The following is a 57,671-nucleotide window of genomic DNA, read 5'->3' as shown; positions in this document are numbered from 1 at the left end:
AAATCCTATACACATTTCCGATATTTTGTACAAAATCAGCATCTAGTCCGTAAAGCTTTACGATTCTTTTTACTTCTTCCTCAAGAATATGCGCCATTATATCACCTGCTTATTCTAAAAAAGCGGGGACGACATTTCTAGAAAACTTTATTCAAATTGACTTTAATGAACTTACTTTTACAGGTATATACAATACTTGCCCTTCATACACCTCATGGTTTGCCTCTAACTGATTTGCCCGTAAAATTTGCTGAACTGTCACCTTATATTTATCCGCCAGTCCCTGAATCGAATCCCCGTGCTGCACAAGACACACCTTCAATTTTGCGGAAGCTCCCTCATCTTTCCTGGCAAAAAAATCGGCAAATGACATAGACTTATATTTGTCTTTTTTCTTTTTCTCTTTATTTTTTTCTTCCTGTAGATGTGAGGATGACTCTACCTCATCATATTTAACATTACTCATATGCGAGGAAGATTCTATATAAGGGCTCGAACTTTCTATCGGCATGTGATCTCTTCCCCTTCGCTCCAATGATTCTATCAATATTTCTGGTAACTTCGGAAGATGGTAATCTAACGTTGGTCGTACATCAGTTAACTCTCGTTTTTCAGGAATAATGTTAGCTTCTATTTTAAATAAGTCATAAAAATCTTCATCATTTTCTTTTTCTAGTATTTCAACTAAAGGGTCCTGCTGTTTTTCGCGCGCCTCTTCTACCTGATGGTGGCCTTGCTCTTCTTGCCGAACTTCTACATGAATGTCATGCTCTTCGTGAAGTGTCTCCAACTCGATTTCATGCTGTTCTTCTTGAGCTTCAACTTTAGTGTTCCTTTCTTCTTTTTCAACTGCTTCCATTTGAATTTCTTGCTGGTCATTTTCTCGCGTATCAACTTGAGTTTCCCGTTGTTCTCCTTCTCGTGTTTCAACTTGAATTTCCTGTTGTTCTCCTTCTCGTGTTTCAACTTGAATTTCCTGTTGTTCATCCCCTTGTCCCTGCAGCTCTGCTTCCCGTACTTTTGCTTCAACCTCATGTTCCCCAGGCTGTACCTCGAGCAGAATTTCTTCTAGCTCCTCTTCCTGTAATTCTGTCGTTTTTCTATCTATCTCTTCAATAACCGAACTTTCATTATTTATTGGAGTGGCTGGCTCTACCCGACTCGGAGATTCTTCATAATGATCTAACAAATCATCCGCATCTTCTTCAACGGTATCTAAGATAGACTCTTCCTCTTCATACACCCCGCGAATTTCTATGTCTGCTAAAAGTTGGAGACGACAGTTTTCTGAAAGGTGATAATCAAACGATTCAATATCAACTGCTATATCTTCTAGTTTCTTCACTTTTCTTTTTGGAATCGTAATATCGAGTGGCAATTGGTGAAAAAATTCACTTTCAGTCTCATTTCTTATTTCAACAGATTGAATATATTGACGCCCCATAATCGGGAATGCTACTTCATTCTCTTCGTTTACATGTTTATATTCCCCACTTAATTCAAGCGTGCCTTTTAACACGACATAGTCCTCTTCATTCAATAGTTCAATATGCGGACTTAATGAAATAGATATTAGTTCATCTACTTCCTGTCCCCTTTCGAACCAGATAGATTCTTCCACTGTAAACGTAATGGATGATTCCTTGCGCTCGGGCAATACAGACTCCTCCTTTCAAATCCATAACAAAATATCATTAGTCAATTACATTCTATGAGGGGAGCAAGGAAAATATGTAAAGAAAAGAAACAGTGACCTGGACTATAGATTCTGTTAGGAAATATAATGACCGCCATTATACATTTATTAGGCTCTACACTAATTTCCTGTCCGTTGCATACTTTTTATTATCTGACATTTTAATCTACTGGCGAATAGTTCATTTGCGACTGGTTCGTTATCATTTAATAAAAAAGAAGGATAGGCATCATGCCAATCCTTCTATCTAATTCTTTTATTCTCTTATGAATAACTTGAAATTTTTTCAAATGCTTTTTCAGCAGTGGCTATTGTTGTTTGTATATCTTCATCAGAGTGTGCTGTTGAAAGGAATAACCCTTCAAATTGTGACGGTGGCAAGAATACCCCGTTATTGGCCATTTCTTTATAATACGCAGCGAATAGTGCTAGATCGGATGTTTTGGCATTTTCATAATTATGAACTCCTTCATTTGTGAAGAAAATACCTACCATCGATCCCGCTCTATTGATCGTATGTGGAATCGCATGTTTTTCAGCAGCATGTTTTAAACCAGATTCAAGCATATCAGCTTTACGGTTAAACTCCTTATATGTTTCAGGCGTGAGCTGAACTAACGTCTCATACCCCGCTGTCATGGCAAGAGGGTTTCCTGATAATGTACCCGCCTGATAAATAGTACCACTCGGGGCAATCTGTTCCATGATCTCAGCTTTCCCCCCAAAGGCACCAACCGGTAGTCCACCACCAATTACTTTTCCAAGACATGTAATATCTGGTGTTACACCAAAATGCCCTTGTGCGCAATTGTATGCAACACGGAATCCTGTCATTACCTCGTCAAAGATGAGCAAAGAGCCATATTCACTAGTTATTTCACGAAGCCCTTCTAGAAAACCTGGTAGTGGAGGAACAACACCCATATTTCCAGCCACAGGCTCAACAATCACACCAGCAATATCTTCGCCGAATTCTTTAAATGCATAGCGAACACTTTCCAAATCATTATATGGAACAGTAATCGTATTTTTGGCCACTCCTTCTGGGACACCTGGACTATCAGGCAAACCAAGTGTTGCAACACCAGAGCCCGCTTTTATTAATAGAGAATCACCATGTCCATGATAGCAGCCTTCAAATTTCAATATTTTATTTCGACCAGTATATCCTCTAGCCAATCGAAGTGCACTCATTGTTGCTTCCGTACCAGAAGATACCATGCGCACAATCTCAATCGAAGGGACTCGCTCGATTACTAGTTTTGCTAATTTATTTTCCATAAGGGTTGGTGCACCGAAGCTTGTACCTTGTTCAGCAACCTTTTTAATAGATTCAACCACTTGATCGTTTGCATGTCCTAAAATAAGTGGACCCCAAGATAATACATAGTCAATATATTCATTGCCATCAATATCGTATATCCGAGATCCTTTTCCATTGGACATAAAAATCGGATCCATATCAACTGATTTGAATGCACGTACTGGACTATTCACTCCTCCAGGGAGTAATGTAACAGCTTCTTTAAAAGCTTGTTTAGACTTTTCATATGAACGCATCAAACAAACCTCCACTTTTCACATTATTTAGTTTGACTCTTTTAGCCATTTTGCTGCATCTTTAGCAAAATAAGTAATAATTAAATCCGCACCTGCTCGCTTGATGCTTGTTAGCTTTTCTAACACGATTGCTTTTTCATCAATCCAGCCATTCGCTGAGGCGGCTTTCACCATTGAATATTCTCCACTTACATTGTAAGCAACAATCGGTGCGTTAAAATTATTTTTTACATCACGAATAATATCTAAATAAGATAACGCTGGTTTAACGATTAGAAAATCGGCTCCTTCTTCCATATCTGATTCAGCTTCTCGTAAAGCTTCCATGCGGTTTGCTGGGTCCATTTGATATGTTTTTCGATCACCAAATTGCGGAGCGCTATTCGCAGCATCACGGAATGGACCATAAAAGGCAGAAGAGTATTTTACTGCATATGACATAATTGGCAAATCTGTAAAACCAGCTTCATCCAGTCCTTTTCGAATATGAGCAACAAATCCATCCATCATATTGGAAGGTGCGATAATATCTGCCCCTGCTTCTGCTTGACTAACAGCGGTTTTCACTAGCAATTCAAGACTTGGATCGTTCTGAACATTCCCATTCTCCACTAGCCCACAATGTCCATGATCTGTATATTCACAAAGACAAGTATCAGCGACAACAAGCAGATCAGGCTGATGTTTTTTAATTACACGAGTTGCTTCTTGAACAATCCCATGGTCGTGATACGCACCTGATCCACAATCATCTTTTTCCTCTGGCACACCGAATAAAATAACTGACTTGATACCTAGACTAACAATTTCCTGAACTTCTTGTTGCAGTTTGTCTAGTGAAATATGATAAACACCTGGCATAGAAGTGACTTCATTTTTCTTGTTATCCCCTTCGACAATAAAAAGCGGATATATAAAATCTTCTGGACGTAAGTGTGTTTCCCGAACCATTGATCGCATACTAGCGGATGCCCGTAATCTACGATGACGTTTAAATTCAATCTTGTCCATTACTATTCTTCCCTTCTTTAGCTTTCTCGGCAAAGTAGTCGCATAATTCAACAAACATAGAGTCAATCGTGAATGTATCAGGGCAGATGCTAACTTCAAATCCGGCTTGCTCTACTGTGCGTTTTGTTACTGTACCAATCGAAGCTATTTTTAATTTTTTTGTACGAAAATCTATATGATATTCCTCGATAATCTTATTAAAATGGTTAAAAGTTGACGGGCTTGTAAATGCTACTACATCAAGTCGATCTTCAGATAATAACCGGACAAGCTTATCTGTATTTTTTGTTGGATAATATGTGTCATAAACAATCCATTCATCTGCTACAATATTGTGTGATCTAAAACCTTCTGCGATTGTTTTACTAGCTAAATTCCCTTTTGGAATAAGGACCTTTTTAGCAGTTAGTTCTTGTTCAAAGTATTCACGTGAAAAATCCTCAGCAGTATATACATTTGGCATAAATCGAGATGGAATATTGTATCGATCCAGTGCTTCACGTGTTTTCTCGCCAACAACCGCAAATTGAATATGGCTACGTCTTAATATAGATGGATCAATATGACCATTAATATGTTGAAAAAAATAGTCCACCCCGTTTTTACTCGTAAAAATAATCCAATCGTATTGCGCTATTTGATTAATAAAATTAGGGGCATTAATATCTTCATGCGCACGGAAATCAATGAGTGGCACCATATACGGGATGCCACCAGCAGATGCTACATCCATGCAAAACTTCTCTCCTTGATTACTGCCTCTTGTAATTAGAACATGCCGGCCAGCGAGCGGCAATTGGTCATTCTTCATTGTTCCAGTTCTTCTTTTACTTGATCAATTAATACTTTAGCTCCTTGGGCGCTCAAAATTTCAGCAGCCTTTTCACCGACTTTTTGAGGATTCGAACCAACTACCTTTTCTTTATAAATCGTTTTGCCGTCTGAAGATGCTACTAGTGTAATCAATTCTATTTCATCATTGTCATTTAATGTCCCAAAACCTGCAATCGGTACTTGACAGCTTCCTTCCATTTTAGCTAAAAAGACACGTTCTGCCTCAACGGTACGAGTAGTTGTTTCAGAATTCAACTTATTAAGTTCAGCCAGCAATTCATGATCATTTTCACGACATTCAATCGCTAGTGCTCCCTGACCGATTGCTGGCAGGCAAATTTCCGGTTCTAGGAACTCAGTAACCATACCTAAGTCCCAACCAATTCGTTTTAGACCTGCAGTCGCAAGGATAATTGCATCATATTCTTCATTTTTAAGTTTTTCTAGACGAGTATTAATATTTCCTCTGATCCATTTGATTTCAAGGTCAGGGCGTTCAGCTAGCAACTGGGCACTCCTTCTCAAACTACTCGTACCAATTATTGCACCTGCTGGCATATCTTTTAATTTTACATGCCCTTTTGATATAAGTGCATCGCGTGCATCTTCCCGTTCAGGAATACAGCCAATCGTTAGTCCTTGAGGGAGTTCTGCGGGCATATCTTTCATACTATGCACCGCCATATCAATCTCGCCATCAAGCATCGCCTGTTCGATTTCCTTCACGAACAGTCCTTTTCCGCCAACTTTAGAAAGCATGACATCTAGAATACGGTCTCCTTTTGTGACAATTTCTTTCACTTCAAATTCAAATGGTACATTAAGTTTCTCCAATTGCTCACGCACCCAATTGGTTTGTGTCAATGCCAATTCACTTCTACGTGACCCAATAATAATTTTTCTCACTTTATTTACCCTCCTGCAAAAAATAAAGTACAAAGTAAAACTGATCTAGTTTTCGAATAACTCCAGCTAAGCCCCCGCTTGACCCCATCGAGAGCCTAATAATGCCATATATGAAAAGATGATAAACGACTTACTAGAAAGAAATTTATTAAAACTATTAAAAATGCAGCAGTGTTCCAGATCGCAAGTTTTCTGCCGAATAATTCTTTTTTCCCTCGCAAATAGAGGATGATACTGTAAATAAATAATAAAATAAAAGAACCGATAATTTTCGGATCATACCATTGAATGTACGTCAATTTTATGTAACCCCATAATAACCCAAGGATCAAACTTAATAAGAGAATCGGTACGCCGATGACATTTAATACAAATGACATCTTCTCAAGTTTTGCCAAATCACTCAAGCGCCAAAGCCTTTTCAGACCTTTTTTTTCTTTTAATAACTTATATTGAAATAAATAAAGAGCTGAAAATACAAAAGATAAAGTAAATGCTCCATATGACAAAATGGCCATAGTAATATGAATGAATAGCAATTCTGAAACTAATTGATCAGCCATCAACTCTGAAGGACGCTGAATGGGAGCGAAAGCATGAATAGCCATAATGCTAAATCCAACAATATTTGTAAAGAAAACAGTGAAATCAACTTTCATTATCTTATGGATTGTTAGTGATAGCGTAATTAATACCCAGGCATAGAAATACAATCCTTCAAATAGTGTAAGCACTGGAAATCTCCCAGTCTGCAGCATATAAAGAAACAAAAAAATTGTTTGAAGTATCCAAACAATCGAAAGTAACCAGAAGGCAAGGCGATTAACCTTCTGGTTTTGGTCAATAAAATCGATGAAATATAACATGATCGAAAGGGCATAAATCACAATAACTATTTCCGGAAGTCTTACCATCCATAGCTCAAACATAGCTCACTTCCTTTTAAGCCTGGTATGATGGCAGCGGAGCCGCGAATTTTATTGTTTTATTACTTTTCGTATTCTCTTCGATGTTGACTGTTTGTCCGCTTACTGCCTCTTCCAAGTCAAATATTTGTTTGAATAACGCGATCTTTTCTGCTGCTTGCGGCTCTCCTGAAAGTTCTTTCACTTGCAGAATAGGATCTTTCAGCAATTGATTAATTATACTCTTTGTATGCTTATTCAACACTTTTCTTTCACGTTCAGAAAGATTGGGAAGTTTACGTTCAATACTATTCATTGTTTCCGTTTGAATAGTAAGAGCTTTTTCACGTAAGGCGGAAATGACTGGCACAACACCAAGCATATTAACCCACTCATTGAATTCAACCATCTCTTCCTCAATCATTAACATAATTTTTTCAGCTGCTCTTTCACGTTCAGCTAAATTAGACTGTACAATGCCTTCTAAGTCATCGATATCATATAGGAAAGCATTTTCTATGTCAGATATAGCAGGGTCTAAATCCCGCGGAACAGCAATATCTACAAGGAATACTGGACGTCCTTTTCGCATTTTCTCCATGCTTTCCATCATATCCTTATCTACTACGTATCCTCGGGCACCAGTTGAACTAATGATAATATCAGCTTCCATAATCGCACATTGCAATTCTTGCAACGATTTTGCTTCTCCATCAAAACGTTCAGCCAGCGTTTGCGCTTTTTCAAAAGTACGATTAATTACAGTAACTTTCGTTGCTCCATTTGAATAAAGATTTTTGATAGCAAGCTCGCCCATTTTTCCGGCCCCGATTACTAACACATGCTTGTTCTGTAGATTACCAAACACTTTCTTAGCAAGTTCGACAGCTGCATAACTGACAGAAACGGCATTTGCACCTATATCTGTTTGTGAATGTGCCTTTTTAGCAAGTGTTATAGCTTGTTTCATTAAATGATTAAACACTGTACCCGTTGCCCCATTTTCCTGTGCTTGTAAAAAGCTCGTGCGTATTTGGCCTAAGATTTGTGTCTCACCAAGTACCATTGAATTCAATCCACATGTTACTTTAAATAAATGTTCAATAGCAGCTTCATGCTCACGAACAAATAAATGGTTTGAAAATTCCTTTTGATCAATATTAAACCATTCTGATAAAAATTCTTTAATATAATAGCGCCCGGTGTGTAACTGGTCTACGACTGCATAAACTTCTGTCCGGTTACATGTAGAAACGATCATATTTTCTAGAATGCTTTTTTTATTTTTTAATGCCACCATGGCGTTGGGTAAAGCATCTTCCGTAAAAGCAAGTCTTTCCCTAATCTCCACTGGGGCTGTTTGATAATTTAGTCCTACGACGATGATGTGCATAAAAAGATAGGCACCTCCAAAGAAATTGCGCACTACATATATTATATCACGCAGATTAGAAGTATTCTAAAAAAGATGTGAACAGATAATGAAAGATGTAAACAGATAACAATTACTATGTTACATTTTAGAATTATTTATATGATAAACTATTTGTAACATATCAAATACATAAATGAAATACAAGGAAACAAGACAGGTGGGAAAATTATGAAAAAAAAATCATTACTTTCTGGAGTTATTTTGTTTGGATTCGGGATTTATTTTTTACTACAGCAATATCATTTTACCCTAATTTCAGAATTGTACACGTGGCCAACTTTGTTAGTCATCATTGGAGTTGGATTTCTCGTACAAGCATATGCTGGAAAAGCTTATGAAGCCATTGTACCGGGTGTGGTCATAACTGGAATTGGAGTACATTTCCACATAACAAATAAGCTAGCTATCTGGCCTGATCATACAGGTATTTTTCTATTAGTTATTGCTCTCGGTTTATTGCTTACATATGTTAAAACTGGAGTAGGAGTAGTACAAGGAATTTTATTTCTTTTAGCAGCTATTCTCATTCTGTTTTTTGACAAATTAACAGATTGGGCTGTCACAAACGGGCATAACATTGCAGTCATAAGTAAAATCTGGCCTTTTATCTTTGTTATAGCAGGCGCTTATTTTTTATTTTTTAGCAAAAAACAAAGGTGATACAGAAAAGCGGAAGATGCCCATTTAGTAACGTACAAACTGCTTCCACGGGATGTGGGCGATGATCATTCTTTCAATTAGAAAAAGTCAACACGGTAAGCCATTGGCAACTTATGTAGACTTATCGCGGAAAATCCCAAGTTTTCCACTTTCAAGGCATTTGGATCTAGACAACTCAGAGAATCGGAAGGGCCTAGGGCACCTTCCGATTTTTGTACTTACATCCACTTTTTCAACGCATTCCACACTTTATCTTTTCCTTCGGCTGTTTCGGAGGAGAATACAATAATTTCATCTTCTTTTACTAAATCAAGATTTTTTCTTATAACAGTAGCATGCTTTTCCCATTTACCACGAGGGATTTTATCTGCTTTTGTCGCAATAACAATGCAAGGGAGTTGATAATATTTCAAGAAATCATACATATTTATATCATCTTTTGTTGGAGGATGACGTAAATCAACAATTAACAGGACTGCACATAATTCTTCACGACTTGTGAAGTATGTTTCTATCATCTGTCCCCATGCTTCTCTTTCCCGTTTTGATACTTTTGCAAATCCATAACCTGGGACGTCAACAAAATACAAAGCTTCCTCTATCTTATAATAGTTCAACGTTTGTGTTTTACCCGGTTTTGAAGAAGTACGTGCCATACTCTTCCTATTAATCATTTTATTAATAAAGGAAGACTTCCCTACATTTGAACGGCCAGCTAAGGCAAATTCTGGAAAACCCTCAGCTGGATATTGTTCTGGTTTTACAGCACTGATTACAAGCTCTACATTATTTACTTTCATTTCTATTCCCCCACTAGTGCAGATTCAAGGACTTCATCCATATGCGCTACAGGGATAAATGTTAGATCATTTCTCACGCTTTCAGGAATATCATCGATATCTTTTTCGTTTTCTTTTGGTAATATAATTGTTGTTAACCCTGCACGATGAGCACTCAAACTCTTTTCTTTCAAACCACCGATAGGCAGCACTCTTCCCCGCAATGTTATTTCCCCTGTCATTCCTACTTCTTTTTTTATTGGTTGCCCTGTTAAGGCTGACACTAATGCAGTAGCAATTGTAATGCCTGCCGATGGACCATCTTTGGGAACTGCTCCTTCAGGTACGTGAATATGGACGTCACATGTCTCATGAAAATCCTTGTCTAATTTCAGCTCTTCAGCTTTAGAACGAACATAACTAAACGCCGCCTGCGCTGATTCTTTCATGACATCGCCAAGTTTTCCCGTTAGTACTAACTTCCCTTTTCCTGGTGACAATGAAACTTCAATTTGAAGTGTATCCCCACCCACCGATGTGTAGGCAAGCCCAGTCGCAACTCCAACTTGGTCTTCCACTTCAGCTTGGCCATAACTATATCTTTTCTTACCTAGTAGCTCTTCCAAGCTTTTCTCTGTAACAATGACTCTCTTCCGATCACCTGATACAATAATCTTTGCCGCTTTTCTACAAATAGAAGCCAACTGACGTTCCAATTCCCGAACACCAGCTTCTCTCGTATAATAGCGAACCAAATGTTTCATTGCCTCATCTTTAATCTGTAGCTGACCTTTCTTTAAACCATGTTCATCAATTTGTCTCGATAATAAATGATCTTTTCCTATATGGATCTTTTCTAGTTCTGTATATCCAGGAATTGTAATAATCTCCATACGGTCTCTTAGTGGCCCAGGTATCGTTCCTAGATCATTAGCCGTAGCCACAAACATGACCTTCGATAAATCAAAAGTTTCTTCGATATAATGATCACTGAAAGTACTATTTTGTGATGGATCAAGCACTTCCAACATAGCAGACGACGGATCACCGCGAAAGTCATTTGACATTTTGTCGATTTCATCTAGTAAAAAGACCGGGTTGTTCGTTCCCGCTTTTTTCATCCCTTGTATAATACGACCAGGCATTGCACCGACATACGTTCTTCGATGACCGCGAATTTCTGACTCATCTCTTACTCCACCAAGGGAGATACGAACGAAATTCCGCCCCATAGATTCCGCTATAGAACGAGCTAAGCTAGTCTTCCCGACACCCGGCGGACCTGCAAGACAAAGGATCGGACTGCGAAGTGACTTCGTTAACTGTTGAACAGCTAAATATTCCAATACTCGTTCCTTTACTTTTTCAAGTCCATAATGATCACGTTCAAGAATTTTTTCGGCTTTATGGATATTCAAATCTTCTTTCGTTGCATTTGCCCAAGGCAATGAGACGAGCCAATCGATATAGTTACGTATCACCGAACTTTCAGCTGATGTAGCTGGTATTTTTTCATATCTATCAAGTTCTTTTAGTGCAGTTTTTTCCGCGTGTTCGGGCATTTTTGCTTCTTTGATCTTCTCAGTAAGCTCAACAATTTCAGCTGTCTTTCCCTCTTTATCGCCTAATTCCTTCTGAATAGCTTTCATTTGTTCACGTAAATAATATTCTTTCTGCGTTCTTTCCATTGATTGCTTTACACGCTGGCCAATTTTTTTCTCAAGATTAAGCACTTCTCTTTCATTATGAATAATCTCGATCACTTCACCAAGTCTTTCCTTCACATTTACAATTTCAAGGATTGCTTGCTTATCTTGAAGTTTTAATGGTAAATGGGAAGCAATAATATCAGCCATACGACCTGGTTCCTCGATATCCGCTACTGCAGCAAAAGTTTCTGCAGATATCTTTTTCGAAAGCTTAATATATTGTTCAAAATACTCCAACATCGTTCTCATTAAGGCCTGAATTTCAACATCTATCTCAACTTCATCTTCTAGAAGTTCCAAAGTTGCTGCTAAATAAGTATCCTTATTAATAAATGACTGAAGCTTAGCACGAGAAATCCCTTCAACTAGCACTCGTATGGTTCCATTAGGTAATTTAAGCATTTGTTTTACCTTTGTTAATGTACCCATTTCGTAAATATCTTCTTGTTCTGGCAAATCAACGGAAACATCTTTTTGTGTTGTCAGGAAAATGAAATTGTCTGTTAGCATAGCTTGTTCCAAAGCCTGAACAGACTGATCTCTTCCTACATCAAGATGCAAGACCATCGTTGGAAAAACTAACATCCCTCTAAGAGGCAACAATGGAACATGCGGCTCTATTTCTTTCGTCAATTCATACACCTCCAAAATACAACCCCATACAAATAAGAAAAGCATAAGGCATTCAGCCTGAGGCGACCAGCAATGATTGGCTACTAAGGTCATTATTTAGACGAGCCCGAATACAGACCAAGCCAAGACGAAGTTTGTCCTATAATCTTTTTAAAGAATTGGCTAGATCAAAATTAGATATGCCTTAAACCGATCACCATTTTTATTAAATATCTGCTTTTCAAGAGTCTTTGTTCAATTTTAGCTTATTGTGCTGTTCCATGTCGAGGAACAGGCTTTATAAAGATACCGGAGATGTACTTTCTTCCATTTTCATGGTATGGATATCGATATGAAATTACACACTCTTCTTATCTTGTTCTTTTATTTTTTCTGGATATCTTATTTCATGACCCGGATTGTGTATCAATGCAATCTCAAAAGCTTCTTCTATTCGCTTTATAGGAACAACTTGAATATCTGTTATTTCTTCTAGGCTTGACTGCATATTTTCAGAAGGAATTAAGACAGTATTAGCTCCGGCAATTTTTGCTGCTTTTACTTTTGAGTATATTCCTCCAACGGGTTTAACATCCCCATGAATACCAATTTCACCAGTCATGGCAACAGTATTTTTTACAGGTAATTTATAAATAGCAGAATAAACACCAACAGTCATTGCAATGCCTGCAGATGGGCCGTCTGTCGGAATTCCTCCAGGATAATTCACATGAATATCATATTGATTAGCTGGCACCCCCATCGTCCTAAGAACAGTAATCACATTTTCAATCGACCCTTTTGCCATGCTTTTTCTTTTAACAGATTTACCTTGCCCATTAATACTTTCTTCTTCAATAATACCCGTAATAGTAATGGTACCATTACTTTTTGTTGGCAATACAATTACTTCTATTCCTAACAACATACCAGTTGTCGGTCCCGTAACAGCAAGTCCATTAACCATACCAATTTCGGCTTTATCTGATATCTTTTTATCATATCTCGGCGATAATTGACTAGAACGAATCATCCATTCAATATCTTGTTCTCGAATATGATCTCTGTTTTCGGTAATAGCTATGCCCGCTGTAATTTGCACCATATTCACAGCTTCACGGCCATTTCTTGCATATAATGATAGTGTGGATAAACTGTTATCATCTATATTTAGCTCTACTTTTTCTGCAGCATTCTTTGCGATCGATACTACTTCTTCCCTATCTAATTCTCTAAAGAACACTTCCATACAACGTGATCTGATTGCAGGAGGGATTTCATTTGGTGTTCTTGTTGTAGCACCAATCATTCGAAAGTCCGCGGGTAAACCACGTTTAAAAATATCATGGATATGGGCTGGGATTTGTGCGTTCTCTTCGCTATAGTAAGCACTTTCTAAAAATACTTTACGATCTTCTAAAACTTTTAACAGTTTGTTCATTTGTATAGGATGAAGTTCCCCAATCTCATCTATGAAAAGAATCCCCCCGTGCGCATTTGAAACCGCCCCTTGTTTTGGTTGTGGTATTCCAGCTTGTCCCATCGCACCTGCACCTTGATAAATCGGATCATGGACAGACCCAATTAATGGATCAGCAATTCCACGTTCATCAAACCTTGCTGTCGTAGCATCCAATTCAACAAAAACAGCTTCTTTAGAAAATGGAGAACGTTGATTTCTTTTCGCTTCTTCGAGTACTAATCTTGCCGCAGCAGTTTTCCCAACGCCTGGCGGTCCATAAATAATTACATGCTGAGGATTAGGACCACATAATGCAGCTCTTAGCGATTTGATTCCATCTTCCTGTCCAACAATATCTGCAAAGGTAGTTGGACGAACTCTTTCAGCAAGTGGTTCTGTCAATTTGATTCCCCTACGTTTTCTGAGCAGTTCCATTTCTTTTTTTGATTCTTTATCAATTGTCACTTTTTGTGCACGTTGATTGGTTAATAAATTAAAAAAATACAAACCAATTACGATTCCAAAAAACAATTGAATAACTAATACAAGCACTGTCCAATTCATCGCATTCCCTCCAACCATAATTTTCACATATGTGCTAGTATCTCCTCTGGAGGAAAGGATTAAACGGAAATACTTGAACTGCCTTCGTTTAGATTAAAATTTATCTCACAGGCAAAAAAACGGCCCAGGAAATAGAAGCTTCCTGAACCGTTTATTTTATTTAAATTAGTATCTTTTGCATGAAGAGAACGTCGTTCGCTTTTCTTTATGCAGATGTTTTTTCTGTACCTTTGATGACTGTGCCGTCTTCAAGGACAAGTTTTGGCGCTTTCTCTTCAAGCACTGTTTCTTTTGTAATGATACATTTTTTAATATCATCACGTGAAGGAAGATCAAACATGACATCTAACAAAATTGTTTCGATAATAGAACGAAGGCCACGTGCTCCAGTCTTTCTTTCAATTGCTTTCTTGGCAATTTCTTGTAAAGCCTCTTCTTCGAATTCAAGCTCAACGCTATCTAGTTCAAATATTTTTTGGTACTGCTTCACTAATGCATTTTTTGGTTTCGTCAATATTTCGATTAATGCAGTTTCATCAAGCTGCTCTAAGCTAGAAATTACTGGTAGGCGGCCAATAAATTCTGGGATCAATCCAAATTTAAGTAAGTCTTCTGGGAGTACTTTTGTCAATAGGCTTTGAGCATCGATATCATCTGGTTTCACTTCAGAACCAAAACCGATTACCTTTTGACCTAAGCGACGTTTAATTATCTGTTCCACACCATCAAATGCTCCACCACAAATAAACAGAATATTTGTAGTATCAATTTGTATAAATTCTTGATGTGGATGCTTACGACCACCTTGGGGCGGCACGCTTGCTACAGTACCTTCTAAGATTTTCAGCAATGCTTGCTGTACACCTTCTCCAGACACATCGCGTGTAATCGATGGATTTTCAGATTTACGGGCCACTTTATCAATTTCATCGATATAAATGATCCCTCTTTCTGCTTTTTCGACATCATAATCAGCTGATTGAATCAATTTTAGTAATATATTTTCAACGTCTTCACCAACATAACCTGCTTCAGTTAAAGAAGTAGCATCCGCAATAGCAAATGGTACATTTAAAATACGCGCAAGTGTTTGAGCAAGTAATGTTTTACCGCTACCAGTAGGACCAATTAAACAGATATTACTTTTCGCAAGCTCAACATCGTCAATTTGGCTGTTTGAATTGATACGTTTATAGTGGTTATAAACTGCCACTGCCAGTGATTTTTTTGCTTGGTCTTGCCCAATGACGTAATCCTTTAAGATCTCTCGAATTTCACGCGGTTTTGGAACGTCCTTGAACTCAACTTCTTCTTCCGTACCAAGCTCTTCTTCTACTATCTCAGTACATAACTCTATACATTCGTCACATATATATACACCAGGCCCAGCAACTAATTTGCGAACCTGTTCTTGAGTTTTTCCACAAAAAGAACACTTCAATTGCCCTTTTTCTTCGTTAAATTTAAACAATGTTAATCTCACCCCTTTTAATAACTAAACCTTCGTCTTATAGAATTAGTATTGCCAAAAAGTAAATAATACTAATGACAAATAGTTATGTAATGCATTGTAGCATATACTTCCATAGAACTACCATTATTTTGCGCTAGTATGTCTATAGACGTTAAGAAGTATTGTTTTCCAATTTGAGACTTTTATTACAGTTATGTATTTATTTGTACAAAACAAGGCACGCAAACCCCGTGCCTTGTTTCATCTTATGTGGTATGAACTAATTTCATGTTAATTATTAAGCTTTTGTTTTGCTATTTTCAACAAGAAACTCAACTGCTTTTTGAACTTTTAAATCAGCTTTTAAATTATCCAAGTTGCCGCCAAGCGCATTTTGAATTTCTTCCACAGGCATGTTGTACATTTTAGCCATTTTATCGACTTCTTTGCTTACGTCTTCATCGTCAGCTTCTAAATTTTCCGTCTTAGCAATTGCTTCAAGTGTTAGATTTGTACGAACACGTTGTTCGCCATCTACTTTCATTTGAGCACGTAATGCATCTTCTTCTTGACCAGAGAATTGGAAGTATAACTCAAGGTTCATACCTTGCATTTGCAAACGTTGTTCAAATTCTTGCATCATACGGTCTACTTCTGTTTCGACCATGATTTCAGGTAAGTCAATTTCCGAATTTGCTGTTGCTTGATCTACTAAAGAATCACGAAGTTTTTGTTCTGCTTCATTTTTCTTGCTTTCAGACAAGCGCTCTTTAATAGAATTTTTCAATTCCTCAAGTGTTTCAGCTTCTTCATCCACATCTTTTGCAAACTCATCGTCTAATTCTGGAAGTTCTTTCGTTTTGATCTCATGAACTTTCACTTTGAAGATTGCTGGTTTACCCGCAAGTTCTGCTGCATGGTATTCTTCTGGAAACGATACTTCGATTTCTTTTTCTGCTCCAGTTTCTAAACCAATTACTTGTTCTTCGAAACCTGGGATGAAAGAACCTGATCCAATTTCTAGTGAATAGTTTTCTGATTTTCCACCTTCAAAAGCTTCTCCATCAACAAATCCTTCAAAGTCGATAACCACTGTATCGCCATCTTCAGCAGTGCCGCCGTCTTTTACTACAAGCTCAGCTTGACGTTCTTGAAGTGTTTTCAACTCTTCAGCTACATCTTCTTCTGTTACTTCTGCATCTAGTTTCTCTGCTTCAAGTCCTTTATATTCACCAAGTTTCACTTCAGGTTTTACAAGAACTGTTGCTTTGAAAATTAATTCTTTTCCTTTTTCCATTTGCTCGATATCAATATCCGGTCTGTCGATTGGCTCAATTCCAGCCTCGTCTATTGCGTTTGAATAAGCCTCTGGCAAAAGTACATCAAGTGCGTCTTGATATAGTGATTCCACTCCGAAACGCTTTTCAAACATCCCACGCGGAATTTTACCCTTACGGAATCCAGGAATATTTACTTGTTTAGATACTTTTTTAAACGCCTCATCAAGACCAGCATTTACCTTTTCCGCGTCTACTTCTACTGTCAGAACACCTTTGTTTCCCTCTTGTTTTTCCCACTTAGCTGACATAATCATTACCTCCAACAATATATACTTAGTACTGAATCTACTTTTTTAGCGGTCAATCCGCTTCCTTATGTATAGAACATTTCCATTCTAAAACTTATGGTACGGCATAACCATTATATTATAACATAGCTTCTCATCCTTTCAAGATAAGATGCTATATTATTGGGGAAGAAATTTGTTCTAGTTTACGAAGGATCGTTAATGCACCCTCTAAATCATCTAGATTTACACCCAATTCCATAGCCATTTTCTCCTTTTTCCAATTATCTCCATACATTTCAAAGCCCAATCCTTGATAAGCTAATGTCCATAAGTCAGAATTGTTCTTTTCAAATTCAAATGGATAAATAATTAATGCATGCCGTTTGATCATTTCATGCAGTTGCATAAATAAAACAGGATTTTGTTGTTCAAGCTTTGCTTCAAGTGCATTTGAAACAGCTTGAAATAAAGGTGTTTCAGCGACTTCTGGCAAATCGGTAGGTATAAATGTACCTTCATAATGCATTTTTTTAACTAAGACAGGTTCACTAACTTGATTTTCACGTAATACATTTAAAATGATTGATTGTAAAAAAGGATGGGTTTGTTTATCCCCTAACATATGTAACAAGGAATCTAAATATGGATGGATATTTTTATCTGTAAGACTTCCAAGCTGTAGAGTTTGCTCTTGCAAGTCTAAACCATTGATATAGTCAAGATCAATGGAAAGACCTTTAGATTGATCTTGGTTTTCATTTACTAATACCTTTTTACTCAGTGCTAGTATTGTTTGAAAATGTTCTACTTTATCAATTGGAACTTCCTTTTCTTCAAATAGCATTTCTAAAGTATGAACGACTTGAGCATGCTGATTTAATTGAATGAGAATCATTAAATTTATATCGATTATCTCATAATAATCCCCGATCCCTTCATTCAATAACTCAGCAGCAATCTGTTTAGCCTCTTTATAAGCGCTACTTTCATACAATGCCACTAGAAAAGCAGTGCTTATTTCAGGATGATCAGGGTCTAATTCTTTTGCTTGTCGAAGCAAATCTGCAGCCCCTTCAAAGTCATTCGCTTCCAACCGCTCAATCCCTTTTTCATACAAACGATCTTTTAAACCCGGGAATAAAATAACATTGTCTGCGTCTCTATCATGTTGATTTTTTTTCATCGCAGTACCGCCCATCTATGTATAAATGAAGATAGTGTATCAAATGTAGATATGGATCACAAACAAAAAACTTTTTCTGTTTATTGGAAGGTAATTGTAGTTTCTCGTGAATGGACTAAATCTTTTAATCATATAAGATAAAAAAATTTATACAATGTTTCTTCACTTACCACTATACCCAGATTTCAGCTCCATACACCTAGAATTTATACTGCTCATGAAAAATACCAAAATGAAGTGCCCATCGAATTTTATGATGGACACCGAAAATTAGTTGCTATTATCGACAAAAGAGGAATTCTAATACAAGGGTATACCTTCACCGATTTTATTGTTTAATTCTACCGCTAATAAAAAGACCAAGTTAACCTTTGATAGTATTTGAATGAGCCTAGAAAGATCAGGAATTGTTATCTGCTCTTTCTTTCGAATTGTGTAAAATCCCCTCTTAATTCTTTCAAAACATTAGACCGGTGACTTTTGTGTTTTGCCTGTAGTAATTAAATATCTGTGGATAAAGTATTCCACTACACCTAGCAAAAGTCCGATTAAAACTGCGCCAAGAAAGGTAACTGACGAATTCCATAGAAGATTAGAAAGCAAATAAACAATCAAAACTGAAGCTGCAAAATCAGCTATAACACTTCCCCATAAGGTTCCTCTTTTTAAAATGAAATATTCCATGGCTACTCCAACAACTGCAAGTACTAATCCAACAACAATCGGTTGCCATAAGGATACATAGTCTACTCCCGTAAATAAATACATAGCGACTATAACAGCAATGGGACAAGTAAATATTTTTAATAGCAAGCTAGTCATTACACCACCCCTTTTAACGTTAACCTCCCCCATAAAGGAACGGTGTATTCTTTACCAGTCTTTTTGAAATTGTTGAAAAAATAAAGTCCAAATAAGATAACGATTCCTAACGAAATCGTTATCTTATGTAAGATTGGGTATGACACTGCACAGAAGCAAAATAATATCGAAAATTTCAAGCGGGAACCCCTAACAGACAGATCTATTCCTGAAAGTGTAATTTCAATCGAAATACTGATGGGTATAAGTGTTTTATAAAACTTACAACAAATTTATTGTATTAAAGTTTTTGTTTATAACATTATTGACCTGGTTAAACTGATAGGTGTTATGGAAAAATCACTTGCGCGAAAAGCATGAACGGAGAAAAATATTGTGACTACTAGAAGCTATATCTCTAATTACTCAACAAACTCTGCTTATTCATCTCGTAATCTATGGTCGGGCTTCTTATTCGGTATTGGCCTAGTCGCCTTTATTGATGAAACTATTTTTCACCAACTATTGCGTTGGCACCATTTTTACGATAAATCTACAACCGATATTGGATTAATTTCAGACGGCCTCTTTCATGCTTTTAGTTGGTTTGCGACTATCGGAGGTTTGTTTATTTTCGCTGATCTTCGACGAAAAAACGCTTTGCGGTTTCAGAGGTGGCTGGGAGGCGTTTTGCTCGGTTCAGGCACTTTCCAGTTCTATGATGGTACAATTCAACACAAGTTAATGAAGATACACCAAATCCGCTATGTAGACAATGTGCTTTATTATGACTTGATATGGAATTTAATTGCCATTGCTATGATTATAGCCGGTACCTTCCTCCTTGTTCGCACACGAAGTAAACAACAACCAGAAAAGACCATCTCAAATGAGCATAAATAATCACACTCATCACATAGTTGGAACGCATAATTATCATACTACTGGAATAGTTCCCCAGCTTTTTTTAGCAATACTGTTTGTGCTTGTATTGCTTATATATACCTTTGCTGTGATCGTATCTAATCGCCGCTACAAACGATGGCCTGTATACCGTACCTTTTTCATCATTTCCGGAGTAATCTCCGCCATAGTTACCGTTACAGGTCCCCTAGCAGAACGTTCACATATGAATTTCACGGCGCATATGCTTGGTCATTTACTTCTTGGTATGCTAGCACCGCTCCTTATTGTGCTTGCTGCGCCTATAACTCTTATCCTTCGAACACTTAATGTGCAAGTAGCACGACGCCTTTCACGCTTTCTAAGAAGCCCAATAGTGCGTATATTTAATGATCCTATTGTTACATCCTTCCTCAATATCGGAGGGCTATGGTTACTCTATACAACTGACTTGTATAGAGTGATGCAACAGAACACTTTACTACATGTGTTAGTTCACACGCACGTTTTCCTTGCAGGCTATCTTTATACAGCAGCCATTATTTATATTGACCCAACGCCTCATCGATGTAGCTATATTTATCGTGTGATCATATTTATGATTTCCTTAGCAGGTCATGGCATCCTCTCGAAGTATATCTATGCTCATCCACCTAGCGGCGTCCCCGTATACGAGGCAGAAACTGGTGGAATGCTAATGTACTTCGGTGGGGATGCCATTGACATAGTAATCATCATTATACTTTGTTTTCAATGGTATAGGGCTACGCGCCCTAGGGGGCTGGATAAAAAAACAAGCAAAACAATACAAAGTAGTCTTGCGAAAGGTTAAACCAAATAACTTTTGTATTCTTCAATAACTAAATGTCTATTGAAAATTTTTAAATATAGTTTCGATTAATCCTTTAAATATTTTTTAAAATGTGGATATTTGTTCTTTCTTTTTTAGCGTAATTTAAGGCTATTTAATTACTTTGCAAAGATATCTCTATAACAAGTTGCTTATTTTCCCATTTTCACAGGTAGAATCAAAGTTTTCACTTAAATAGAAAAATCCGCTATACCATCGTATATAAAGGGTCGTATACCTTAACGGTGATATAGCGGATTATATTGTTTCTAGCGTCCCAGGCAGAGGTATGTATATACGATTGAAACGTTGATATATAAAGACTTTCCGGTTTTCTCGTGTGAAAAATGTGTAAAATTTTATATTTGTGTGTAAATGTATTTCTTCTATATATAATAATCCCCCTCTAAATCGAGAAGCATTTTACTAAAGCAGGAGCCTTCGTTACCGATTGGCCTAGTTTCTCCGACGATCTAGTTCTCCCTAAACCATTTCAAGCATGGCAGATCGGAGCTTGCGCTCGTATGGATCAGCTTCGGCTTCCGGCTTGGCGAGATAGTCCTCGTTATACTTGACTTCAAGATAGAGAATGTCAGTTGTCTCCATAACGGCATGGCGTTTGGACTTCTCTACTTCTGCCATAATTTTTCCCAATTCATAATCAGCAGGGTCCCGCTGGGCGATTTCCGAAAGGATCACCTTTATTGCTTCCGAGTCGTGGGCCTCTTCATTGTATAGTCGTGTAAGTCGCTCATACAACTTCTTATTGGTGAGCTTTTTGATCTTAGCTTCACTGTACCTCGAAAATAATTTCATCATTTTTCTCCTTTAAGTCAAGTTAGCTTAGTTTACCTTTCAATAGTTCGTATAAAATAAATAGTATTTGTATATTGCAACATAAGCATTTCGTGTGAATTAGAAAGGAACTCTCATTTAGAATGCTGTTAATATATGACAACATCTTACCACAACTTGCTGGATACCGAGGAAGTAGATTTTATTCCTGTTATCACTGATCACTCTCTGAAGGTTGGAGAGTGTCCGTTATCTGCGATAGAATCGATGATTGCATTAATGTCTAATATTGACTACGTGTATTTGTAGTCAGTCACCAACAGAAGTTCGGGTTACTAGACCTCGTGAATAAATCGTTTACACAAACTTAAGCATGCACATGTCATAAAAGGAGAGAAGATGATGCAAATAGCACTGTCAGTATATTCATAGGATGGTTAGTGTATTGTCCTATCGTCATCCACCTTATTCTTAGTAGCCTTGATAGAAATAAAAAAACACTTTGAAATGTTGATGCAATAACATTTCAAAGTGTTTTTTATGTTTTAAAAACTTATACAGAATTCTTACAAACGTCCCAGGCAGGATTCGAACCTGCGACCCACAGCTTAGAAGGCTGTTGCTCTATCCAGCTGAGCTACTGGGACATATTAAACTTAACGACATTTTTTATTATAGTAGCACACAGATAAAAAGTCAACTGGTAATCCATATACTTTTTTAAAACGCTGGCAATATGCCAGCGTTTTAAATTACTCAATCTCAAATGTATTCGTTAGATGAGTAAGCTCTTTATGCGTTTCATTGAAAAATTTTACTGTAATTTCAATTTGGTTTTTCTCTATAATTGCATACGATCTTTCATTCCCACCGCGAGGATAAGAAATACTTCCTGGATTTACGAAAAGTGTACCTTCGATCATTTCTGCCCCCAATAAATGAGAATGTCCAAAAAATACAAACTTAGCATGATGCTCTTTTGCCTTATAAGATATACTAAGCAATGATGATTTTATCTGATGTAAGTGGCCGTGTGCAACGAATATATTCGAACCATCGACTTCTAAAATTAGTTCTTTTGGAAAACGACTATCCATATCACAGTTTCCAGCAACAACAGCAAAATCTTGTAATGTCGGATCATCAGCTGCTAATTCGGAATCACCACAATGGATCATTGCATCGACGTCATCTAGATACTTTGCATTTAATTGTTCTAAATCGTTTCTTTCTCCGTGACTATCACTTACTACTAGCAGTTTCATCGTATGTTCACCTCTAGTTAAAATATTGCACAACAAGCGGCTTAAGCTTCTTTAATGCTAAGGAGCGATGGCTAATTTTATTTTTTTCTTCTGGTAACATTTCAGCCATTGATTTCCCTTCTTTTTCGACATAGAAAATGGGATCATAGCCAAAACCATCCAAACCCTGACGTTCATTTAAAATCTTACCTTCACACACACCGGCCACTACTTCTGTCTTTACCCTAGGAATAGCAAACGCAAGCGCACAATAAAAACGTCCTGTTCTTTTTTCCATAGGTACATCTTTCATTTCAAATAGAACCTTATCAATATTAGCATCGTCATCTTTATCTTCACCCGCATATCTAGCAGAAAAAATACCTGGCATTCCATCGAGTTCATCTATAATTAATCCCGAATCATCTGCGATCACAACAGATTGGCTAAGGTTCGCAATCCCCTCAGCTTTTAAAATAGCATTTTCTTCAAATGTCGTACCCGTTTCTTCTATATCAGGAGAATTTGCTAAATCCAAAAGGGACAACACTTTGATACCATGAGGAGCAAATAAAGCTTCAAATTCTTTTGCCTTACCCGCATTTTTTGTAGCAACTATTATTTGTTTCGTCATTTTTGACCACTCTCCAAAACTTGGCGATCATCGATGAAATTAACAATATCCCCAAGTGCATCTTTTTGGAATCCAATCAGGTTGTTAATCCCTACTTCCGCCGTAATGAGCATTTCTTGAAGCTCGCTAGCTGAAAATGTTGATTCTTCACCAGTACCTTGAAGTTCAACAAACTTCCCTGAACCTGTCATAACAATATTCATGTCAACGAGCGCTGCACTATCCTCTACATAATCTAGATCTAGGACAACACCCGCATGCTTAACAACACCTACACTAGTTGCGGCAAGATAATCTTTGATAGGAAAGGAAGTAAAGTTCTTTTTACGATGAAGCTTATCCAACGCAAGAGACATAGCTACAAATGCTCCCGTGATAGAAGCCGTTCTCGTCCCACCATCAGCTTGAATCACATCACAATCTATCCAAACTGTTTTTTCACCGATTGCTTCTAGATCAACAACTGCCCTTAATGCCCTTCCAATCAAACGCTGTATTTCCATTGTCCGGCCCGATACTTTTCCTTTTGATGATTCTCTAATATTTCTCGTACCTGTAGCACGAGGCAACATCGAGTATTCAGCAGTAATCCAACCTTTACCTTCTCCTCGCATGAATGGAGGAACTCGTTCCTCCACGCTTGCTGTACATATCACCTTCGTGTCCCCTACTGTAATAAGTACCGATCCTTCTGGATGTTTCAAATAATTTGTTTCTATATGTATATTCCTCAACTCATTTGGATTTCTACCATCATGGCGCATCGTGTCTTTCCTCCCTAACTAAAAAATGAAAAGAGGTGGCGATAAGCCAACCTCTTCTGTTTCTTATATAGTATATCAAATATTAACTTTTTAAAAACTTCCTGCGTTTATTTTTTCTGGGCGTGTAACGGGAGCAGTCAATGCTTCACCATTTTCTTTCACCAACTCTGCCTTTCCGTTTACCATAATTGAAACACTTTCAACATCTTGTTGTTCTGTTAAAGATAAAACGAGTGATTGAAGCACCTCATCCGCAATTACGTTTTCTTCACTATTACCTAGCACTGCCTCATTAAAATTAAGTGTGACAACCCCATCATCGACTTTAGGAGCATCTAATAATTTCACATCATCAATCAATTCTAATCCACTGAGTAGGGCTGTTTGCATTACTGGCCCTTCAATCAACTCGTTAACAACGGCTGCCAAATCATCTGAATTTGTATTAGAAACCCGCTTTGTAACTGGTACATAATAATAGTCTTCCGCTGCTTGAGCTAAATAATAAAGTGTGAGCGGCCTAGAGTTTGTAATATCTGCAACATCCATCTGCTCGTTGTTGATTCCATCTGCTCTTGATAAACCATCTTCACTAATTGGTGTCCCATTTACAGGCATTTCCTTTAATTGATGTCCATTCACTCTTAACTCTACCGAATCTACTGACTCGAACTGTGTTAATGTCCATGTAACGGCCTGTAAAATTTTCTGCTCATCTTTAGCTTGATATTTCGTAAATTCTTCCGAAAAATCTACTACTGCTTTCCCATCTTTAATATCTACATCTATCTCCGTGCCTGCAGGAAGAACTGTTCTAAACCCATTAGGTAATATGTCTGTCACTGGTCCTTCAGCTACTAAATGTTCTAACGCTTGCTTGGCTCTACTTTCTGTTTTAGGCAATGATAATGTTTGCGAAACAACTAAATCGTTTCGATCAATTAAGTACAGATCCGTCATCATTGTTTCCGAGGATTCCTCTTTACCAGTGGTTTCTTTTTCAATTTCAGTTTCAGTTTCGAGAGAAGTATCTAGTTCTTCACCCTCCTTTAAATGAGAAACCTCTGTTGGCGGATCGACTTTCTCTTTATTTTTACCGATGAGACCGCAACCCGCTGAAAATATGCTCGATGCCAGAATAATTGCAGTGGCGGCCACATAAGTTCGTTTTACCATTTCCAACCCCTCCTAAGACAGTTTGTACTCCATATATACGAGCTATCTCTCCGGAATAGACCGCTTGGACACAAATTTTATAAGAAAAGCGGAAGTGCCCGTTTAACTACGTACTTGATGGTTTTTTATTTGATGAAACTTTTTCTGATGAGATAAAGGAAACACACTGAGCTGGAAGGTGAAATAATGTTGACTTATCGTAGGAAAAATCCCGAAGTTTGCTAGTCGTTGGGCGCTGTAGCTAGACAACTAAGAAATGCAGAAGCACAATTTTTACGACATTGAGCGAGGAACCCATCTTTTGAATAGGAGGAACATTGATAAGCAGAAAAAAAATAAAAACAGCTCTCGAAAGTGCTGTTTTGTCATTCATAATAATATAAATTTGATTCCATGCGAGTAAGATTCGCTAATTCAATTCTTAAGTTTTTCTTTTGAAGCCAATCCTCTGCTATTCGTCCGAAAATTTGTTTTGAGCCCGTAGTAAAAAATTTATGTTCGGGTTTAGCTCCAGATACTTTTAACAATTTATTATAATCAAGGATCGTGCTCACTTCTTGAGCAGTCTCATCCCCAGAACTAATTACTTTTACATGAGGGCCCATTACCTTTTCTATTAAAGGCGCAAGCAACGGATAATGTGTGCAACCAAGCACAAGCGTATCAATACCACTGTCTTTTATCGGTTCCAAGGTGTCCGCTATCACTTTTCTTGCAACATCACTATGGTATTCAAAACTTTCAACAATTGGAACAAATTTTGGACATGCGAGCTGTGTAACAGTTACTTCACTATTAATCAACTTCAATTCATGTACATATGCCTCACTTTTAATAGTACCAATTGTGCCAAGTATACCTATTTGTTTATTTTCAGTAACTTTTAGTGCTGCTCTTGATCCAGGTGATATTACTCCTATTACTGGAATTTTTAATTGTGAACGCATTTCTTTTAACACAACTGCTGTAGCTGTGTTGCAGGCAATGACAAGCATTTTTATATTTCGTTTTAATAGAAATTCTGCCATTTGCCACGTAAACTTTCGCACTTCCTGCTGCGTTCTTGGTCCATACGGACAACGAGCAGTATCTCCCAAATAATATATAATTTCATTAGGCATTTGCCTCATAATTTCTTTAGCAACTGTTAAACCACCAACACCTGAATCAATAACACCTATTGCTTTCTCCAACATTCCCGCCTCATTCTTTTCGCATATCTTGATGTAGCTTAGACAAACTATTTTTTAAACTTTCGGCTTCACTAGCAGTAAAACTTGTCAACACATTCTGCAAATAACCTTGTCTTTTTTGAATAACTTCATCAATCATTTTCTCACCTATCTCGAGTAAATGAATTCGAACAACCCGACCATCTTTCGGATCCTTCACCCGCATAACAAGTTCTTTCTTTTCCATTCTATCAATTAGATCTGTAGTTGTACTACAGGCAAGGTACATTTTATTAGATAATTCACCAATTGTCATATCGCCTTCTTCAAACAGCCATTGCAAAGCGATAAATTGGGGAGGTGTAATTGAATAATCCGTTAATAATTCGCGGCCTTTTTGCTTAATTATTGCGGCTATATAACGAAGATCTTTTTCTAATGCCGCAACGACATCTCCATCATGCTGAACTTCTTCTTCTAAAATCACGATCAGCCACTCCCTACATTCTTTTATTTTAATTGTCGCCTTTTTCATAAGAAATTTCAACTTATTTTCATAGACACATCTAATATACCTTTTTTACGACAAGTATCTTATAATAAACTTTATTTTTTGATAATTAAGGGAACTTTTCTCTCCTTTCCAACGTCATATTATTAAGAATTAAAGAAGGAGTGAAGTAAATGAAGTTAATTAAAAAAGTCTTATTAGTATTTACATTGATCGCAGCAGTAGGGTTGGCTCCAAATGTAAGTTTGGCTCAAGAAGCGGACGAGCTTCCTGACATTCCACCAACTTCACAACCGCCAACTGATCTCAATTTCGGATCCGGATCTACATTAATGAATATTGAACTTTTCTCAACAAAATACTTCATGAGCGGTACCTCTACTATTAAAGGTGTTTCAAGCACCGTCGTAAGAATTGCAGGAAATACAAAAGCATTTAGTCCCGTTGACAAAATTAGTGTCGACCTTTATTTGGAGCAGTGGGATGCTACTAGCAGCAAATGGAAAACTGTACTTGCAGCAGGGGGAACGAGCAATTTTTACTCTTCCTTTGTTTCTTCTGGTAAAGATATAAAGGTAGTAAAAAACAAATACTACCGAGTTCGGGCTAAACATCGGGTAGTCAAAGCTGGCGCTATAGAAGAAAAAACGAGTATCACTTCCTATATTTATTTAAACTAGTGAAAGCATACTAACATAGCTAAGGAGAGAATCCCAAATATAGGATTCTCTCCTTTTACATAGATTTCGCTATTTCTATAACCTGCTTTTCACTTATATTCCCTTCAATAGAAAAATAATGTGTTTGCGTCATCCAAATGAGCTGTCTAACATCATCATCAAATTCAACTAGATTTGCCCTATCACCATTGATTAACATTTCTTCAACATTAATACCCTCTTGCTCTATTATAGCCCCAAATCCAAATGTGTCTTTAACCTTCATTTCAGAGAGGATGAAGCCTTGTTCCCCTTTATTGTAATGTATAAACACTTCTTCTACTTGCCCTTTGTCGTTTCTTATTATGGTAACTTCATCTAAATCAAAACCCTTTGGGATAAACTCTGGTATCTCAACTGAAAAATCCGAGAGATTTTGTGCTTCTTCTAAACTTACTTGTTCAATTATTTGTTCAGATCCACCTATAATTTGATATTCTTCCTCTGAACCCTGTTTTGAATCTGCTGATTTTGGTGTATCTTTCGTTTTTGGAGGAGCCTCAATGCCTATTTGACCAACTAACTGTACAACAGACCCTTGAACTACATGATACATACTCACAAATCTACCAAAAGCAGTGCCTTTTTCCGGCGACCAAACGACTACAAGCAATAGCAATAGAGCGGCAACTACTAATAAGGATTTTCCAAAGTGTTTTCTCGGTTTACTATTTTTGGTTTTTTGTAACCTTTCCCATGCCTCTGTAGAGGTAAGTGGCGGAAGATTCTCTGTCATTTTTTCGGCGAAAGCTTCCCGTATATATTCATCTAACATCTCCTTTTTATATTGTGACATTAAATATCATCTCCTTTACAGCTGGTTGACTTTCAATTGACTTTTTCAGTTGTATTTTTGCCCGGTGAATTCGAGACCTAACCGTTGCTACGTTAATTTCTATTGCATTTGCTATCTCTTCATATGTCATATCATGCAAATATCTTAGTATGATAACTTGCTTATGCTCCGGTTTTAGCTGATCAATTTGCTGAAGCAATATGTTTTTTAACAACTTTTTTTCCACTGTAATTTCTACACTTGATATAAAATCATTTTCTTTAGCTAACTGCTCATTAATAATGACGTCTTCCGTGACAATATCGTTCCTTCTTTTTACTTTTCGTAATTGATCAATTGCGGTTCGCGACGCAATGGCGGCTATCCATGCACCAAGCTTTTCTCCATTTTCAACTGTATGTATATGTTTAAACACCTTCACAAAGGTATCTTGTACAACATCCTGTGCTAGATCACGATCTTGTACTATGTAATAGGCAGTAAAATAAACTCGTTCATAGAACATTTCAAAGATTACTCTTTCCGATTCATGATCTTTTTTAAGGACTTTACGCAGCAATCCCTTGATCAAATCTAACACCTCTCTCTAATCATTCAAATTAAACTTTATAAAATTTCCCCTTTTCACATAATTCTACATTATATTACCATGATCTTCCACTTGATTATTGAAAGTACGCTTATTAGATAGATACTCAAGAGGTAACTTCACCATTAAAACCCTTTTATGATGTATCGCTTTTTTTTGTCAATAACTAATAGACAAAAATACAACCAAGGTTCCATGAATTGGATCACTTGGTTGCATTTTTGTCTACTTTTCAGTACAGAACTGCTACCTCGTAGCAATATCTAGCTATCCTCTATTTCTCCTATCATTACTTATTAATCTAAGTAGTTTTTCTCTAATAAATATCGGATAACTTGATCAACAGATACCTCTATAGATTGCTTGTCATTTTCTATCACTATTTCTGGGTTGATCGGTTCTTCATAAGGAGCACTGATCCCCGTAAAGTCTTTAATCTCTCCATTTCTTGCTTTTTCGTATAACCCTTTGGGATCACGTTTCACACATTCTTCAATATTACATTTTACATATATCTCTATAAACTCTTTTTGATTCACTAGTTCACGAACCATTTCACGATCTTTTCTATAAGGGGAAATAAAGGCAGTTAATGTAATTACTCCCGCATCAATAAATAACTTTGATACTTCGCCAATTCTACGAATATTTTCCGTTCTATCCTCTGGACTAAATCCAAGCCCTTTATTTAAACCATGACGAACATTATCCCCATCCAAAATATACGTACTTATCCCTCGTTCATGTAATTTCTTTTCGATCTCTACACAGAGCGTAGATTTTCCAGAGGCAGATAATCCTGTAAACCATAAAATTGCACTTTGATGTTCATGCAATTTCTGTCTTTCTTCTTTCGTCACTTGTGAATCATGCCATGTGATATTCATAGATTCCACCATCCATCCCTCCTTAGCGATGTACAAACTGCACCCGCAGAATTTACAATCATTTCCTCCTGACAAGATTAGAGAAACGCGATCAGCCTAACAAGACGAACCGATGTTGACTTATCGTAGGAAGAACCACGAAGTTTTCCAGTTGCTGAGCATTTTGAGCTAGCAGTAGATTGCTTCCTTAAAAAGCGATCTAGAAACAAATATTTTCTAGAAAACTAAAAACATATTATTTTAATCATAGTGATCGTTGATAACATCACAATAATGTTTAATGGTATTCCAATTTTCAGGTAATCCTTAAATTTGTATCCACCTGGTCCATATACAATAAGATTTGTTTGGTATCCTATTGGGGTAGAGAAACTAGCTGACGAGGCAATTGTGATTGCAAGCACAATTGCGATAGGATCAATTTGCATTTGTGAAGCTATTTCTATTGATATAGGGAACATAATGACAGCAGCTGCACTATTTGTAATCATTTCTGTCAGGACATTGGTCAGAATATATATAGACACTATAATTGCCATAATGCCATACGGCTGTATAATATGAACAATTCCTTCTGCAAGGAAGGTGGCAGCTCCACTTTTCAATAAGGCTGTACCTATGCCAAATGCACTTGCTATTAATAGTAGTACTTGAAAATGAACAGATTTCATCGCTTCCTCTGGTGTGACTACTTTTATGATTAATAACAAAATAACAACAAGTGTCATTGCTTTAAACATCGAAATCATATGGAATGTAACCAAAATAATCATGGTCACTAATGCTATCACCGAAAGCCACCCTTTTCGTTGATCTTCTAGTATTGGTGGCGTGTGTAACGGAGTAGTAATATAAAAATCGTTAGATTGCTTTATTTTTTTCTCAAAGTCTGGTCCACATAATAATAAAAGCGTATCACCTGTTTTTAATGTGATATCGCCAATTTTATTTACCACTCTTTCTGCGTGTCGGTGAACTGCTATGACACCGGCATCAAATTCACTTCGGAAATGGGAGTCTTTAATTCTTTTATATAATAAGGATGAATGATGAGAAACAACAGCTTCTACTAATTGTATATTGCCATTTCTCAGCATATTTAATGTTAACTCTGAACCAGTTTCTAACCGCAAACCTTGCATCTTCTCTAATTCCACAATGGTTGAAATCAGTCCTGTAAAGATAAGACGATCACCACTTTTAATTATTGTCGTTGATTTGACTGGTGATAATTTTTCCTTATCACGAATAATTTCTATTAAATATAACCCCTTTAAACTTCGTAAACCTGCCTCTTCTACCGAACTATTCATATAGGGAAAAGTATCTTCAACAAACATTTGTGATAAATATTCTCTACTTTGTTCTCTAACTGTATCTGTCATCACCTGATGATTAGGGAGTATTTTATAACCGATTGTTACGATAAAAACAAGTGCTAATATAACTGCTGGAATAGAAATCACTCCTGTTTGAAAAAACGAAAATCCCTCTATCCCCAAATTAAGAAGCATTCCATGAACAACTAGAGTAGTAGATGTGCCTATTAAGGTTAATGTTCCACCTAGAATCGTCGCATATGATAATGGTAATAAAAATTTTGATGGCGATAAATTATTTTCTTCACACCATTTACGTAAAATAGGAGTTAAGGTAACAACAATAGGAGTATTATTTAAAAAAGCTGATACCCCAGCCACCAGTGTTAGTATTTTAGCAATTGCCCATTGATCGGATTTATTTCCAGCCAATAACTTTGTAACCACGCGGTCTACAAGGCCACATTTTTGTATAGCTGCTGCGATGATGAAGAGTAATGCGATAGTCAGCATTCCCTCATTCGAGAAACCTTCTATTGCTTCCTCTACTGTTAACAAACCACTTAACATAAAAATAGATAATGCTGTGAAAACAATGATTTCTGGTCGACTAACTTCAAATACGAGTGCTAGCATCATTAAAATAATGACAAGTAATACAAAACCAATTTCTATTGTCATAGTCATCGCTCACGTTTCTTTCTTTTCACGCATTCCTTTAATTAATACTTCCGCTACCTCAGGTCGGGAAAACTCTTTTGGTGGCTTTTCACCCTTACGTAGTATTTCACGTACTTTCGTTCCACTTAAATGAACATGAAACTCATGATCATGGGGACAAGTTTTAGAAGTTCCCATATTTCCACATTGTGTACAATAAAACGCATGCTCAAACTTAAAAATATTAATTCCCAATTCCCCTTCTACTTGACTGACTAATTTTTGTGCCTCATACGTACCATAAAAATCTCCTACGCCCGCATGATCCCTTCCGATAATAAAATGGGTACAACCATAATTTTTTCTTACTAGCGCATGTAAGACCGCCTCTTTTGGACCAGCATATCGCATAGCAGCTGGATATATTACTAACCGCACACGGTCCTTCGGATAATAATTCTCAAGCAGCACCTCATAACTCTCCATCCTAATAGGCGCTGGAACATCGTCCGATTTTGTTTCACCTACCAACGGATTTAACAATAACCCGTCTACACTTTCTAACGCTGTCTTTTGTATATATTCATGTGCACGATGGACCGGGTTACGCGTTTGAAACCCTACCACCTTTTCCCAACCTAAACGAGCAAACATCTCTCTCGTTTCTTGGGGATCCTTATAATAATCTATAAATTCCCCATGACTCGGACGATTTAGAAGACGAATAGGGCCAGCTAAATAAATATCTCCCTGTCCAAAGACCTTTCTTACTCCTGGATGCGATTCATCCGTAGTTCCATATACAAGTCTTGCCTCTTGTTTTTTATCATATGTGTATTTTTCCTTTACTTTTAACAGCCCATAGATTTGACCATCTCTACCTTTAAGGGCTATTTCTTGCCCAATTGCAATTGATGCGGCCTCCTCTAGCGAAATCGGTAATGTAATTGGAATACTCCATACAAGACCATTCGCCAAGCGCATTTCCTCTATTACCCTTACATAGTCTTCTCGTCCCATGAAGCCTACTAATGGGCTAAATCCTCCATTAGCAATTAATTCTAAATCTGAAATACTCCATTCAGAGAGGATGAGAGAGGATAATTGTTTGGCTTTTTTTAGTAAACGCTCCCTTTCCATTCCTATCACTTCTCTATTAATTAAGACACCACCATGTGGCTGAATAATCGAGTTAACTCGTAATGTTTCATTCACTATTTTTCCTCCTTCTAGTCAATTAACCGAAGAGTAAGTATTTTCTTTATATTTACCTGGAGAGCAACCGACCATTCGCCGAAATAATCTGCTAAAAAATGCGGGGTCGTCATATCCTACTTTAATAGCTACATTAATTACTTTATCATTGGACTCTAACAAAAATTGTTTCGCTTTTTTGATTCTAATACTATGAAGTACCTCCACTACAGTACGTCCCATTTCTTGCTTAAATATACGGTTTAAATGGCGTGGACTAATATTAAATAAATGACAGAGCGTTGGAATCGAAATTTTTTGATCATAGTTTCTTGTTAAATAGCCGTTAATACGCTGAACAAGTAATTGATTTTCACTTTCTCTACTAAAAGGATGATGAATATTTGATTTTTTTTCGTTATATATTCGAGATAAAATAATTAATAGTTCTACTAATTGCAACCGAATTAGCGTAGAATAACATGCATTTTCTTTATTATATTCATACATCATCCCTTCTAATAAGGAGTAAAAACGACTTGAATAACCCTCACCTAAATTAATAAGATGATGAAAACGCTCGCTCTTATTTAAAAAAGGGTGAATATAAAAGTAATCCATAGAACGTGATACACCTAGCTCTTTTAATAAAGAATCTTGAATTAAACTTGGAAGAAATAAGCAATTAATAATTTCAAACTCTTCCCCTGATTCAATTTGAAACGTATGAATCTCACCTGGATTAATAATAAAAACGTCATTTGTTTTTATCTGATATGACTGACCTTCGAAAATATGTTTAGCACAACCTTGTACAACAAATACTAATTCTATGAATTCATGAGAGTGAGCTGGTGGAACGTTTGAAGCATCGTGATAAAATCGTCGGATCCAAAATGGAAATTCATCTGTATCCATATACTCACTACTTTGATATTTCGTTGCAATCATCTCTACTCCCCCTATTGCAAGGTAAAATGAAATCATCCATTAGTTTTCTCATCTTTTATTGTAAGGGCTTTCATATAGTGGCAAAAAAATATGCTTTTTTACTAGCTTATAGTACAAAACTTTTTAGAATATTTATTCAGCCATGCTTTGCACATTGATTACACTCCCATTTTCCTTTTGGGAAAGAATTGCAGCTTCAATAACTTCTTGCGCGCACAAGGCCTCTGCTCCGTTTCCAGTAATTTGTTCCGGAGGTGCTGCATTTTTCACCTCATCAATAAAGGTATCGAGACGATTTTTAAAAGTTTCATTAAAACCATTCACTCCAGACAATACCGAGTTACGAACCACTTTCAATTCTGTATTATTATGCGGATAATAGGTCACTTTGTCATACACATCTTCTATCGTAAATCTCCCTTTCGTTCCGGCAACTTCACAATATTCAATTGGGTGACGATTATCCATATCATAGCTTCCAGTCAAATGTCCTACTGCACCCGACTCAAATTCAAGATTGATAGACGCAGTAGACCAAACGGTTCTACCAGGTGCTTTTGTCATAAATGCTTGTACCCGTCGAATATTTCCTCCAAAATAACGTATCACATCAATGGAATGAGGATGGAGAGCCCTTAGATGAATCCACGGACTGGACTCATTAGGATTCCCTATTGTCAATCTCATATTAAGAAAAAGTAGTGTGCCAAGTTCTCCTTTTTCAATCCATTCCTTCGCACGATAGGCCGTTGGCACAAAACGATGATTAAGATTACAAGCAAGGCGAACTCCTTTCAAGCGAGCAAAGGCTACCATTTCTCTTGCTTCTTCTATATTATTGGAAAGTGGCTTTTCTACTAAAACATCCTTACCATTTTCAATAGCAATCATTGCTGGCTCATAATGGTGAGAGCCGTTTTCTTTACCACCAGTAGCGATGCTCACTACATCTATGTCTTCTTTTTGAAGCATTTCACTTATATCTGTATAGGCTTTGACATTATAATCATTCGCCACAGTATTAGCCAAATCCTTGTTTAAATCACAAACTGCTATAAATTCAACCTCTTGGTTTTCCTTATAATAAAGACAATGCAGTTTCCCTATATTATTCACTCCGACAACAGCTACTTTTATCAAAAATTCTCCTCCCTTCTATCTTATAAGTGGTTCGAGATAGATTTTCGAACCACTATCGATGGTGCTTACACTTTTTCTTTATCTTTTTCTTGTAATTGTTGTGCATTGCTTATCGATCCAATATACATTGAATCATATGCTTCTTGTGATGTTTCAAACGGGCCGCGGTCCAGTCCATGCCATTGTAGATTCGTATACATTGGGTTCGTACGGCCTGTCTCCTTCTCTCGTTTCGTAATATAAGCATCCATTCTGCCTAGCAGCATATTTACAATTTGTGGTTCCTTTTCCGCTACATTTATTAACTCTTTCGGATCTGTAAAAATATTGTATAATTCGATTTCTGGCTTGAAATGAATATCTGGCTCTAAAGAACGAATTAATTTCCATTCTGGTGTCCGCCAACCATGTTTTCGCATCCATGTACATTCCGTAATATAAAACTCTGATTCCATAGAAAACGACTCATTACTTCCAGTAATTAATGATATAAGATTACGACCATCAAAGTTAATCTCTGTTTTGATTTCTAAAAGTTCCAAGACGGTCGGCATCAAATCCTTAATAAATGAGAATTCAGAGAATCTTCGTCCAGCAGGTAATTTCCCAGGGTATTTTAAAATTAAGGGTACAACTAAATTATGCTCATATAGCCCATGATGATCATACCAACATCCATGCTCATTTAATGTTTCACCATGATCAGATGTGATGATAATTAATGTTTCCTCTTCTATTCCAAGTGTTTCTACTGTTGTAAAGATGTTTTGTATACATGCATCCATGTATGCAACCGCACCATCATATTGTGCATCGACATAGTCAGAATCTGTACACCCTTTTGGAAGCCACGAGGTAATAAAATCAGCGAAAGGTTTAAACTTCTTCAATTCTTCCAATGAATGATTCGTTGGATCACATTCATCCCCATCATAAAAGATTCTTTCGTACGGCCTAGGTGGTAAATACGGCGAATGAGGATCCATATGCCGTAAAAATAAGAAAAATGGTTTATCTTCCTTAGAAAGTCTCTTTAGTTCAGGAATTGCAATATTATTTAAGTTTTCCGCCTTTGGACAACGCCCCGTTTCATCTGGCTTCCATCCTTCATAATCCAGATACTTTTGAAATCCTCTGGAAGAGGGATTACCAGTAAAACCTATACAAGTTGTATTATAATTATTCTCTCCCAATATTTCGGGAAGTGTCTTCACATGATCACCTAGTGGTCCCTTGTGTCTCAGTGCGACTACATCAGTCCCAAAGCAATCCATCCCCGTTATCATCGAAGCATATCCAGGAGTTGTTGGAATGCTGGGACTGAAATGATTTTCAAATAGTACTCCGCCTTCAGCAAACTTATCTATATGAGGGGTTGTTAAGCGCTTATAACCATAGGAACTCATTCGATCCCTGCGAAGACTATCAATCCCAAACAATATAACATTTGGTTTCTTTTTCATTCCATATCATCCCTTCTATACTAGTTTCGGCTTCCTAGCTCCAAGCGCTTTTAAACACGCATTTAGATATCCATAACTTTCTGCTGCGACGATGGAGACATCCGCCAATGAGTGCTTATTTGCTCCAATTACTTCTAAACATACCGGTCCCGAGTAATTACCATCCACCATCGCCTTACAATATGCATATAAATCAATGTCTCCACGTCCACATGCTTGGTTTTTAATTTCACCTGGACCTGTAGCACGGCCTTTGCAATCCCGTATATGGACATGTTTTACCTTACTTAACACTTTAGGCAGCTCTTCCTCTGGATTTTCGTTTCCACGATATATATGACTCGGGTCCATATCAATTCCAAATGCAGGTGATGGGATTTCTTCCATTGCCTGAAGTGTAGTCTCTGTATTATAAATAGCATTTCCAATATGCGCCTTCACACATAGTGTGATACCGTAACTTTCTGCTTTCTCAGACAGTCTATAAAGGGTTTCAATAGAATGTTGTAGATCCGCTTCTACACCTGTTTTCCCACCAGGACCAACGTTTACAATAGGAATTCCTATTTCAACTGCTGCTTCAAAGGCCAAAATAAGACGTTCCTCATCTAAAGAAGCTACTTCCATTGATAGGAACTCAAGTCCATTATCTTTTACTATGGAACGTAATTCATCCGCTTGCTCTTTCCAGCGATCTAATTCAAGATGTTCACACATTCCCTTTATCGCTGAAATTTCAACCCCATCATATCCACATAGTGCAATTTGTCTTGCCGCAGTAGCAAAATCAAAATCCTTAAACAGAACAGAATTTACACCTAATTTCATCATTTCACACCTCCAGAAATAAGCGTTACGTCTTGTACCTCAACGATTGACTCGGTCTCCCATGATTGAATTGCTGCTTCTATAATAAGTTGGGCTTTTAGAGCATCTTCACCTGATCCATTCACTTGATCATATGTGACCCCTGCCATCAATTGATCCACGAAAGAATTGATACGACTTTTAAAGGTTTCTGTAAACTCACGCATTCCACCAACGTGTCTATAGCTTTCTGTTTCGATGCTTGTTCGTGGAAAATAAGTTAATTGTTCACAGGCATCTTCTAAAGTAAATCTTCCTTTAGAACCAACTACTTCACAAAGTTCTAGTCCATAGCTTGCACCCGCGTCATAGCTACCTACTAGACTACCAATCGCACCATTTTCAAATTCTAAAATAATTTGTGTGTTAGACCATATGGACCGATTTTCTCCTTTCATCATAAATGCAGCTACTCGTTTTACATCACCACAAAAATAACGAATTACATCAAAGGAGTGGGGGTGCAATGCTCGTAAATGAAACCAAGGGGAGCTTTCGGCTGGATTATTAATCCACATTCTCATATTAATCATATGTGTCTTTCCAAGACGTCCACTCTCCAACCAAGATTTTGCTTTTTCCGCAGCTGGTGTGAAACGATGATTTAGATTGACAGCATATGGTACTCTCTTTTTCCTGGCTAATTCAACCATTTGTTTTCCCTCTTCTATATTATTAGAAATTGGTTTCTCACCGAGAACAGGAATACCAGCTTCTAACAATTCCATGGTGGGAGTAAAATGCTCACTTCCATTTTCCTCTCCCTTCGTGCATACGCTTACAAGATTTAATTCAATCTTACTATCAAGCATCTCTTTAACACTATAGAAGGCTTTTCCGCCAAACTTTTTTGCTGCTTCATCTGATTTTGACTGAATTATGTCACAAACAGCCACGATCTCAACGTTTGGATTCTCTTTATACACAGCAGCATGGATACTTCCTATATTTCCAACTCCAACAATTCCTACTTTTATCTTCATTTTCTCACCCTCCAATAAATTCATCTCTTTGGACAAAATTTTTCAATTGAATATCCCATCGTTATAAACAAGGAAAGTGCCTTCTGAGAAGTATTAATCTATTATGTTGGACTACGATAGATGTATTACTTTCAACCTTGAATGCATACGGAACACTTTTTCGGTCCTAGTATAAACGGAAATGATGAGTTCAATTGGCATCTCGTTCAGAATTAAAGTTATCCTATAACAAGGCACCACTGATCTGTTGTGATATTCTACACGCATACCGCTTCATGGCTGATTTGGTCACCCGAACTTTTGGGTCAGAGAAATCCACCAGGAATAATCCTAGCTCTTTTTCCTATCAAACAAAATGCTCCTTTCTTTTTAATTAAACTTGTATCACCGTTATCATGAATAAATATACTATTAAGTCATAGATGCACTTTATTAAATACTAACTATTTTCTGTTAATGAAGCATTGTCCATTCTGCCAATTTAATGGTCCATTCGGCCATCTTAAATTAAGTCATAATTCTAGACTTTGTAACTTATATTCCGTTGGAGTTAAACCAGTGATAGTTTTAAAATTTCTGCAGAAATAATGAATACTTGTATATCCTAATGCAATAGCTACTTCCTCTACCTTTCTTGCCTCCAGTAATAACTGTTTCGCCTTTCTAATTCTTTCAAGTATTAAATACTGTTTAGGGGAATAACCTATTGTTTCTTTAAATATGGAAGAAAAATAGGTTGGATGATATCCACAAAGGTCAGCTAGTTCAGTTAATGACCAGTTAATATCGGGTTGCTTTCGAACCGCTTCTAAAGCAGGCGCTATCTTTCTTTTTTCTCCGATTAAATAACTTCCACTTAATTCATGTCGCACAATAAATGTAAGTAATTGAATAAACAACCCTCTAAGTATAAGTGGATAACCAGGTTCTTCAAATCGATATTCACGTACTATTTGAGCAAATAGATTTTCCATATTCGGCATGAGAAAGTGTTGTGGAAAAATCATCTCACCTTGATCATCTACATTTAATTTATAAATAGAATTAGGTGTATTTAAATCTGTATCAAAACAGTTTTTTATACCATGGAGCGGGTGCGATGGATTAGGTGAATCTGTATTCCAATCAAAATGGATACTCATAAACGTGAATGGTTCAGTTTCAGAAGCTACAAGTTTATGTGGACTATTAGCTCCATAAAATACACATTCACCTGCATGTAATGAAATAATCTCTAACCCAAGTGTAAGTGTAGCCACCCCTGAAACAACATAAATTAATTGGCAATCTGTAATGAACCTAGGTCCCCATGTTTGGCCCGGCCCAGCTGTCATTTTATTAGCAAAGTTGACTGTCGGTCTAAGTAATGAAAACATACCTACATCTACTGCTCTCTCAAATTCCTCCATATAAAAGCCCCTAATTTTTTCATTTTCAAAACATCTGTGAAAAGTGCAAATTTTCATTCGAATGTTCTAAAGACCGCTTCATTTAGTTTTGATATTATCTATTTACAACAAGAAATATAACAATAGAGAGGAGGAGTTGGCGGACACACGATTCTATTGTTTATTTTCTATAAAATAAAAATATGTGCCATTATTACTATTGAAAAGGGTGATAGTATGTTAACTTCAAAGCAAATAAAAGATTTTAATGAAAATGGTTTTGTCAAAGGCGATGTTATTCTAAATGATGCTGAAGTAGAAAGACTTCGTGAAGAACTAGATTTAGTCATGGATGGAAAATCAGTTAAAAAACCTGTTTTAACTCGTGAGATGAATGATAATAACTCTGAGTTCGCTATGAAAATGGCAAAAAAAGATACAGTAGTTCAGATTGTTAACATGTGGATGGCAAGTGAAGCTTTCCTAAATCACGCAGCGAATGAAACACTGTGTGAGGAAGTTGCACAATTAAGTAAAACAGATACATTAAGGATTTGGCATGACCAAGTTCAATACAAACCCCCAGTTGTTGGAGGACCTGGAGATTGGCATCAAGATCATCCTGCTTGGCCGATTATTCAACCGGCAGACCTTATAAGTGCTTGGGTAGCTCTTGATGATGCAACAATAGAGAACGGTTGTATGTGGATGGTTCCCCAAAGCCATCTTTGGGGTGATCAACAGAAATATCTAAGTAATACGCCTGATTTTAAGCCATCCCACCAACAACCAGACCTATTACCGCAAGGCGCTAATACACAAGCAATCCCTTTTGAAATAAAAAAAGGCCAAGTGGGTTATCACCACTGCTTAACATGGCATGGCAGTGGACCTAATCGTTCCCAAAGAAAACGTCGTGCGATTGCTGTTCATTATATGCCTGGACATGTCCGTTACGAGCCAACAGGTTCTCATCCGATGGAACCTTTCGTTACAGTGAAGCCAGGAGAAATTCTTAAAGGTGATGATTTTCCGATTGTCTATAAGAAAAAGACGGTAACAAGTTTATAATTTCTATATGAACCAAAGGGATGTCAGCGTTACATGACATCCCTCTTTTAGTTAAATAACCACTTTTCATACTGAAACTTTTTTATCAAAGCGTATAACCTGATCTCGTACATCAGTAAAATTCTCCATATTTACATATTCCATAATAAAAGGGACACCCTCAGTATATTTATGATACAAATTGAAAAACAATGGCCAGTCAATATCTCCATCACCTATTATACGACCATAAGTATCGTTCACTTTACGGTCTTTTCCATGAAAATAGGCGATATACTGAGATAAATAGGAGAACATCTCAACTTCTGAATTATTGGCAATTAAATTGGCTGGATCTAATAACACTTTAAGTTGATCAGAACCAACTTGATCAATTAAATCAACCATCCGTTTAGCACTTGGAACAACATCCAATACACATGGTTCAAGGGCGATTGAAACATTGTATTCCTTCGCTTTAATGGCAAGCCATTTTAAATTTTCGACAAGCCTTTGAAAATCTGCTTCATACGAATCTGCATTCACTCCTCTTCTCCCCGGGATAAATCCACATTCACTTGAAACATAAGGAATGTGATTGATAGAAGCTATTTCCATCAATCTTTCAAAATAGCCAAGATTTTTTTCAGCCTCTTTCTCATCCCTTTCAAGTAAATTTGTAAACACTCCGATTGCTGTAACTTCAATATCATTTTCTCTATAAGTTTCCACAATATTAATACTCTGCTCATTAGATAAATCATTTAAATCTGAACGACCATTATAGACCCAGTAATTGGAATCAGTTTGTGTAAAACATAATTCTGTCCATTTGAAGCCTTTACTTGATAAAAGTTCAGCAGTTTCCTTATTACTTAATTTTGGAAAACTTCTAGATACAACACCTACATCCATCCCCATTCCTTCACTCCTGACATTATTTAAAGTGTCGATGTAAAACTTTTATCTTTCTTTTTGTTCCATTTTCTGCGATATGTTAAATAGATAAATATCAATCCAACCAAAAACTCTCCGCACATTAATAAAATACTCTTTATTCCTCTACCAGTATCCAAAGAAAACATCAATGTTTCACAAATGAATAGTAATATTAGTTGAATTCCACTTATTAGAAAAAAATTAAACAACAAATCATTGTTTTTCGTCTTTTTATTGTAGAGATGGTGTGTTATAAAAACAAAAACGAGCCAAAGAACTCCTAAAATGAGAAAAGCAAAATTATCTACTGCCGGTAGCATCCATACATCAATAGAGTTGTAAAGTAAAATGACTATCATAGTATTTCTTATGAGAAACCATAGCACCAACCCAATAGAGGCAGATATCGCCGAAAATAATAATACAAGAAAGTTAAATAACACTGTATTCTTTTCACCAACAAACTTCATGTGCCTTACTTTCCTTCCAATGTTGTCGTGTTTTTTCCAAATCAGCTAGAATGGATGTACGCGTTTCCTCACTCTCTATTAATTTCGTTTTTTGTACGTAATCTACTAGTCGATTCAATTTTCTCAAATAGGTTTTTTTAGCCAATTTTTGTAACTTAAGCATTTTTTCTTGTTGATCCTCTTTTTTATATTTCTTACATTTCATCTGAAAAGTTTGAGACCAGCTTTCCGGGACTTCTCCCTTAGTTAATTCGTCCAATACCATATGCTTTTCACCGATATATTTTCTTGTTAAAAAATTCATAAACCAGACTGCGGCTAACATACATAGGAACATCGCGATAATGAAAATAATGAGAAGTATTAATATAGAATTCATATAGCGACAGTCCCTTTAAGATCTAACTCACTAGCAAAATGGCAAGCAACATGATGACCATCTTTTACTTCATTTAAAGAGGGAGCTTCTAGTTTACATATTTCCTTTGCATACGGGCAACGCGGGTGAAAGTAACAGCCTGATGGTGGTTTTGCAGGATTGGCTACCTCCCCTTTTAGAATAATTCTTTCCTTCTTTAGTCTTGGATTTGGCATAGGCTTAGCTGACAACAAAGCCTCTGTATATGGATGTTTCGGATTAGAAAACAATTCTTCCGTAGTAGTCATTTCAACTAATTTTCCAACATACATAACGCCTACTCTATCTGAAATATGTTGAATAACACCCAAATCATGAGAAATAAATAAATAACTTAGATTAAGAGATTTCTGCAAGTCTTCTAGAAGATTAATAATTTGAGCTTGTATAGACACATCTAAAGCAGAAACCGCCTCATCACAAACTAAAAATTTAGGATTTGTAGCGAGTGCACGGGCAATACCTATCCTCTGTCTTTGCCCCCCACTAAAAGCATGAGGATATCTTTCAAGATGTCGACTGTTTAAGCCAACGATCTCCATCAGATGTTTAACCCTTTCCCTTAACTCATTACCTTTGGCTATTTTGTTACATATGAGGGGTTCCCCAATGATATTTAATACCGTCATTCTAGGATTTAAAGACGAGTATGGATCTTGAAAAATTAGTTGCATATCCCTTCTAATGTCTCGCAACCCTTTTTGATCCAAATCCATCACATCAACCATCTCATTGTTTCTATTTTTAAATTTCACAGACCCACTTGAAGGTTCAATCGCTCTTAAAAGGCTTTTCCCTAAGGTAGACTTTCCACATCCCGATTCTCCTACAAGTCCGAATGTTTCTCCTGCTTTAACATAAAAAGAAATGTCATCAACCGCTTTCACTTGGCCTACGACCCTTTTAAAAAATCCCTTTTTTATTGGAAAATGTTTTTTCATAGACTGTACTTCTAAAATATTATCCTCCATTTTACTCCCCCTCCCTGTTAAACCCTAACGCATCTTACAAAATGACCTTCCTTCACCTTCTTTAGCGGTATATCTTCTACGTTACAAACACCATCTTTTGCATATTTACACCTTGAATAAAATCCGCATCCCTTAGGCAAATTAATAGGGGTTGGCACGATACCCTCGATAGATTCAAGGCGCTGATCTTTCATTCCGATGGTAGGTATCGACTTTAGTAAACCTTGAGTGTATGGATGAAGTGCACCAAAAAATAATGTATCAACATCCGTATATTCCACCATTTTCCCGAGATACATCACGGCAACCTCATCTGACATTTCTGCAATGACGCCAAGATCATGAGTGATAAATATAACAGAAGACCCTGACTTTTCCTTCAAATTATTTATCAAGTCTAGTACTTGAGCTTGAACAGTTACATCAAGCGCTGTTGTCGGCTCATCTGCAATGAGAATGGATGGGTTACAACATAAAGCCATGGCAATCATTGCCCTTTGCCTCATTCCACCTGAAAGCTCATGTGGATATTGATCAATCCTTTGTTCCGGATTGGACATTCCTACTTTCCTTAAAGTATCAATAGCAATTTTCCTAGCTTCCTCTTCAACTGCGGCAACATGCAACATAATTCCTTCAACTAACTGATTTCCAATTGTATGAATAGGAGAAAAGGCCTTCATTGGTTCTTGAAAAATCATTGAAATTTCGCCACCACGAATACTCCGAATTTTATTTCCTTTTTGATCAAGTTTTCCAATGTCATTAATCTCGTTATTTTTTCTACTTCGAAAAGATATTTCTCCATCAACCTTTCCAGGAGTATCTACAATTTGCATGATTGCTTTAGCCGTTACACTTTTTCCACTTCCACTTTCCCCCACAATTCCTAGCGTTCTTCCTTTTTTCAATTGAAAATCAACACCACTTACCGCTTCTAACAATCCTTCATCTAATTGAAAGTTTACTTTTAAATGATTAACTTCTAATATTATTTCATCGTCCTCGTAAATATCGGAACCAAATTGTTTACTATCTAATATGAGTGGATTACCTTCCATCTTTCATGCCCCCTCTTTATTTATAAGGATCAGCTGCATCACGTAAGCCATCTCCCAGAAAATTAAATATAAGTACAGCCACTATAATGAATGCAGCAGGCCAAAGGAGCCATGGATGATGAGCTAAGTTTTCTAATTTTTGTGATTCACCTAACAAGACACCCCAACTAACAACTGGAGCTTGTAGACCTAATCCTAAAAAGCTTAATGATGTTTCCCCTAGAATTGTCGTAGGTATAGAAATTGATACATTGATAATAATATAGCTCGCAAAAGAAGGAATAAGGTGTTTTAATATGATCCTCATATTACTGGCACCAGCTAATCTTGCTGCCATTGTAAAATCTTCCTCACGCAAAGATAAGATTTTCCCCCTTACGACACGCGCCAACCCCGTCCATCCTATAATGGAAAAAATCATCACCATGCCTAAATATATTTTTGCTGGGGACCAGTCTGATGGCAATGCTGCTGCAAGCGCCATCCACAAAGGTATTGCAGGGATACATAATAATAAATCGATTAAACGTTGAATAACAGTATCGACGATCCCTCCAAAATACCCCGAGATTCCTCCAAGAACAATTCCAATAATAACTGTCAATATAATGCCTAAAAAGGCAAAAGATAAAGAAATTCTTGAACCATGAAGCGTTCTAGTAAATAAATCCCTTCCTAATGAATCTGTTCCCATAAGGAAAAAAGGTGCATCAGGATCTTTCAGGCCGATTATATGAGTGTTCGTTTTGAAAAGCCCCCAAAATTTATACTCTTTTCCTCTTACAAAGAAGTGGACTGGGTATGTTTTTGTCGTGTCCTCTTTAAATGTCCGCCGAAATGTATCTTGGTCCATTTCCTCCGTCATATCATAAACAAACGGACGCAAACTAAAGCCTGTTTCTGGGTGAATAAAATGCAATGTCTGTGGTGGCGAATGCTTATATTCTGAGAACCTTTCTACTGGAAGGTGAGGACTAAGAATCTCTGCAAATGCCGCAATGATGATGAGGAGAGTAAGGATTGGCGCCGAGATGATTGCTAATTTGTGCTTTTTAAATTTCCACCACATTAACTTCCATTGAGAAGCAACTTCATACTCATTTTCTTCATTCTTTTTAAAATCTACCTCAATAGGATGATTGTTCTTATTGAAAACAGGCTTCATTCCTGCACACCCCCAAACCTAATTCGAGGATCTATCCAAGCTAATAATATATCGGATACTAGCGTTCCTATAATGGTCAAAACACTCAATATTAGGATGAAACTACCTGCTAAATACATATCCTGAGTCATTAGAGCATCTAAAAGCATCGGACCGGTAGTTGGCAAGTTTAGCACGATCGAAACAATCGCCTCTCCTGATATAATTGCCGGAAGCGTCCAGCCAATTGTACTAATGAGTGGATTAATCGCCATACGTACTGGATATTTAAATAATAACTTTCCTTCTTTCAGGCCTTTTGCCCGGGCAGTGATTACATATTGCTTTTGCAGTTCATCTAATAACATCCCACGCATCACTCGAATCAAACCTGCAGTCCCCGCCGTCCCAATAATAAGGACAGGAACCCATATTCGTTGAAGCATGTCCATTAACTTAGCTATACTCCACGGTGCTGACACAAATTCAGGTGAGAATAACCCGGTAATAGCTACCCCGGTATTGACAAAAACTGCATAAATTACTACAAGAGCGATTAAAAAATTTGGTAGCGCGAGGCCAATGAATCCAATAATAGTAAATACATAGTCCAAAATGGAATACTGCCTAATTGCAGAGTAGATGCCTATCGGTATGGCAACAATCCAGGTGAAAATCAAAGTAAAGATTGAAATAGCTATCGTCAATCCTAGCCGTTCGCCTATTACATCCTTAACGGGCTCGTTCCAAGTAAAAGATCGTCCAAAGTCTCCATGGAAAACTATATTTTTTATCCAGATAAAATACTGTACATATACCGGCTTATCTAATCCATATTGGTTTTTCAAACTTTGTACCGTACCTTCGGATACTTCATTTCCTGACATTTCAAGTTGGGCTATATAGGTTGTTAAATAGTCTCCAGGTGGTAATTGAATTAAAGCAAACGATATAATGCTTATCGCAATCAATAAAGGGATTAATTGCATAAGACGATGCCCAATGTATGATGCCATCGATTAATCTCCTTTCATACTCATATTTAAGGAAAAACTTAGGTAGTTTTACAAAATAACTACCTAAGTTTTCACTTCCTATTATTCTTTGAAGAACCATTGTTCACCTGCGAAATTAATGCTTATTGCTGTTCCTTTATCAGTGATGTTTCCGATCTTGGCATTGACAATCATTGGTTGTTTCGCATTCTCGATATGAACAAAATAATATATATTGTCTTTCATTTTCCCTCTTAAAGTATCCATTATTTCCAAAGCTTCTTCCGGTGGACTAACATTCATTTTATCCATCAAACTGTAGTATTCCTTCACATCCTCAGGTGGTTCCTCCCCATTTTTACCGCCTGATTTCCACCATTTATCCCAAAGTGGTCCCCAAAATCCTTGACCCCAATCTTGCATATAATAAAGTGGTGTATGTGTCCATATGATCGATGCTTGTAACTCGTTTGCTGTATTTCGAGTACTCCATAATGTCCCGTCAATTGTTTTAACAGTCACATGAATCCCTATCTCTTTCCACATCTCTGTTAGTAGCTCTGCAAGTGGGACAATATCTGGTGCTGCGGCTTGTACTTCGAAGGGAATCGAGAATCGTTTTCCGTCAGGACCAATTCTAAATCCATCCGCGCCTTTTTTCATTCCCATATCATCTAATAGTGCATTTGCTTTTTCTAAATTAAATGTGCTATCAATTACTTCAGAAGGATCAGCGAAACCAAAATAGAGTGTATCAATTACTTCATCCCGATCAATCGCATAATTCAAAGCTTGTCTAAAACGTAAATCATTCACGACTTCGCGCCATACCGGATCATCATATGTTAAATTTAAGAAAATATCGGTTGGTGTTAAGTGCATATTTGCTAATATTGCTTCATATCCTCCTTTTTCAGCATTTTCTCGATAAACAGGCATTTTGGCGAGCGCCGTCGCCTCTCTATTGAAATCAACTTCACCGGCGATCACCTTTAAGCCAGTTACTTCAGTATCTTGTACAATGGCACTCTTAATAGAATCAATATAAGGTAACTGATTCCCTTCAGCATCCACTTTAAAATAATATGGATTTCTGTCATACAATCCATGGGTTTTAGTCATTTCCGTAAGCATCCAAGGATATAAAACAGGGAACCCTACGGCATTAGAATGACTCATTTCTCTTTCATTAATATCCATATAGTTAAAGAAGTTGACCCAATCTGTTTCTTGGTCCTCCTCAAAATCATGCTCAGCAATTAGTTTTTCTAGCTCAGCTGGCTCTGCATAATCTTTGTGAAATTGTTTTAAATAATGTGCTGGTTTTAAAAGATCGGCATATCCACGCCAGTTTTGAATCGCTAAACTAATTGGAAAACCACCATTAGATTCTGCAAAAGAAATTTTGAACGTAAATTCGTCCACAATTTCTAGTTCCATTGGTGAACCATCAACGTTCCCTCCAGAATGCAGCCAAGCAGGCAATATCGGCATAATTTCCTCATTAAACTGGACATCCTCAATGGCAAATCTAACATCTTCAGTTGTAACTGGCTCTCCATCGGACCACTTTAAACCTTCCCTCATATAGAATGTAAAGACTTTTTGATCGTCAGTTACTTCATAGTCTTTAAGCACATTTGCTGTAACTTCTTCGCCTAGAATACCTGGAGTATTTAATAGCGGCTCATTACTCATAACAAATAGGTCTGGGTCCCAGTTGACGGATTGAGCTACCGTATTAAGTGTTCCTCCATACTTACCAATCTCAACTGTAAGAAATTCATGAGGCATTTCATTTGGTATTTTTGGCTCTAATGGTATCCTATCTTTTACATCTGGCAGATCCATATCATCGAGCATCGGAGCTTGATGAAACTCGCTTATTTCTGAAACATCCACTACCTTTGTTTCTTTATTTCCTTCATCCTTTTGATCTCCCTTTTCCTTGTTCACAGTAGGGTCACTTTTTGGTGAACAACCAACAATAATCATAGAAAATAGTAATAAAAAAATGAAACTAGATTTAACAGATATTCTCATCGATTTCCCCCCTTAACGAATTCTGCACCAGCAATAGATTAACCATTCCTAATACTTAGTTAATAACTATGGCGCACCTCCCTTCTCCAACTTTTAGTGTAAATACAGTTCGGATAAATATCTCATAGGGAATGTTCTTTTGTTTCCGACGCGATCATTTTATTTAAATTGAGACCAAAAGAACGTAACCTTCAAGCTAGAACCTATTACTGAATTCTTACAGCAAAATCGATCCTTTCTCTCCTAGGATTTTCTTTCCAATCATCCCAAGACAAACTGTATTCGCTAAGCACTTTTTCAATTCTTTTTCTAAATGGTAATCCTTCTTGCATAATCACGCGTTCCATAGGATCTTCTCGATGGTCGAGCTTAGATTGCACCCAATTATTCAATTTATTTCGGTAACCCTCCACTTGCTTCGGGTATAAATCTACAAGATTATTTTCTTCATTCGGATCTTTTATTAAGTCATATAATTCAACAGGAGGTCGTGTAAAAGGACCGGAGTCATAGGTTTCAATATATTTAAATCGATCAGTTCGGATTCCTCTCGCTGCTTGCCAAGCACATTCGCTCAAATATATCTCCTTATGATGTTCTACTTGATCCCCTCGAATAAGTGGCCATAGACTTTTTCCATCAATATTCTTTGGGGTTTCAAGGCCAAGTGATTCTAGAATAGTCGGCATTATATCAACATGTTGTACAAGATTAGAAATTCTAACGCCAGCTGGAATATGTCCAGGCCAACGAATAATGACCGGTATATGGACAGTTTCCTCATATAGCCCGCAATGATCCCAGTAAATATCATGTTCAGTTAGACTTTCACCATGGTCTCCGAACAGAACCAACAAAGTGTCTTCCTGAATCCCCTCGTTGTACAGAAATTCGTCTAAATCTTTTAGGAGATCATCCAAATATCTAATCTCAGCATCATATAAAGCATTTACATAATTTACATCAGTAATTTTTCCAAGCAAGTCATAATGATGATATTTAAAAAAAGGATATGCTGGATGATTGAACGCCGGCTCCATACTTTTGTTAGTAGGGTCATAAGGATCTTTATTAGAATCATAAAATGATGGAATATACTCTTTTGGCGGTAAATATGGTGTATGTGGGTCCCAGTAATGAAGAAATAGAAAGAAATCTTCATCTTTATGTTCTTTAATCCAAGGTTTTGCCAATTTATTAATTGCCTGTCCATCAATCCATCTAGTTTTACCGACTGAATTCATATAATATTGATAGCCTCTGGCAAACCATTCTTTTAGGTTATACATATTATCGACTGCAGCTGTTGTATATCCTGCTTTTCGAAGTATCGCAGGCAACCAATCATATTCTTTTGGCAGATAAGTAGAAGGCGAACCATGAGAAACTACACCTGTTGTTAATCCAACGTTTCCTGTAAAAATACTAGTATGAGCCACCTCTGTAGGTATGTCCGATGCGTAAGCGCTTTCAAATAAAGCGCCTTGACTTGCAATATGGTCTATATATGGACTAGTAGGAAGCCTATATCCATAACTTCCTAATCTTTTAGCCCTTAGAGTATCTAATGAGATAAAGATTATTTTCATTTGTTCCCTCCTCGTATACCTTAATTTTCGATAAAAGATTATTCTCTTTCTACTATCTTACTTTCCAAGTAATAATTAGTCATGGTCTATAAGGACATGTTATTGGCTCATTCGGCCAATTCAGAATTGACTTTCTAGTGATTTCACTTCCAGCTTATAAATGACAATATAATGATTTTAAATACGAAGACAAAAAAACCGAAAGGATAATAAATCTCCTACCGGTTTTTTACTTGGGACTATGTGTATTATTTCTGATACTTAGATATTCAGCTATTTCTTTAGCAATTTATTATAGTTAAGTCAGTGGTTTTGCTATTTCTTTATTTGTCACATCGAGTACATCTAGTAGGAATACAAATACTGGAATTCCTATAATTAGTCCCCAAACCCCAAAATAGTTTTGGGAAAAGATAAGAACTACGAAGGTATAAAAAACAGGCAAATCTGTTTTTGAGGACATTAACTTCGGGTTTAAAATATATGCTTCTACCGCATGGATAATCATGATTGCGATTATCACATAAATCACCTTAACAGCTCCTCCAATTGTATATGCTATTAAGCAAAGTGGGATAAGTGAAATGATCACACCTGCTACTGGAATGAGCCCCAGAAAGAATATCATAATCGCCAAACCGAATATTTGTGGAAATCCCATAATCATCAATGCTACTACAGTTAGCACACAGTTAATAATAGCAATGATGAATTGAGCTTCAATTACCTTTCCAAATGTACGCGTGAATTTTCTCCCAAAAAATTCAATCTCATAATAAAAAGGAGCAATCTTACTGCTTTTAAATTTATTCGTAAATTCTTGTAAGCGTGGTTTTTCTAATAAAAAGAACAAACTTAAAATCAAGGCTATTAGTACCTGAATACTAGTTTTACTAATATCAGTAAATGACTTGAGTAAGAAAGATAGGCCGTTCTCTAAATATGCTGCAATTTGATTGTTAGAAATAACCGTTTCAATATAATTAATTAGTACATTATCATGAGGCTGTGTATAAAAAGCTGTTATCCGTTTGATGAGCTCACTAATTTCGATTGTAATGATCGGTAAATATTTCACTAATCCGAATGTTAACAGGCCTACAATTAATGTATACATTAGTAAAACAAGCAATCTTCGATTTAATGGCACACGCCTTACAGCAAATTCTACAAGACGATTCATTAAATAAGAAAATATAAATGTAAGTAAGATTAAATTAATCATACTTCTCATCATAAATAGAATAAAAACGATTAAAGCGAAAATAATGAAACGTTTTATTCCCTTTTTCTGAAAAACTTCTGTGATACCATTCATCTAGATCATTACCCCTCCATGAATATAGATAGCCCATATATAGATACTTCTCAGTTTATTATCAACTTATACGTAGCAGTTTACAAGCAGATAATGATGTTTTTTTCATATTTTTAAAAAGATAATTGTATTTTGTCTTTTTTTGTCGTTGTAAAAGTAGATTTTTCAAAAACCGCCATTCGTTTAAATTTGATTAGTAGTATGATATCATTCAAAATAATGAAAACCGATTTTCCCATTAATGGAGAAAAATCGGCTTTCATTCATTGGACTAACGAATTCTATTTCTTACTAAAAATATGAATAATCTTATTATATAATGGTTCAAGATAACGGCTTTTTGACATAACAATGTATGTGACTAAGAATGCGATAACTGCTCCTGCCAGTACGTCAAGTGGATAGTGTACTCCGACAAAAATTCGTGATAGAGCCATACAAACAGCGAATACTAATAGAACAGTACCAATTTTTCTTCGTTTCCAAAAAAGCGCAAATGCTAATGCAAAAGATCCTGCAGAATGATTACTCGGGAAAGAGGGGTCTAAATCTGATTTATCACTTAGCAAATGAACCGCATGTGTGACAAATGGACGTGGACGAAAATATATCATTTCGATTATTTTGTTTGCTCCCAGGACAATGACCGTAATTGTAATTGCTAACAATACAATTTGTCGATTTTCATATTTATTTCCCGATTTAGAAAACCAAAGCCACACAAACACCAAGCCGAACATAATTGGGCCGTATGTAGAAAATAATAAAACCAATTGATCAAGCAGATTACTTTGCCCTGCAAACTGATTAATCTTTTCAAAAAGCTTAAAGTCTAAACTCATATTGCCTCTCCCTACTTGTGGCTTTTTCACCATTTTATTATACATATTCCTTCCTTAAGGTTGCACTCATTTTCTCTCAATCAATTTAATTATGCTGGGGGTTTCCTTTCCAAGTCCAACATAGTGTCAACCTACAAAAAAAGAGATGTAGTTTCATCCATTAAACTAAAAAAGTCTCCACTTCAGAAATCGAATCGAGTGGAGACTTTTCTGTTACACATTATTTGCTTAGTTCATCATGAATTAGTTTGATATTATAATGTAAATATTTCATGTATGTGTCAACTTCCTCACCTGGCTTTCCAATTTCATCAGAATAAATTGGCTTCTTACTAAATGGAATCCCCGTTTCCTTTGATACAGTTTCCATTGGTCTTGCATCTACATTAGACTCGATAAAGAGAACCGGAACTTGACGTTCTTTAACAAAACTGACTAATGATTTAATTTGTTGAGGTGATCCATTCTCCTCTGTATCAATTTCCCAAATAAATCCTTCTTCTAAACCATAATGGGCAGCCATATATTGGAAGGCACGTTCACTTGTCACGAGGATACGTTTTTCTTTCGGGATATCATTAATTTTCTGTTCATATTCTTTATTAATTTCTTGTAATCTGCTTATATATTCATTTCCTCTTTCCTCGTAATAATCTTTGCGATCCGGATCTTTTTCCATCAAGGCATCCCGCATATCTTCAGCCATTTTGATACCCACATCAGGGTCAATAAATGCATGTGGGTTGATTTCTTCATCCTTACCATCATCACCACTTAAATACATCGGCTCCACACGTTCTGTCAAACTATAAATATTTTCTTCCTTTTGTCCTACTGAATCAATCATTTTAAAGAACCAACCATGTTTTCCACCTTCAAGGTTTAAACCATTATAAAATAAGATGTCTGCATCCGTTGCTTTTTTTACATCTTGTGGGAGTGGTTCATATTCGTGCGGGTCAGTCCCTGTTGGTACTAGGTTATGAATTTCAACCGCATCGCCGCCTATTTCTCTAGCAATGTCCTCAATAATCGTAAAAGATGTAACAACCTGTAATGGTTTATCCTTGTCGGATGTTTTTTCCTTTGGATTATCGTCCTTTCCACAGGCAGCGAGTAAAAAAACTGCCATACTTGCCACAATTATTCCTTTAAAGATTTTTCCCATTTTTTCATACTCCCCTTTTAAAGATAATGTTCATTATTTGTTATTGATCAATGGCCGCTCTCTTTTTATTGCTTTTAAACATACGCCAAAGAATCCCTTGCTTTGGAGAAAAAATAAATGCGCCTAGGAATATAGCAGTAGTTGCCAAAGCAATAACTGGTCCTGAAGGCAAATTATAGACAAAACTACAGTATAATCCGATGATCGAAGAAAGTGCGCCAAAGATGGCTGCTAGTACGATCATAGTAGATAATCGATTGGTTAAAAGATACGCCGTTGAAGCTGGTGTAATCAACATTGAAACAACAAGGATAACGCCAACAGTTTGCAAGGAAGCAACTGTCACGAGTGTCAATAGAACCATAATGCCATAATGAATAAAGCGCGTTTTTAACCCGTACGCAGCTGCCATCGTTTCATCAAAGCTTGAAACAAGCAATTCCTTGTAAAAAAGGATGACAACTAGGATCACAATAGCCCCTATAACTAACGTCAGCCACATATCCGATGATCGAACAGACAACACATTTCCAAATAAGATTTGAGTTAGATCCGTCGCGCTTTGAGCCTTCGTAATAAGTATGATCCCTAAAGCGAATGCAGCTGAAAAAACAATACCAATCGAGGAATCATTTTTGACGCGGCTATTTTGACTAATTGCTCCAATTCCTAGAGCCGTCAGCACACCAACCACTACAGCTCCATAAAAATAGCTAATACCTAACATATATGATATGGCAACACCAGGTAAAACAGCATGCGATATGGCGTCACCCATCAAAGCCATACCACGTAAAACGATGAAGCTGCCTATGACACCGCAAATAATCCCGACCATAATAGATGTAATCATTGCCTTTTGTAAAAATTCATAAGTCATCAAATCATGAAAAAAATCCATTATACTCCAACCCCCAAACTTCCGAGCATGGTTAGTGGCGCTTGATAAGCCGCTTGCATCAACTCTGGTTGGAAAACATCATCTACAGGTCCAGCACCGATTAATTTCTTATTAATAAGAACTAATTCATCGAAATAACTTTCTACTTTAGTCAAATCATGGTGAACGACGAAGACAGTTTTCCCTTCATCTCGTAACCCCTTAAGAATCTTGATAATAACTTCTTCGCTCGATACATCTATCCCAACAAATGGTTCATCTAGAAAGAAACAATCTGCTTTTTGGGCCAATGATCGAGCAAGAAAGACCCTCTGCTGCTGGCCGCCTGATAGCTCACCAATTTGACTATTTGCATATTTGCCCATCCCAACTTTTGTAAGACACTCCATCGCCCACTCTTTATCCTCTTTTTTAGGTCGCCGCAAAATACCAAGCTTAGGATAAGTTCCTAAAAGCACTGTGTCTTTTACGACAATCGGGAAGTCCCAATCAATGTTTGAGCGTTGCGGTACATAGGCAATTTTCTTTCTCACTTCGGCAATCGGCTTTCCATCTACTTCAACTTCTCCTTTATCCTTCGGTATCAAACCTAGCATCGCTTTCATCATTGTTGATTTCCCCGCTCCGTTTGGTCCAATAATACCGATTAGCTTTCCAGTATCGACAGAGAAGCTAATATCTTGAAGAACCACGTTTCCATGGTAGGAGACACATAAGTGACTCACTTTTAATTTTTTCTCTATCATAGTTCGCACCTTCTTTTTTCTAACAGTATATTTTATATTTGTCCTTCCCAAATCAGCGTTACCATATGATAAGTAATCGCCTTGGATAAATTTTCAAATGCAAGTTTACAAACCTAGCAGTTTTCTAAACAATTTTATAAGTATTGATTTCATTACTTCTTCTCTTGAAATATACAGACCACTCCTTTACCCCAATTATTATTTAATAATCAACAGTCATTTCTTTTTAATAATTCGTTGTTTTTACTTTACCATACACAAATAAGTTTGCCAAGGGCAACTTATCACTTTTAATTATTTATTCATGTAAAGAAAAAAGGTTCTCCGAAAAAAATTAAAAGACCCTTCCTACAAATAGGAAAAGGGTCAAATTAAACTTCGAATAAATTAACTTGTATGCATTGTTCACTTTTTTCAGGTCGAGAGGATAATAGTTTAAGACCCATAGCCATCTCTCTATACTTTAAATACTTGAATCGCCTTCAGTAACTTTTGAGAAATATGCTCTAATTCTTTTGAATCAATCGATGCTTGATCAATCGATTCAAGTTGTTTAGCAACATCCTTTTGTATCTTTGTTGCCATCTGATTACTATGGCTTGTGTTCTCATTCATCACATGCACGGTTGCAGATACCTCTTCTGAATTTGCTGATATTTCATGAATAATCGCGGTTACTTCTTTAATTTGTTCTGAAATACCTTGTATAGAGGTCATAATTGTGCGGAATTGTAAACCCGCTTCTTCCATTGCTTGATTGCTTTTTATGACTTCCTCTTTTCCTTTTGTTACCTTCAAAACTGTTGACTTTGTTGAACTTTGAATCTCTGAGATTAATGCCCCAATATCTTTCGTAGCATTTTGAGACTGCTGTGCTAATTTTCTAACCTCATCTGCAACGACTGTAAATCCTTGACCGTGCTCCCCAGCCCTTGCAGCTTCTATGGAGGCATTTAATGCAAGCAAATTAGTTTGGTCAGCTATTGAACTGATAATCCCTGTTATTTGTGCAACTTGATTTGATCTTACGTCTAACTCTTCAATTAATTGGACTGATTCACCAACCGTTTTATTTACCTTTTCTATTTCAGTTACAGCATTAGAAATATAGCCTTGTCCTTTTTCAGCTTCAGCAGACATAAGTACCGAGTTACTGGAAACTTTTGATGAAGCTTCTGCTATCTTTTGTATATCTATGGCGATGGACTCAAATGCAACCGCACTTTCTTCCGTGCTTGCCACGGTTTCAAAAGATAAGTGTGCAACATGTTGAATACTCTCATTCGTTTGATCAGATAAATTTCGATTATATACGGCATTTTCCGAAAGTCGAAGGGAAGAACTCGACATTATTTCGGCAGTATTGGAGGTATCTATTATCATTTTTCTTATACCTTCAACCATGTTTTTAAGAGAATCCGTAAGCTGACCAATTTCATCTTGTCTGTAAGTGCTATTTTCTAGTTGACTAGCAATTTGTAAATTACCAATCTCTACCTCTTTCATCATCTCTGTAACCTTCTTAATAGGTTTTGTCATTCTGCGCGCAATAATTAAAGCGACCACGAGTGAGAGCAGAAAAGTGATAGCTCCAACAATGATTGTCACTTTTGCAATTTCGCTTGTTTCTGTCGTTAATTCTTTAATTGGTACGCTTGAGAATAATGTCCAATCTGTGTTTTCCATTTTTTTCGTTGTAACTAGCTCATTATGTTTTGAAAAAAAAGTTATTGTATCGGTCTCCTTAAAGTTTAGCTTTTGTATTTCCTTCACTAATAGACTACTTTCATTTTCTCCTTTTTCAACACTATTCACAATGACTTCCCAATTGTTATTTAAAATAGATAGATATCCGGTTTCGCCCAGTTTTA

52 protein-coding genes, 1 tRNA gene and 1 pseudogene (2 of these 54 cut by a window edge) are annotated in these 57,671 nt (G+C 36.8%); 5 read left to right on the top strand and 49 right to left on the bottom strand.

The window, feature by feature from the left end; all coding sequences use genetic code 11:
- The 8 genes from ysxE to hemA all read right to left on the bottom strand — a co-directional run.
- Nucleotides 1-97, bottom strand: partial view of a spore coat protein YsxE gene (gene ysxE / locus BLE01S_RS03065; protein ID WP_066137172.1) — the start only. 944 nt of this gene lie to the left of the window's left edge; the window shows 97 of its 1,041 coding nt (coding positions 1-97); the start codon lies at nt 95-97; its stop codon lies off the left edge, out of view.
- A 54-nt stretch (nt 98-151) separates the two neighbouring features.
- Nucleotides 152-1,657 (bottom strand): LysM peptidoglycan-binding domain-containing protein, encoded by a 1,506-nt coding sequence (locus BLE01S_RS03060; RefSeq protein WP_066137170.1) that lies wholly within the window; start codon nt 1,655-1,657, stop codon nt 152-154.
- 303 nt (nt 1,658-1,960) lie between these two features.
- The gene (gene hemL, locus BLE01S_RS03055; RefSeq protein ID WP_066137168.1) at nt 1,961-3,256 is read right to left on the bottom strand and encodes a glutamate-1-semialdehyde 2,1-aminomutase; all 1,296 of its coding nucleotides are present in this window, start codon (nt 3,254-3,256) and stop codon (nt 1,961-1,963) included.
- Between the two features lie 27 nt (nt 3,257-3,283).
- Nucleotides 3,284-4,267, bottom strand: a complete 984-nt coding sequence (hemB, locus tag BLE01S_RS03050; protein WP_066137166.1) for a porphobilinogen synthase — start codon at nt 4,265-4,267, stop codon at nt 3,284-3,286.
- Nucleotides 4,254-5,078 (bottom strand): uroporphyrinogen-III synthase, encoded by an 825-nt coding sequence (locus BLE01S_RS03045; RefSeq protein ID WP_082788562.1) that lies wholly within the window; start codon nt 5,076-5,078, stop codon nt 4,254-4,256. The genes hemB and BLE01S_RS03045 overlap by 14 nt, the downstream gene beginning before the upstream one ends.
- The gene (gene hemC / locus BLE01S_RS03040) at nt 5,075-6,007 is read right to left on the bottom strand and encodes a hydroxymethylbilane synthase (protein ID WP_066137162.1); all 933 of its coding nucleotides are present in this window, start codon (nt 6,005-6,007) and stop codon (nt 5,075-5,077) included. Before hemC ends, BLE01S_RS03045 begins: the two co-directional genes overlap by 4 nt.
- 95 nt (nt 6,008-6,102) lie before the next feature.
- Nucleotides 6,103-6,936 (bottom strand): cytochrome c biogenesis protein, encoded by an 834-nt coding sequence (locus BLE01S_RS03035; RefSeq protein WP_066137161.1) that lies wholly within the window; start codon nt 6,934-6,936, stop codon nt 6,103-6,105.
- Between the two features lie 13 nt (nt 6,937-6,949).
- Nucleotides 6,950-8,305: a glutamyl-tRNA reductase gene (gene hemA, locus BLE01S_RS03030; protein WP_066137159.1), complete on the bottom strand. Its 1,356-nt coding sequence runs from the start codon at nt 8,303-8,305 to the stop codon at nt 6,950-6,952.
- 210 nt (nt 8,306-8,515) lie between these two features.
- Here hemA and BLE01S_RS03025 point away from each other — a divergent pair, with 210 nt between their 5' ends.
- Complete coding sequence (locus tag BLE01S_RS03025; RefSeq protein WP_066137157.1) at nt 8,516-9,007, top strand: LiaI-LiaF-like domain-containing protein; 492 nt, start codon at nt 8,516-8,518, stop codon at nt 9,005-9,007.
- Nucleotides 9,008-9,225: 218 nt separating this feature from the next.
- Here BLE01S_RS03025 and yihA read toward each other — a convergent pair whose 3' ends face one another.
- From yihA to BLE01S_RS02990, 7 genes and pseudogenes are all read right to left on the bottom strand, one after another.
- Nucleotides 9,226-9,807 carry a ribosome biogenesis GTP-binding protein YihA/YsxC gene (gene yihA, locus BLE01S_RS03020; protein ID WP_066137155.1) on the bottom strand — a complete coding sequence of 194 codons (582 nt, stop codon included), beginning with the start codon at nt 9,805-9,807 and terminating at the stop codon, nt 9,226-9,228.
- Between the two features lie 5 nt (nt 9,808-9,812).
- Nucleotides 9,813-12,080 (bottom strand): annotated as a pseudogene (gene lon / locus BLE01S_RS03015) (endopeptidase La); the annotation flags it as partial.
- 385 nt (nt 12,081-12,465) lie between these two features.
- Nucleotides 12,466-14,133 carry an ATP-dependent protease LonB gene (gene lonB / locus BLE01S_RS03010; protein ID WP_066140821.1) on the bottom strand — a complete coding sequence of 556 codons (1,668 nt, stop codon included), beginning with the start codon at nt 14,131-14,133 and terminating at the stop codon, nt 12,466-12,468.
- A gap of 205 nt (nt 14,134-14,338) precedes the next feature.
- On the bottom strand, nt 14,339-15,604 hold the full coding sequence (gene clpX, locus BLE01S_RS03005) for an ATP-dependent protease ATP-binding subunit ClpX (protein ID WP_066137152.1): 1,266 nt from the start codon (nt 15,602-15,604) through the stop codon (nt 14,339-14,341).
- A 280-nt stretch (nt 15,605-15,884) separates the two neighbouring features.
- On the bottom strand, nt 15,885-17,174 hold the full coding sequence (tig, locus tag BLE01S_RS03000) for a trigger factor (RefSeq protein WP_066137150.1): 1,290 nt from the start codon (nt 17,172-17,174) through the stop codon (nt 15,885-15,887).
- A gap of 154 nt (nt 17,175-17,328) precedes the next feature.
- Nucleotides 17,329-18,339, bottom strand: a complete 1,011-nt coding sequence (locus tag BLE01S_RS02995) for a tetratricopeptide repeat protein (RefSeq protein WP_066137147.1) — start codon at nt 18,337-18,339, stop codon at nt 17,329-17,331.
- A 465-nt stretch (nt 18,340-18,804) separates the two neighbouring features.
- A complete protein-coding gene (locus tag BLE01S_RS02990; RefSeq protein WP_066137145.1) occupies nt 18,805-19,161 on the bottom strand; it encodes a DUF2512 family protein in 357 nt (118 codons plus the stop codon).
- Between the two features lie 375 nt (nt 19,162-19,536).
- Here BLE01S_RS02990 and BLE01S_RS02985 point away from each other — a divergent pair, with 375 nt between their 5' ends.
- Both BLE01S_RS02985 and BLE01S_RS02980 read left to right on the top strand, forming a co-directional pair.
- Entirely contained in the window at nt 19,537-20,043 is a 507-nt protein-coding gene (locus BLE01S_RS02985; protein ID WP_066137143.1) for a DUF2243 domain-containing protein, read from the top strand.
- On the top strand, nt 20,030-20,875 hold the full coding sequence (locus BLE01S_RS02980) for a cytochrome c oxidase assembly protein (RefSeq protein WP_066137141.1): 846 nt from the start codon (nt 20,030-20,032) through the stop codon (nt 20,873-20,875). The genes BLE01S_RS02985 and BLE01S_RS02980 overlap by 14 nt, the downstream gene beginning before the upstream one ends.
- A gap of 501 nt (nt 20,876-21,376) precedes the next feature.
- Here BLE01S_RS02980 and BLE01S_RS02975 read toward each other — a convergent pair.
- The 8 genes from BLE01S_RS02975 to BLE01S_RS02940 form a co-directional block, all read right to left on the bottom strand.
- Nucleotides 21,377-21,712 (bottom strand): hypothetical protein, encoded by a 336-nt coding sequence (locus BLE01S_RS02975; RefSeq protein WP_145981922.1) that lies wholly within the window; start codon nt 21,710-21,712, stop codon nt 21,377-21,379.
- Nucleotides 21,713-22,261: 549 nt separating this feature from the next.
- Nucleotides 22,262-22,335: transfer RNA gene (locus tag BLE01S_RS02970), tRNA-Arg, on the bottom strand.
- Nucleotides 22,336-22,440: 105 nt separating this feature from the next.
- The gene (locus tag BLE01S_RS02965) at nt 22,441-22,953 is read right to left on the bottom strand and encodes a metallophosphoesterase (RefSeq protein WP_066137136.1); all 513 of its coding nucleotides are present in this window, start codon (nt 22,951-22,953) and stop codon (nt 22,441-22,443) included.
- Nucleotides 22,954-22,966: 13 nt separating this feature from the next.
- Complete coding sequence (locus BLE01S_RS02960; protein WP_066137134.1) at nt 22,967-23,566, bottom strand: XTP/dITP diphosphatase; 600 nt, start codon at nt 23,564-23,566, stop codon at nt 22,967-22,969.
- On the bottom strand, nt 23,563-24,330 hold the full coding sequence (gene rph, locus BLE01S_RS02955) for a ribonuclease PH (protein WP_066137132.1): 768 nt from the start codon (nt 24,328-24,330) through the stop codon (nt 23,563-23,565). The genes BLE01S_RS02960 and rph overlap by 4 nt, the downstream gene beginning before the upstream one ends.
- Nucleotides 24,331-24,420: 90 nt before the next feature.
- Nucleotides 24,421-25,506: a GerMN domain-containing protein gene (locus BLE01S_RS02950; RefSeq protein ID WP_066137130.1), complete on the bottom strand. Its 1,086-nt coding sequence runs from the start codon at nt 25,504-25,506 to the stop codon at nt 24,421-24,423.
- A 365-nt stretch (nt 25,507-25,871) separates the two neighbouring features.
- On the bottom strand, nt 25,872-26,699 hold the full coding sequence (racE, locus tag BLE01S_RS02945; protein WP_066140818.1) for a glutamate racemase: 828 nt from the start codon (nt 26,697-26,699) through the stop codon (nt 25,872-25,874).
- Between the two features lie 10 nt (nt 26,700-26,709).
- A complete protein-coding gene (locus BLE01S_RS02940) occupies nt 26,710-27,165 on the bottom strand; it encodes a MarR family winged helix-turn-helix transcriptional regulator (RefSeq protein ID WP_231955907.1) in 456 nt (151 codons plus the stop codon).
- Nucleotides 27,166-27,362: 197 nt separating this feature from the next.
- Between BLE01S_RS02940 and BLE01S_RS02935 the strand changes: the two genes are divergently transcribed.
- Nucleotides 27,363-27,869 (top strand): DUF6147 family protein, encoded by a 507-nt coding sequence (locus BLE01S_RS02935; protein ID WP_066137128.1) that lies wholly within the window; start codon nt 27,363-27,365, stop codon nt 27,867-27,869.
- A gap of 55 nt (nt 27,870-27,924) precedes the next feature.
- Here BLE01S_RS02935 and BLE01S_RS02930 read toward each other — a convergent pair whose 3' ends face one another.
- The 11 genes from BLE01S_RS02930 to BLE01S_RS02880 form a co-directional block, all read right to left on the bottom strand.
- Complete coding sequence (locus tag BLE01S_RS02930; RefSeq protein WP_066137126.1) at nt 27,925-28,704, bottom strand: DUF4367 domain-containing protein; 780 nt, start codon at nt 28,702-28,704, stop codon at nt 27,925-27,927.
- Nucleotides 28,691-29,275, bottom strand: a complete 585-nt coding sequence (locus BLE01S_RS02925) for an RNA polymerase sigma factor (RefSeq protein WP_066137124.1) — start codon at nt 29,273-29,275, stop codon at nt 28,691-28,693. Before BLE01S_RS02925 ends, BLE01S_RS02930 begins: the two co-directional genes overlap by 14 nt.
- Before the next feature lie 314 nt (nt 29,276-29,589).
- Nucleotides 29,590-30,192 carry an adenylyl-sulfate kinase gene (gene cysC, locus BLE01S_RS02920; RefSeq protein ID WP_066137121.1) on the bottom strand — a complete coding sequence of 201 codons (603 nt, stop codon included), beginning with the start codon at nt 30,190-30,192 and terminating at the stop codon, nt 29,590-29,592.
- 212 nt (nt 30,193-30,404) lie between these two features.
- Nucleotides 30,405-32,186, bottom strand: a complete 1,782-nt coding sequence (locus tag BLE01S_RS02915; RefSeq protein WP_326255696.1) for an SLC13 family permease — start codon at nt 32,184-32,186, stop codon at nt 30,405-30,407.
- Nucleotides 32,187-32,189: 3 nt separating this feature from the next.
- Entirely contained in the window at nt 32,190-33,377 is a 1,188-nt protein-coding gene (gene sat, locus BLE01S_RS02910) for a sulfate adenylyltransferase (RefSeq protein ID WP_066137118.1), read from the bottom strand.
- Nucleotides 33,378-33,392: 15 nt separating this feature from the next.
- Nucleotides 33,393-34,304: an AraC family transcriptional regulator gene (locus BLE01S_RS02905; protein WP_066137116.1), complete on the bottom strand. Its 912-nt coding sequence runs from the start codon at nt 34,302-34,304 to the stop codon at nt 33,393-33,395.
- Between the two features lie 132 nt (nt 34,305-34,436).
- Entirely contained in the window at nt 34,437-35,444 is a 1,008-nt protein-coding gene (locus BLE01S_RS02900; protein ID WP_066137114.1) for a Gfo/Idh/MocA family protein, read from the bottom strand.
- Between the two features lie 65 nt (nt 35,445-35,509).
- A complete protein-coding gene (locus BLE01S_RS02895; protein WP_066137112.1) occupies nt 35,510-36,907 on the bottom strand; it encodes a sulfatase family protein in 1,398 nt (465 codons plus the stop codon).
- 15 nt (nt 36,908-36,922) lie between these two features.
- On the bottom strand, nt 36,923-37,738 hold the full coding sequence (locus BLE01S_RS02890) for a sugar phosphate isomerase/epimerase family protein (protein ID WP_066137110.1): 816 nt from the start codon (nt 37,736-37,738) through the stop codon (nt 36,923-36,925).
- On the bottom strand, nt 37,735-38,757 hold the full coding sequence (locus BLE01S_RS02885) for a Gfo/Idh/MocA family protein (RefSeq protein ID WP_066137108.1): 1,023 nt from the start codon (nt 38,755-38,757) through the stop codon (nt 37,735-37,737). The genes BLE01S_RS02890 and BLE01S_RS02885 overlap by 4 nt, the downstream gene beginning before the upstream one ends.
- A 512-nt stretch (nt 38,758-39,269) precedes the next feature.
- Nucleotides 39,270-40,166 carry an AraC family transcriptional regulator gene (locus BLE01S_RS02880; RefSeq protein WP_066137106.1) on the bottom strand — a complete coding sequence of 299 codons (897 nt, stop codon included), beginning with the start codon at nt 40,164-40,166 and terminating at the stop codon, nt 39,270-39,272.
- Between the two features lie 216 nt (nt 40,167-40,382).
- Here BLE01S_RS02880 and BLE01S_RS02875 point away from each other — a divergent pair, with 216 nt between their 5' ends.
- On the top strand, nt 40,383-41,216 hold the full coding sequence (locus BLE01S_RS02875) for a phytanoyl-CoA dioxygenase family protein (protein ID WP_066140808.1): 834 nt from the start codon (nt 40,383-40,385) through the stop codon (nt 41,214-41,216).
- Nucleotides 41,217-41,282: 66 nt separating this feature from the next.
- Here the strand turns inward: BLE01S_RS02875 and BLE01S_RS02870 are convergent, their stop codons facing one another.
- The 15 genes from BLE01S_RS02870 to BLE01S_RS02800 form a co-directional block, all read right to left on the bottom strand.
- Nucleotides 41,283-42,116: a sugar phosphate isomerase/epimerase family protein gene (locus tag BLE01S_RS02870; RefSeq protein WP_066137104.1), complete on the bottom strand. Its 834-nt coding sequence runs from the start codon at nt 42,114-42,116 to the stop codon at nt 41,283-41,285.
- A 20-nt stretch (nt 42,117-42,136) separates the two neighbouring features.
- The gene (locus tag BLE01S_RS02865) at nt 42,137-42,604 is read right to left on the bottom strand and encodes a hypothetical protein (RefSeq protein WP_066137102.1); all 468 of its coding nucleotides are present in this window, start codon (nt 42,602-42,604) and stop codon (nt 42,137-42,139) included.
- Complete coding sequence (locus BLE01S_RS02860) at nt 42,588-42,983, bottom strand: hypothetical protein (protein WP_066137100.1); 396 nt, start codon at nt 42,981-42,983, stop codon at nt 42,588-42,590. The genes BLE01S_RS02865 and BLE01S_RS02860 overlap by 17 nt, the downstream gene beginning before the upstream one ends.
- On the bottom strand, nt 42,980-43,993 hold the full coding sequence (locus BLE01S_RS02855; protein ID WP_066137098.1) for an ABC transporter ATP-binding protein: 1,014 nt from the start codon (nt 43,991-43,993) through the stop codon (nt 42,980-42,982). The genes BLE01S_RS02860 and BLE01S_RS02855 overlap by 4 nt, the downstream gene beginning before the upstream one ends.
- Before the next feature lie 17 nt (nt 43,994-44,010).
- Nucleotides 44,011-45,054 carry an ABC transporter ATP-binding protein gene (locus tag BLE01S_RS02850; RefSeq protein WP_082788557.1) on the bottom strand — a complete coding sequence of 348 codons (1,044 nt, stop codon included), beginning with the start codon at nt 45,052-45,054 and terminating at the stop codon, nt 44,011-44,013.
- Between the two features lie 16 nt (nt 45,055-45,070).
- Nucleotides 45,071-46,219, bottom strand: a complete 1,149-nt coding sequence (locus BLE01S_RS02845) for an ABC transporter permease (protein ID WP_066137096.1) — start codon at nt 46,217-46,219, stop codon at nt 45,071-45,073.
- Nucleotides 46,216-47,214 (bottom strand): ABC transporter permease, encoded by a 999-nt coding sequence (locus BLE01S_RS02840; protein ID WP_066137094.1) that lies wholly within the window; start codon nt 47,212-47,214, stop codon nt 46,216-46,218. Before BLE01S_RS02840 ends, BLE01S_RS02845 begins: the two co-directional genes overlap by 4 nt.
- Nucleotides 47,215-47,295: 81 nt before the next feature.
- Nucleotides 47,296-49,236 (bottom strand): ABC transporter substrate-binding protein, encoded by a 1,941-nt coding sequence (locus BLE01S_RS02835; protein ID WP_066137091.1) that lies wholly within the window; start codon nt 49,234-49,236, stop codon nt 47,296-47,298.
- Between the two features lie 206 nt (nt 49,237-49,442).
- Nucleotides 49,443-50,825, bottom strand: coding sequence for a sulfatase family protein (locus tag BLE01S_RS02830; protein WP_066137089.1), 1,383 nt, complete (start codon nt 50,823-50,825; stop codon nt 49,443-49,445).
- A 298-nt stretch (nt 50,826-51,123) separates the two neighbouring features.
- Nucleotides 51,124-52,143: an AI-2E family transporter gene (locus tag BLE01S_RS02825; protein ID WP_066137087.1), complete on the bottom strand. Its 1,020-nt coding sequence runs from the start codon at nt 52,141-52,143 to the stop codon at nt 51,124-51,126.
- 281 nt (nt 52,144-52,424) lie between these two features.
- Nucleotides 52,425-53,030: an undecaprenyl-diphosphatase gene (locus BLE01S_RS02820; protein WP_231955906.1), complete on the bottom strand. Its 606-nt coding sequence runs from the start codon at nt 53,028-53,030 to the stop codon at nt 52,425-52,427.
- A 175-nt stretch (nt 53,031-53,205) separates the two neighbouring features.
- Complete coding sequence (locus BLE01S_RS02815) at nt 53,206-54,153, bottom strand: metal ABC transporter solute-binding protein, Zn/Mn family (protein ID WP_066137086.1); 948 nt, start codon at nt 54,151-54,153, stop codon at nt 53,206-53,208.
- Nucleotides 54,154-54,193: 40 nt separating this feature from the next.
- Nucleotides 54,194-55,054, bottom strand: coding sequence for a metal ABC transporter permease (locus BLE01S_RS02810; RefSeq protein WP_066137084.1), 861 nt, complete (start codon nt 55,052-55,054; stop codon nt 54,194-54,196).
- A complete protein-coding gene (locus BLE01S_RS02805) occupies nt 55,054-55,800 on the bottom strand; it encodes a metal ABC transporter ATP-binding protein (protein ID WP_111703430.1) in 747 nt (248 codons plus the stop codon). Before BLE01S_RS02805 ends, BLE01S_RS02810 begins: the two co-directional genes overlap by 1 nt.
- A gap of 456 nt (nt 55,801-56,256) precedes the next feature.
- Nucleotides 56,257-57,671: the 3' portion of a methyl-accepting chemotaxis protein gene (locus tag BLE01S_RS02800; RefSeq protein ID WP_066137082.1), read on the bottom strand. 625 nt of this gene lie beyond the right edge of the window; only the last 1,415 of its 2,040 coding nucleotides appear in the window; its start codon lies beyond the right edge, outside the window; the stop codon is at nt 56,257-56,259.

Origin of the sequence: Lederbergia lenta NBRC 16444 (assembly GCF_001591545.1) — a bacterium.
Classification (GTDB): Bacteria; Bacillota; Bacilli; order Bacillales; family Bacillaceae_C; genus Lederbergia; species Lederbergia lenta.
Note: the sequence above shows the minus strand (reverse complement) of the source record. Positions and strands in the feature narration are given on the sequence as shown.

Bases quoted from the DNA above. Each gene is read 5' to 3' on its own strand.
- hemL (WP_066137168.1), bottom strand. From the start codon at position 3,256: ATGCGTTCATATGAAAAGTCTAAACAAGCTTTTAAAGAAGCTGTTACA.
- hemB (WP_066137166.1), bottom strand. From the start codon at position 4,267: ATGGACAAGATTGAATTTAAACGTCATCGTAGATTACGGGCATCCGCT.
- BLE01S_RS03045 (WP_082788562.1), bottom strand. From the start codon at position 5,078: ATGAAGAATGACCAATTGCCGCTCGCTGGCCGGCATGTTCTAATTACA.
- BLE01S_RS03035 (WP_066137161.1), bottom strand. From the start codon at position 6,936: ATGTTTGAGCTATGGATGGTAAGACTTCCGGAAATAGTTATTGTGATT.
- hemA (WP_066137159.1), bottom strand. From the start codon at position 8,305: ATGCACATCATCGTCGTAGGACTAAATTATCAAACAGCCCCAGTGGAG.
- BLE01S_RS03025 (WP_066137157.1), top strand. From the start codon at position 8,516: ATGAAAAAAAAATCATTACTTTCTGGAGTTATTTTGTTTGGATTCGGG.
- yihA (WP_066137155.1), bottom strand. From the start codon at position 9,807: ATGAAAGTAAATAATGTAGAGCTTGTAATCAGTGCTGTAAAACCAGAA.
- lonB (WP_066140821.1), bottom strand. From the start codon at position 14,133: ATGAATTGGACAGTGCTTGTATTAGTTATTCAATTGTTTTTTGGAATC.
- tig (WP_066137150.1), bottom strand. From the start codon at position 17,174: ATGTCAGCTAAGTGGGAAAAACAAGAGGGAAACAAAGGTGTTCTGACA.
- BLE01S_RS02995 (WP_066137147.1), bottom strand. From the start codon at position 18,339: ATGAAAAAAAATCAACATGATAGAGACGCAGACAATGTTATTTTATTC.
- BLE01S_RS02990 (WP_066137145.1), bottom strand. From the start codon at position 19,161: ATGACTAGCTTGCTATTAAAAATATTTACTTGTCCCATTGCTGTTATA.
- BLE01S_RS02980 (WP_066137141.1), top strand. From the start codon at position 20,030: ATGAGCATAAATAATCACACTCATCACATAGTTGGAACGCATAATTAT.
- BLE01S_RS02975 (WP_145981922.1), bottom strand. From the start codon at position 21,712: ATGATGAAATTATTTTCGAGGTACAGTGAAGCTAAGATCAAAAAGCTC.
- BLE01S_RS02965 (WP_066137136.1), bottom strand. From the start codon at position 22,953: ATGAAACTGCTAGTAGTAAGTGATAGTCACGGAGAAAGAAACGATTTA.
- BLE01S_RS02960 (WP_066137134.1), bottom strand. From the start codon at position 23,566: ATGACGAAACAAATAATAGTTGCTACAAAAAATGCGGGTAAGGCAAAA.
- rph (WP_066137132.1), bottom strand. From the start codon at position 24,330: ATGCGCCATGATGGTAGAAATCCAAATGAGTTGAGGAATATACATATA.
- BLE01S_RS02950 (WP_066137130.1), bottom strand. From the start codon at position 25,506: ATGGTAAAACGAACTTATGTGGCCGCCACTGCAATTATTCTGGCATCG.
- BLE01S_RS02935 (WP_066137128.1), top strand. From the start codon at position 27,363: ATGAAGTTAATTAAAAAAGTCTTATTAGTATTTACATTGATCGCAGCA.
- BLE01S_RS02930 (WP_066137126.1), bottom strand. From the start codon at position 28,704: ATGTCACAATATAAAAAGGAGATGTTAGATGAATATATACGGGAAGCT.
- cysC (WP_066137121.1), bottom strand. From the start codon at position 30,192: ATGGTGGAATCTATGAATATCACATGGCATGATTCACAAGTGACGAAA.
- BLE01S_RS02915 (WP_326255696.1), bottom strand. From the start codon at position 32,186: ATGACTATGACAATAGAAATTGGTTTTGTATTACTTGTCATTATTTTA.
- BLE01S_RS02905 (WP_066137116.1), bottom strand. From the start codon at position 34,304: ATGATTGCAACGAAATATCAAAGTAGTGAGTATATGGATACAGATGAA.
- BLE01S_RS02895 (WP_066137112.1), bottom strand. From the start codon at position 36,907: ATGAAAAAGAAACCAAATGTTATATTGTTTGGGATTGATAGTCTTCGC.
- BLE01S_RS02890 (WP_066137110.1), bottom strand. From the start codon at position 37,738: ATGATGAAATTAGGTGTAAATTCTGTTCTGTTTAAGGATTTTGATTTT.
- BLE01S_RS02885 (WP_066137108.1), bottom strand. From the start codon at position 38,757: ATGAAGATAAAAGTAGGAATTGTTGGAGTTGGAAATATAGGAAGTATC.
- BLE01S_RS02880 (WP_066137106.1), bottom strand. From the start codon at position 40,166: ATGGAGGAATTTGAGAGAGCAGTAGATGTAGGTATGTTTTCATTACTT.
- BLE01S_RS02875 (WP_066140808.1), top strand. From the start codon at position 40,383: ATGTTAACTTCAAAGCAAATAAAAGATTTTAATGAAAATGGTTTTGTC.
- BLE01S_RS02870 (WP_066137104.1), bottom strand. From the start codon at position 42,116: ATGGGGATGGATGTAGGTGTTGTATCTAGAAGTTTTCCAAAATTAAGT.
- BLE01S_RS02865 (WP_066137102.1), bottom strand. From the start codon at position 42,604: ATGAAGTTTGTTGGTGAAAAGAATACAGTGTTATTTAACTTTCTTGTA.
- BLE01S_RS02860 (WP_066137100.1), bottom strand. From the start codon at position 42,983: ATGAATTCTATATTAATACTTCTCATTATTTTCATTATCGCGATGTTC.
- BLE01S_RS02855 (WP_066137098.1), bottom strand. From the start codon at position 43,993: ATGGAGGATAATATTTTAGAAGTACAGTCTATGAAAAAACATTTTCCA.
- BLE01S_RS02850 (WP_082788557.1), bottom strand. From the start codon at position 45,054: ATGGAAGGTAATCCACTCATATTAGATAGTAAACAATTTGGTTCCGAT.
- BLE01S_RS02845 (WP_066137096.1), bottom strand. From the start codon at position 46,219: ATGAAGCCTGTTTTCAATAAGAACAATCATCCTATTGAGGTAGATTTT.
- BLE01S_RS02840 (WP_066137094.1), bottom strand. From the start codon at position 47,214: ATGGCATCATACATTGGGCATCGTCTTATGCAATTAATCCCTTTATTG.
- BLE01S_RS02835 (WP_066137091.1), bottom strand. From the start codon at position 49,236: ATGAGAATATCTGTTAAATCTAGTTTCATTTTTTTATTACTATTTTCT.
- BLE01S_RS02830 (WP_066137089.1), bottom strand. From the start codon at position 50,825: ATGAAAATAATCTTTATCTCATTAGATACTCTAAGGGCTAAAAGATTA.
- BLE01S_RS02825 (WP_066137087.1), bottom strand. From the start codon at position 52,143: ATGAATGGTATCACAGAAGTTTTTCAGAAAAAGGGAATAAAACGTTTC.
- BLE01S_RS02820 (WP_231955906.1), bottom strand. From the start codon at position 53,030: ATGTATAATAAAATGGTGAAAAAGCCACAAGTAGGGAGAGGCAATATG.
- BLE01S_RS02815 (WP_066137086.1), bottom strand. From the start codon at position 54,153: ATGGGAAAAATCTTTAAAGGAATAATTGTGGCAAGTATGGCAGTTTTT.
- BLE01S_RS02810 (WP_066137084.1), bottom strand. From the start codon at position 55,054: ATGGATTTTTTTCATGATTTGATGACTTATGAATTTTTACAAAAGGCA.
- BLE01S_RS02805 (WP_111703430.1), bottom strand. From the start codon at position 55,800: ATGATAGAGAAAAAATTAAAAGTGAGTCACTTATGTGTCTCCTACCAT.